This is a genomic window from Streptomyces sp. NBC_01142 (assembly GCF_026341125.1).
In the GTDB taxonomy this organism is placed as follows: Bacteria; Actinomycetota; Actinomycetes; order Streptomycetales; family Streptomycetaceae; genus Streptomyces.
In genome coordinates, this window is the sequence record NZ_JAPEOR010000001.1 from 3,549,354 (window position 1) to 3,606,398 (window position 57,045).

Below are 57,045 nucleotides of genomic sequence, written 5' to 3' on the forward strand. Positions count from 1 at the left end.
CCATCCGGGACCGGCTGGGCGCCGTCCCCCTGGTGGTCCAGCTGCCCATCGGAAAGGAAGACGGTTTCACCGGCGTCGTCGACCTGCTGGGGATGCGCTCGTTGCTCTGGCACGCCGGCTCCGACACGTACGAGACGGGACCGGTCCCCGAGCCGCTGCGGGAGGAGGCGAACCGGCGCCGCCGGCTCCTGGACGAAGCAGTGGCCGAGCTCCATCCCGACGCACTGGAGGAGTTCTACGCGGCTTCGGCACTGACCGAACGGACGCTGGCCGGCGCCCTGCGCGAGCTGACCCTCCGTGGGGACGGCGTGGTGGTGCTGTGCGGCTCGGCGTATCGCAACCGCGGGATCGAGCCGCTGCTGGACGCGGTCCTGGCGTACCTGCCGTCGCCCACCGACATGCCGCCGGTGCGCGGGACGGTGGACGGCGTGGAGCAGGAACGCGCCCCCGACCCGGCGGAGCCGTTCGCGGCCCTCGCCTTCAAGGTGACGGCGACGGCGACCGGGCGGCTCACCTACCTCCGGGTCTACGCGGGCACCCTCCGCAAGGGCATGTCCGTACTGGACGCCGGTACGGGCCGTACGGAGCGAGTCGGCCGGATCCTGCGGGTGCAGGCCGACCAGCACGAGGAACGGGAGGAGGCGGTCGCCGGTGACATCGTCGCCGTGATCGGGCTGAAGGCCGCCCGGGCCGGCACGACCCTGTGCGCGCCGGGGGCGCCTCTGGTCCTCGAACCGCCCTCGGTGGCCGAACCGGCGGTGTCGGTGGCGGTCGAGGCCCGCCGCAGCATCGACACCGGCCGCCTCTCGGCGGCGCTGGCGCGGCTCGCCGAGGAGGACCCTTCGCTGGCGGTGCGGTCCGACGCGGAAACCGGTCAGACCGTGCTGTCGGGGATGGGCGAACTCCATCTGGAGGTGGCGGTGGAGAAGATCCGCCGCGGGCACGGGGTGGAGGTCGTCGTGGGCCGGCCGCAGGTCTCCTACCGGGAGACCGTCGTACGCGGGGTGACCGGCCTGGTCTACCGCCATGTCAAGCAGGATGGCGGCGCGGGGCAGTTCGCGCATGTCGTCCTCGACGTCGAGCCGCTGGAGGAGGCCGGCTTCGAGTTCCGGTCGACGGTCGTCGGCGGCCGCGTGCCTCAGGAGTACGCGCGCGCCGTGGAGGCCGGCTGCCGGGACGCCCTCGCCGAGGGCCCGCTCGGCGGCTTTCCGGTGACAGGGCTGCGGGTCACGCTCACCGACGGGGCGACCCACTCCAAGGACTCCTCCGAGCTGGCCTTCCGGGCGGCGGGCCGGTTCGCGCTGCGCGAGGCGCTGCGCGCGAGCACGGTGGAGCTTCTGGAGCCGGTCGTGGAGGTAACAGTGACCGTCCCGGAAAACGGCGTCGGGGGAGTTCTGGGTGATCTTGCCGCCCGCCGCGGCCGGGTCTCGGGGTCCACGGCCGAGGCCGGGACCGCGGTGATCACGGCGGCCGTGCCGCTGGCCGAGCTCTTCGGCTACGCGTCGCGGTTGCGGGGCCGGACCCAGGGCCGGGGTACCTTCACCACCCGGCCGGCGCCCCTCGCACCGGTACCGCCGTCGGTCGCCGGCGTGCTGCTGGCTCGATAGCCAGGAGGCCCGCGGCCCCCGTCCCGTGTTCCTGCCTGCCCCGCCCCGGCCCACCGGGGCGGGGTAGGTGCGTGCCGGCACTGGCGCTGGTCACGGACTACGGGAATCGCGGGGTGTGGGCGGCTCTGACGGCTGGACTGCCGGGGCCGTCTGTGCCCGGTCCGTTGACGGCCGCGCTGCGGCAGGGCCAGGCTCCGACCGGGGACAGCCCTGCCGGCGCTCATCCGCCCTGGCGGCCCTGTGCGGCCGTCAGTGGGCCTTGCGCACCCGGGCTGCCTTCCGGGCCTCCGCCGTCTTGCGGGCTTCGGCGGCCTTGCGGGATTCCTTGGGGGGACGGCCTGTGCGGTTGCCCAGGCCCCGGAAGGGCGCGTTGGTGTTCTTCGCCTTGTCCCCTGCCGGGGGGCGCTTGGCCCCGGTGATGCTGGTCAGCTTCTCCTCGCCGGACCGCACCTGCGTGACCGCCGGCCGGATCCCGGCGTCCGACATCATCCGGTTCACGTCGCGCCGCTGGCCGGGGGTGACCAGGGTGACCACGCTGCCGGACTCGCCCGCGCGCGCCGTGCGCCCGCCGCGGTGGAGATAGTCCTTGGCGTCGGCGGGCGGGTCGACGTTGACGACGAGGTCGAGGCTGTCGATGTGAATGCCGCGGGCGGCGACGTTGGTGGCCACCAGCACCGTGATCTCGCCGTCCTTGAACTGTGCGAGCGTGTGTGTGCGCTGCGGCTGCGACTTCCCGCTGTGCAGGGCGGCAGCCCGTATGCCGCTGCCCCGCAGGTGGCGGGTGAACTGGTCCACGCCGAGCTTGGTGTCCAGGAACATCAGCACCCGCCCGTCCCGGGCCGCGATCTCGGTGGCGGTGGCGTACTTGTCGGCCGGATGCACATGCAGCACGTGGTGCTCCATCGTGGTGACCGAACCTTCCGCCCGGTCGACCGAGGTGAACACGGGGTCGTGCAGGTAGTGCCGGACCAGATGGTCGACATTGCGATCGAGCGTGGCCGAGAACAGCATCCGCTGCCCGGGGCGCATGTGGTCCAAGATCTCCGAGACCTGCGGCAGGAACCCCATGTCGCACATCTGGTCCGCCTCGTCCAGCACCGTGATCCGTACATGGTCCAGGTGGCAGTCCCGGCGTGCGACCAGGTCGGCCAGCCGTCCCGGGGTCGCGACGACGACATCGGCTCCGGCCCGGATCGACGTCGCCTGCCGCCCGATCGACAGCCCGCCGACCACTGTCGCCAGCCGGAGCCCGAGCGCCTGCGCGTAGGGTGCCAGCGCGTCGCTCACCTGCTGCGCGAGTTCCCTGGTCGGCACAAGGACCAACGCGAGGGGCCGCTTGGATTCGGCGCGCCGGCCTGCCGTACGGACGAGCAGCGCCAGCCCGAAGGCAAGCGTCTTGCCCGAGCCGGTGCGTGCGCGGCCGAGGACGTCACGGCCGGCCAGGGCGTTCGGCAGGGTGGCCGCCTGGATCGGGAACGGTTCCCGCACCGCGAGACCGGTCATCGTCCTCACCAGCTCCGGCGGCAGATCCAGCTCGGCGAAGGACTCGGCCGGCGGCAGGCCCGGGACCACCGTCTCGGGCACCGAGAGTTCGCCCCGCGGCGCCGTGGCACGGTCGGTCTTGCCGGCACCGGAGCGCCCGGAGGCTGACGGCTTCGCGTTCATGGGGAACCTTCCTTGGTCTGGCGCCCGGAACGGGCCGGGGCCCGTACCTCTTCCCGGTACGGGCCCCGGCTGCGTCGAAGCGTGGGGCCATTTTACCAGCGCACGGCTCCCTCCAGCCGGACACCGTGAGCTCAGGGCCAGGAGCCGGAACTGCGGGCTCGGCGCGATCGACGTCGTCGTCAGGCGGTGTACAGGCAGGAGAGCACTCGGCAGCGCAGCCAGGAGAGCTCGTCGGCGAACGTTCTGCGCGCGTGCTCCGTCGTATGAGGGACATGAAGGGGGAGGGCGATCGGCTGATGGGCGAGACGCACAGATCCACGACCGGCGGGCCACTGCTGGAGCCGTCGGATGTCGAGCTGGTGCGCGCCATGCTGGCTCTCGGAGGGGTCCCGTGGGGCGAGCTCGAGGACGGTGTCCAGCAGGTCCGAGTCAAGTTGCTGGAGACGGAAGGCCGGATACGGAACCTGCGGGCGTGGCTGTCGGTCGTGTCCTCACGGGTCGCGGTCGACTGGCATCGGAGCCGGTCCAGGGACGCGTCGCTGCGGGAGAGGCTCGCGGCCCGCTGGCAGGACCATCCGCCCACCGGTCAGTCCGAGGATTCGCGGCTGCTCGCTCTCACCGTGGCTGAAGAGCTCGAAGGCCTTCCGGTGGCGCAGCGGCAGGTCCTCGCCCTGCGCTACTACGCGGACCTGACCGTGCGGGACATCGCGCACCGTCTCGGCGTCCCCGAGGGAACGGTGAAGAGCCGATTGCACACCGCCGTTGCCGCGCTTGGCCGCCGGCTGCGGGACATGGAGGTGATCTGACTGTGGCCAGCCAGAACGAGACGGACGAGGATGCGGTACGCCGCGCCCTGCGGATGATCGGCGGGGAGGCCGGCAGGGCCGACCCCGGCTCCGCTCCCGCGCAGGAACCGGTCTCTCTCGCAAAGCCCCGTCGCCGACGCCGCGTTGTCGCCGTGTCGCTCGCTGCGGCCGCCGCCGCGGCCGCCGCGTGCATCGCCGTGACCGTGTCCGTGATGAGCGGATCTTCCGGGCCCGCGTCCCGCGAGGAACAGAACGGACAGGGGCAGACCCTCGCCGAGTGGATAGCCTGCGCCCGCACCATCGCAGTCGGTGACGTCAGCGAGGTGCGCCCGTCCAGCAAGGGCCGTATCACCGTGGGCCTCGACGTCGCCGACTGGATCAAGCCGTCCCACGGTGACAGCCGGATCACCCTCGACCTGGTCGATCCGAGAGTGACCGAAGCCCGCCCGCCGATCGAGAAGGGGCAGCATCTGCTGATGGTGGTGCCCGAGCGTTCCGATCAGGAGACGTCCACGTTCGAAGGCGCCGAGCTGACCCAGTACCGGTCAACCATCACCAAGGCACTCGGCAAGGCCGAACACACCGCATGCCCCCATCCTTGGAGGCAAACCAGCTAATAGGGCTCGAAATATCTGATGCCTCTCGATCTGAACGAATGTGTATTCGCAGGTGCGCTGACAGGGCGGATCAGGCCCGTGAGGCGTGATTCCCTCGCGGGCGCCCTGTCCTGACCCTCTTGAAGCGTGATCGATAGATTGTCCTGTGCGGCCGGTTCGGAGCCGTGGAACTCGAGGTCCGGAGGGGCACATTGGGGGAGCACGTGCGTTCGCGCGTATCGGCGTATGCCATTGCTACCGCGCAGGACCAATTGCTGTTGACTCAACTCTCGGACGTCTCACCGGTCTTCACGCCGGGGCTGTGGCACCTGCCCGGCGGAGGGATCGATCCGGGCGAGCAAACACGGGAGACGCTGGAACGCGAGCTGCAGGAGGAAACCGGCCTTGAACTCCTTGACGCTCGCCTGGTGGACGCGCGGGCGTATACAGCCCACCGACTCGGGGTGAGCTGGAACCTGGTGGGACTCTTCTACCTCTGATCTTGCGTAGTGCTCCCCCCTTCACGGGGGAGGTGAAGCGCATCCTTGACCGGGCGGCACGGAGTGCCGCCGTATCACTGCGGAGCAGGAAAGCCCCTCACGCGGGGCGCTGCTGATTCTCGATGTATTGGCGTACAACGGTCAGCGGTGCCCCGCCGCAGGAGCCGGCGAAGTACGAGCCGGACCAGAAGTGACCGCCCCACAGGTAACGGCGTAGTCGACCGGCGAAAGCGCCCGGAGTGATCTCCCACTTCAGGGCGTTCGCCATGCTTGACGGCAACGGTGAAGCAACGGTTGCCGTCGGTCACCGGACAGCAGGGCCCCGTCCCCAGCCGGTCAGGGCGGCCCGCTGCGCTCATCGAGCTGTGCAGCAGGCACTCATGCGCCCTGCGTGCCGTACCAGCGCCAATCGGTGAGTTGTGGGCGATCGGGGAGGGCGGTGCGTCCAGTCGCCCACAACAGGATCTCCCAGACGTCACCATCAATGGCGATGTGGGGAAAGAGCTTCTTCAGGACCCGTTCGCACAACTCCCGTGGCGGCGACCACTCAAGATTCAACCCCTGAGTGATGTCATGGGTGTGCACGAGGGTCTCCACAACGGCCATTGCGGCAAAGCCCTCTGGATCCGAGGGTCCAAAGACGTGATAAGCAACGGTGGTCGGAGGAGCAGTGCGTAGGGCGGACGCAAGCAGGCCACCGCACGCCTCCAGGATGGTCAGGAGGCCCTCGGGGCCCGAGGCTCGCTCAACGAAGATGACGTTTGCCGGCCCACCGCTTCGGTCACTGCTCGTCCGGAACGGCAACACCGTGGTCATCGGCGGCTTCGCGAGCCCAAACCTTGCGGCGTAGGTGAACAGGTCATCGGCCAGATGCTCGAGCGTCTCCCAACATGTCCACTCGAGCGTTCCCGCCTTGGACTCCCACGCCTGGGGATCTGCATTCCTCAGGGCGTCTATGGCCAGGGTGACGACCCGGCGCACGTCCTCGCCGTCGATTGCGGTGTCTGTTCTGTGCATGCGGAGGATCGTAACAACGGCCACCGTGAGCCCCAGGGCGTTTACCATCGGATCAGCTCATTCCGATGAGGTCGGACGGTGGAGCGAGCAACATGCAGGATCAGGGCGGTTGATGCACCGTTCGACTGGGTTGCCCTGCTTGTGAGTCCGGCGGTCGAACCTCGGGGACGGCCGCCGTTGCGTCCCGTGCGCTTGCGGGGCGATCCGGTCGGCAGGCCGCGGATCACGGCGAGGATTTCGTCGATGTGGTTGTCAGTGAGGGGAACACGAAGAGGCCGCTGTCCGTGCCGAAGTAGCCGTATCCCGAAGGTTCGTTGAACAGCGGGATGTTCCCCGGCCGAAGGTTCTTGGCGAGGACCTTCTTGGTGCGGGACTCGATGGCGAGCGCGGTCGTGTCGTCAGCGCCCACCGTGCCGTACAGCACGCCGTTCGGAGAGAAGCGCCGCGGTGTCATCGAGTTCTCGCCTGCCCGCTGGGCCCAGATCTCCTTGCCGTCGGCGAGCTGCCATACGGCGGTGCCGTTCTCCGTGGAGGACGCGGCCAGCTGGTGGTCGGGGGAGCGGATGAAGGAACCGTTGCTGTTGATCCTGTCGGCGGTGGCGCCGGTGTAGGTGTACTTGGCGGCGGCGCCGATCTGCTTACCGGTCGTCATGTCGTACGTCGCCGTGACCCAGGTGTGCCGCGTGAAGGCGCCGGCGCCCCACGAGGTGAGGATCTTGCCGTCGGGTACGTCGAGTACCCGGATCTCGCCGCTGGCCGGCTGCTTGATCTCGTTCAGCTCGACGCCCGAAGGCGGTGTGACGTCCGCCGTGCTCCACACCTTCTCGCCGGTGGCGAGGTCGGACATGACGAGTTGCCGCCCAACCGCCGCCCCCGTTCACTGAGATGGGCACTGCTCTCCTCCTCGTGCCTGGCGGTGTACTGGTACTCGTACACCGTGCACGTACGACCCCGATCTGCTGTGCACCCTCTGAGTTCCCGTTGGTGATACGCCCGGCGCCGGCCGGTGACGCCGACTCACTCCCTGTCCACCTCCGCCAGCGCTGCCCGCAACTTCTCCTGCAGCTCCGGGTGTTCCGCCGCTCGCTCCACGGCCAGTGCCGTACGGAACTCGCGTCGTGCCCGCGCCCGCGCTCCTGCCGCCGCGTACGACTGACCCAGGCGGCGCCGGATCTCCATCTCGAGCCGCGTACGGTGCGGCTCCGAACGCCGTGAGATGCCTGCGTGCAGCGCCAACGCCTGGCGATGGCGGAGTTGCGCCTCCGCAAGGTCCTCCGCGACCGATCCCAGCCGTGTCAACGTCAACGCCAGCAGCAGCGCGTCGCCGGCCTCCCGCAGCAGTGCCTCACTGCGCAGCAGCACCGCCCGCGCCTCCGCCCGGTCGCCGAGCGCCGCATGGCCGTCCGCAAGGGAGACCAGGCGCTGGCTGACCGGTATCGGGCGGCCGTTGCGCTCCGCCGCGGCGAGCGCCGCCCGCGCGTCGGCGAACGATGTAAGCACCTCACCCTGCATGAACCGGCTCATCGACCGCAGCGCCAATGCCAGCGACACCCCCCACTCGTCGTCCGCCCGCTTCAGGACCGGCAGCACCTCATCCATGGTGGCCGTCACCGTGTCGTACCGCCCCTGCAAGTAGTCCTGGATGGCCAGACCGGTCAGAGGCAGCGCCGCCATCGACTCGTCGCCGTTCTCGCGGGCGCACTTCAGAGCCTGCCGGAACCAGTCGCCACCCGGCGCGTGCCGGCCTTGTTGGTAGTCCAGCAGCCCGAGCGACACCGCGGTCAGGACCCGCAGCGCCGGGTCCCCGCTCCGCTCCGCGGCGCGCAGCGCCGTCGTCAGCGCCGTGCGGCCCTCGTCGTAGCGATCGTGGTGGAGGAAGTAGTCCCGTAGCGCCACAGCCAGCTGCGTCGCCAGGACGTCCTCGCCGTGCGCCGCCGCGTACCTCGGTACGTCCGCCAGGTCCGCCCCCGCCTTGTCCAGCCACCGCGCCGCGTCCCGCGCGGAGTCGAACCGCTGCGGATCCCCGTCCGACGCCCGCCCGTCGTCACCGGTGAGCCGGCCCGCCTGGACGTACAGCTCCAGTACCTGCCGGCGGGCCTGCGCCGTCTCCTCGGGCAGGGCGTCGGCCAGTTTCCGGGCGTGGACGCGCACGAGGTCGTGGAGGCGATACCGCCCCGGGCCCGGCTGCAGCACCAGGCTCGCGTCGTACAGCTCCTCCAGTATGATCTCCGCCTCATCGACGCCCAGCCCGAGCATCACCGCCGGTGTCCACGCGTCGAACTCCGGGGTCGGCGCATGGCCCAACAGCCGGAACGCCCGCTGCCGGGCCGGACGCAACTGCTCGTAGGACATGTGGAAGGCGGCCTCCACGCTGCGGTCCCCGGCGCTCAGTTCGCCCAGTCGCCGCTCCTCCCGCGCCATCCGAGCCGCCAGGTGGGCCGGCGACCACGACGGCCGGTGCTGCAACCGCGCGCCGGCGATCCGCAGGGCCAGCGGCAGGCCCCCGCACAGCCGCGCCAGGTCGGCGACCGCCTCGGGGGCGGCGTCGGTGCGCGCCTCGCCGATCAGGCGGCGCAGCAGACCGATCGAGTCGGTGGTCGGCAGTGGCTCCAGGGTGACGCACCGGTCCGCGTCCAGTCCGGTCAGCCTGCGCCGTCCCGCCACCAGCACGTGGCTGCCCGGACCTGCAGGCAGCAGTGGCCGCACCTGCGCGGCGCTTCCCACGTCGTCGAGAACGAGCAGCAGCCGCAGCCCGCTGGTGGCGTCGCGCCACGCGGCGATCAGGTCGTCGCGGTCCTGGGGAACGTCCGCGTCGGCCGTGCCGAGCGTGCGCAGCAGCCGCTGGAGCAGCCGCTTCGTCAAGGGCCGGTCGCCCGCCGGTGAGTGGTGCGTGAGCAGATCGAGGAAGAGGACGCCGTCCGGGTGCTGAGGGCGAAGCGTCCACGCCGCGTGCACCAGCAGCGATGTCTTCCCGACCCCGGCAGGCCCGTCCACCGTCGCGACGGTGACGGCATCGTGGAGGGCGGGTGCGGTCAGTGCGGCGACCTCCGCGAGGCGGCCGATCAACTTACCTGCGTTTCCGGGGAGTTCGTTCACTGTGCGAAGCGGCCGGGCCTGCGCCGACACCGGCGATGCCCGGGGACGCCGCGAGGCAGCCGCCGTGGAGGCCTTCGAGGCGGGCGCAGCGTCCGGGAAGGCAGAGCCGCCTGCGGTGGCCGAGCCGCCGAGGACGGCCGTGTCGTCGTGACGGAGCACCGCCGCGTGCAGGTCCCGCAGGGCCGCGGACGGTGCGGCCCCCAACTCCTCCCGCAGCCGCCGCCGCAGCCCCTCGTACGCGGCGAGCGCCTCACCCTGCCGACCTGTGCCGTACAGTGCCCGGATCCTCAGCGCCAGTACCGGCTCGTCCAGCGGATGGGCGGCTTCCGGGGAGGCCAGGTCCGCGAGGACCTCGCTGCCGCGGCCGAGCTGCAGCAGACACTCCAGCCGCTGCTGTTGCAAGGACCGGCGCTTGATCAGCAGCCGCTGCCGTTCCCCGAGCGCATACGGGCCGGGCAGCCCTGCCAGCGGTTCCCCGCGGAACAGGCGCAGGCCCTGCTCAGCGGCGGCCAGTGCCCCCGAGGTATCACCGGCATCCAGCAGCCCGCCCGTCCCCATGGCGAGTTCGGTGAGGCGTGCTGTGTCGAGCCGGACCGGTGCGGTGAAACGGTAGCCGCCCGACCCGCCGCGGATCACCGATCTGTCCCGCCCCGCACCCGGAACGTCCAGGGCCCGCCGCAGTGCGTATACGTAGCTGGGCAGGACGCGCCGGCCTGTCGGCGGCGGCTGGTCGCCCCACACTCCGTCGATCAGCTGCTCGTGGCTGACCAGCCGGCCGCCGCGCAGCAACAGCGCCGCCAGCACCGCCTGTCGGGCCGATAGCCGCCTCCCGGTCGCCCCGCCACGCCTGCACGGGGCCGAGTAACGCGACGTGCAGTTCCTCCGACGCCCCCATTGCCATTTGACTTCCTGTCATCACGGATCATCAGAATTTCATCGCTATTGCAGCGGCGTGCACCACGGTTGGCAAGTCACAGCAGGAACGCGGTCGTCGTGGTGCCGTACGGGGGACGGCACCACGACGACCGCCTGCAACCCGGCGCCGGGCGCGCCCGACCCACGGAGGTGCCATGACCCCTGAGGTTGCACTGCTCCTGGGCCGCTGCGGCCTCGTTCTGTACGGCCTGGACGACGGCAGCTGCCGGATCTGCGGTGCCGGCGGCTCGGTCGTCGGCCGGGTGGAAGGCGGCGCGGGCGCCTGGAGCGCCTGGGCGCGGCGGCACGACGGGTGTCAGGTCCTGGTCGCCACCGACCTGCCGAGCCGGAACGCGGCGGTGTGCGCGGTCGCCGATCACGCCGAGTGGGAGGGCCCGGCAAGGGTCCGGCCCGCCGAGACGACACGGAGGTACCACATGACGAGCATGAAGCGGCGCCACCTGTGGAGCCTGGCCCGAGAGGCCCGTAGGGCGCGGGAAGCGGGGGAGATGACGCATACGGTGCAGCTCTACCTCAATCGGCCGGTGTACGGAAAACGGGCCGTCAGGCGGGTGGACCGCGGAGTCGACGAAGTGATCCACGCCATTGAGGGCGCAGGCTGGGAGTGCTGTGGAGTCGAGCCGTGGCTCGGCACCGGTGTGCTGCTCAGCTTCGTACGGGCCGACTGATGGCGTCGCGCCGGGCCGGCTCCGGCTGTTCCGGAGGAGTGGCTGCGCCGCGCGGCCGACGCCGTGGACCGGGCGGAGGGAGACGCCGCAGCCTCCGGCCCGAGCGGGACGCAGCCTTCATCAGCCTGGCGCTCCGGGACGGGCATCGTACGGGCCGATCCAGAAGCATCGGCCGGGGCCGGACCACTGCCCGGGCCCGCTGCGGCCTCAACCAGGCGCTGCACGATTTTCACCGGCCGGCTGGACAGTCCAGGGCCCCGGGACATCGCCGAAAGGATTCGGACGGTTCGGTCCCACGACCGTCGACAACACGTTCCGCGAGGCGGAAGTGCCCAGCCACGACGTGGTGATGGTGAGCGTCCCGCGATGATGTGGGGGATTCCCAGGAGCTGTGGACGAGGCGGGCGTTCAGCGGGTGGTCGTCGGCGTGAGAGGTGAACACAGCCCCCGCCGGGCTCCAGCGCGGCGCTCCCGCGCCGGATGCCCGCGCGGCGATGGCGGCCCCCGGGTGGCCGGTGCGAGTCGGCTCCGTGCCTCGCCTCACTTCGTGACCATCTCGGTGTGGGGCGAGCGGGATCCTTCGGCGGCGGGTTCGGTGAGCAGCTCGTCTCGCGGCGAGGGGAGACCGTGCCCTGGTGGCGATGACCGGCGGCCGCCCCCATTCCCTCCTGACTCCGGCCCACCTGCGGTGCGGCGACACGTGCCCCGCACGCGACGCCACCGAGGTTGTGGCGAGCCCTGACACCCCGTGGCCGGATTGACGACGTACTGGCATGCCGTGACCATTCGGGTGGCTGGCCCGCCGGCCTGCCGCCGAGGGATTGGCGCTCTCCCTCGAGCACTGTGCCCGGGTGTCGTCGCGAAGAGGCGGGCGTATTGTCCGTATGTGTGTGAGCTTCGGCGTATGGGTGATGTTCGGTGTGGCTGGTGCGGCGCAGCCCTGCCGGAGTCGACGGGACGTGGTCGCCGGTATTGCCGCGCTGCGCATCGGCGGGAGGCCTGGCGGGCCCGGCCTCGGTGGCAGGCGGCGGCCGGTGCGCGTCAGGAGATGGCTTCGGTGGGTGCGGATCTCCGGGGTGAGGTGCAGGCTCTGGCGCAGCCGGTGGGTGAGCCGGCTTCCCTGCCGGGGGCGGCTGAGGGGTGTCGTTGTGCCGTGCCTGCCAAGGTCCGCAGTCGGAGCAGCTGCTGCGATCGACGGTGCCGGCCGATCGGCAGGCTGGGGCGAGCCGGGCGCAGATCGGCTCGGGTCCGGGTGTCAGTGGCGAGGCGGCCGACGCTCGTTTCGGACGGATGCGGGGTTCTGAGCCGACTGCGGCCGGGGGAGGCTGAATGAGCCAGAACCAGGCCGGCTCCCGTGCGGCTGCGGGCACCGGCGGGCAGATGATGGACATCGCGTTGGTGGACCTGGTGCGGGAGACCGGCGCGTCCAAGGGCATGCTGTATGTACTGCCGCCGGGCGGGGACGCTCTGTGGCTGGTCGTGATGACGGGGGCTCCGCGGGAGATCGCCGCTCCATGGACGCGAGTGGGACTGGCCGATCCCATTCCGGTGGCGGACGCTGTCCTGGAGCGGCGCCTGGTCTGGGTCGGCGGCATGGAGGAGACGGCGCGCCGCTACCCGCGGCTGTCGCTCGTGCTGCCTTACGACTTTGTGCTGGCTGCCGCCCCGGTCATCTGCGGCAGCACCGTCCTGGGCGGGCTGGTGCTGCTGTGGACCGGGGCGCATGCGCCGCAGCTGAGCCCCGGCGAGCGTGACGCCGTAGACGCAGGCTGCCACCGGCTGGGCCGTGTCCTGCAGGAAGCTGCCGACCACGGCGACCCGCTGCCGCCGGACCGGCCGCGGATCCTGCCGCCGGCGCCCGCCCGTGTACTGGGACCGGCCGAGGCGGCGGCTGCCTTCATCGAGCGCCTGCCGGGAGGATCCTGCGCTCTGGACCTGAGCGGCCGGATCACCGTCATCACCCCCGAGGCCGCGGATCTCGTCGGAGCAGATGCGGCCGATCTGCTGGGCGCCAGGCCCTGGGAGGCGTTGCCGTGGATGGACGTCCCCGAAGTCGAGGACCGCTACCGGGCGGCGTTGGTCGGCCAGCAGCCCACCTCGTTCACCGCCCTGCGCCCGCCGGATACATGGCTGTCGTTCGAGCTGTACCCGGACTCGTCCGGCATCAGCGTCCGCATCGTTCCCAGCACCCCCGCCGAAAGCCCTCCCGAAGCCGAGTCCGCGCCGGCCGCGGGGCCGAGCCGCGCCACCGTGCTGTACCACCTGATGCACCTGGCCACCACTCTCACCGAGGCCGTCGGCGTCAAGGACGTCGTCGACCAGACCGCCGATCAGCTCATGCCCGCACTGGGCGCGCAGGCCATGGCGCTGATGGCCCCGGAGGAGGGCCGCCTGAAGATCCTCGGCTACCGCGGCTACAGCGACGCACTCATGGACCGCTTCGACGCCATCCCCCTGACGTCGGACATCCCCCCTGCCCGCGTCCTGGCCACCGGCGTCCCGAACTTCGTCGCCGGCTTCGACGACCTCAAAGCCGCCTACCCATCGGTGGCGCACGAGGACGGCATGGCCTCCTGGGCCTTCCTGCCGCTGATCGCCTCCGGCCGCACGATCGGCTCGCTCGTCCTCGCCTACGACCGGCCCCAGCTCTTCCCGTCCACCGAACGCGCGGTCCTCACCTCACTGGCCGGACTGATCGGCCAGGCCCTGGACCGCGCCCGCCTCTACGACACCCAGTACAACGTTGCCCGCCGCCTCCAGGCCGCCCTGCTGCCCCACACCCTCCCCGACATCCCCGGCCTCAACGTGGCTGCCCGCTACCTGCCGGCCGGACACGGCGTGGAAGTCGGCGGCGACTTCTACGACCTCATCCGCCTGGACGACACCACCGTCGCCGCGGCCATAGGTGACGTCCAGGGCCACAACATCGACGCCGCCGCCCTGATGGGACAGGTCCGCACCGCCGTCCACGCCCACGCCGCCGTCGGAGCACCCCCCGGCGACGTCCTCAGCCGGACCAACCGTCTGCTCATCGATCTCGACCCGGGCCTGTTCACCAGCTGCCTCTACGTGCACCTCGATCTCGCCCGCCACGCCGCCTGCCTGGCCAGCGCCGGCCACCCGCGCCCTTTGCTGCGCCACGTCGACGGCCGCACCGAAGTCCTGCGCGTTCCTCCAGGCCTTCTGCTCGGCATCGCCCCTGAAGCCGACTATCCGGCCCTGGAGTTCCCCCTGCCGCCCGGCTGCGTGCTCGTCCTCTATACCGACGGACTCATCGAAGCACCCGGAGTCGACCCCGACGACGCCATCGCCGCGCTCGCCGGACTCCTCGAGCACGCGGACGCCGGCGACCTCGATGCCATGGCCGACACCCTGATCCGGCACGCCCCTGCCCCCGCCGACGACATCGGCCTTCTCCTCATCAGCTTCCAACAGACCAGCGAATGAGCAGACACCACCGCACCCTGCCGGCGGATACGCCGGTCACGGCCGAACCACTGCCGACCGCCCGCCGTCTCTCGACGCGCTCACCCAGGAGGGAGACAAGCAGTCGTCCGGCGCTGCAACGTTCACGCGCCGCGTGTGACGCTCGCATGCACGTCGCTGATCAGGGCGCCGAGCGTACCGGCGTTGGCCGGCGGAGCCGGTAGCCGCTGCAGGACGGCCCGAGATCGTCCGCCGGCCCTGCGGCAGCGGCTCGGTTGGTCCCCGCGCCGGACGAATGGATGGCCAGGCTCTCCCGTATTCCGCTGCTGCACCAGCCGGGTGACGGCTGGTTGTACAACACCAGTTCCGACCTTCAGGGCGTGCTCATCGCCCGGGTCGCGGGCCGACCGCTGCCCGAGTTCCTGGCAGAGCGGCTGTTCGAGCCGCTGGGGATGGTGGACACATCGTTCGCTGTGCCGGCGCGAAAGCTCGACCGGTTCACGGGCTACTACCGGACCGGTCCCGAGGGCGGTCTCGAGCTGGTCGACGCCGCCGACGGGCAGTGGAGCAGTCCGCCGGCGTTCCCGTCCGGGGCCGGCGGTCTGGTCTCGACCGTCGACGACTGGCTGGCGTTCGGCCGGATGCTGCTCGCTGAAGGGACGGCCGGCAGCCGACGACTTCTGTCGCCGGAGTCGGTACGGCGGATGACCGCCAACCACCTGACCCGGCCCGAGCGCGAGGCGGCCGGGTTGTTCCTGGAAGGGATGGGCTGGGGTTTCGGCGGCGCGGTCGACGTCGAGGCCGCGGAACCATGGAGCGTGCCCGGACGCTACGGCTGGGTCGGCGGTACAGGCACGACAGCGCACATCACACCGTCCACCGGCGCGGTCACCGTCATGCTCAGCCAGCTGGAGATGGGCGGGCCGAGCTTCCCTGAGCTCATGCGGGACTTCTGGCGGTACGCGGCCGGCGTGTGAAGCAGGAGCGTGTCCTGAACGACGTACGCCCCGAGTCCCCAGCAACTTCGGGAGCCCGAGGCATACGTCGGTTCGTCAAGGATCAGGTGCTCCTGTCAGCGGCTGTGGGCCGCCGCGAGCTGACTGACAAGGGTGGCGAACGGCATGTCGAGATCTGCGTACACGTCGTTCGCGATCGGATGCGCGTTGTCGGCGAGCATCTCGACGGCGAGGGTGGCGTAGTCGCTGACGATCACCCCTGCCCGAACCTGGTGTACCCGTACCCGGCGTCGCCACGGTGTGGTCGCAGGAGGTCGTCCCCACCACCGACGCGCTCAACGCTCTCATCGGACGCACCCGGGCCCGGATTCTCGTCACCCTCACCGAAGCGGCCACCACGAGCATCCTGGCGCGCCGGCTGTCCATGGCGCCCGGCGCGGTCAGCCAGCACCTGAAGGTGCTGTCGGAGAGCGGCCTGGTCACCCGCGGCCGCAGCGGTCGCGAGGTGTTCTACGAGCGCTCTCAACTGGGCGACTCGCTGTGCGCGGCCTCGTGAGGCGGGTGGCCGGGGACGTGGGCGCCAACGCGCAGCCTGTTTCCGGCCGCAGGGACTGGTGCCGTGCCCACTTCACATTCACCAGCCACAGCTTCTCCACGGCCGAAGCGTGCCATGCGGACTGATACGTGGTTACTCCCGCGTATACCGCAGTCCCAGCGGCAACCGTGCGATCTACCGTGGGCGCATGACGTACATAGAGATCAACGGCGCTGTCGCCACCGCGGAAGCACTGCACATCCCGGCGCTCAACAGCTACGGGCACTTCACCGCGATGCAGGTCAGGGACGGCAGGTGCGGGGCCTCTCCCTCCACGTGGCCCGGCTGGAAGCGGCGACCAGAGAGCTGTTCGACGCAGATCTGGACGGCGAGCGGGTACGCGAGGACATCCGGCACGCGCTCGCTTCGGCGGGGCGGAGCGACGCCTCGGTTCGCGTCTACGTCTATTGGCCCGACGGCGACGAGCGGGCGACCCTGATGGTCACGGTGCGGCCGCCGCAGACCATGGCGCCGCAGCCGAAGCGGCTGGCGTCCGTGCCGTACGTCCGCGAGATGGCGCACATCAAGCATCTCGGCGCCTTCGGCCAGAACCACTTCCTGCTGAACGCGATGCGCGCCGGCCTCGACGAGGCGCTGCTGGTCGACCCCGACGGGGTGGTGACGGAAGGCGCCATCACCAACATCGCTTTCTGGGACGGAAGTTCGGTGCTCTGGCCCGACGCTCCCGCCCTGCTCGGGATCACGATGGCACTGCTCGAGCCCAGACTGCCCTCCGAACGTCGCCGGGTGACGCTCGCCGACCTGCCCTCGTACGAGTCGGCGTTCCTCACGAACTCGCAGGGCTTCGCGCCCGTGCAGTGGATCGACGAGGTGGAGTACACGGTGGGCGAGAAGCTGATGGAGCGGGTGACGGCGGCGTACGACGCGGTGGCGTGGGACCTGATCTGACGTACACCGCCACGCGTGCGCCGGGGACAAGGGCGATCGGCGCGCGCAGGTCCGCTCGACGCGTGGGCGCCCGCGCCGGATCGCAGGGAGTCGAAGAACCTGATCCACCAGGATGCCGGAGCATGAGGGCGGCAGAAGTCACCCAGAACGAGGCGAACGTGGCCCACAGCCGGGACCAGGCGATCGGATGTCGATCCTCTGTCACATTCCCGCGTTGCGGCGGGTCATAGCAGTGACGAACTGAAAGACGCCTCGCCGGAGCACATGCGCCCCGGCGTCAGCCCGATGGGAGCACTCCTGATGTCCACCGCCTACGTCGTCGTCACCGTCCTGGCCGCCGCCATGACCGGCTTCTCGGCCGTCTCCGTCTTCCTTCGCGCCAAGTGGGTCGTGCAGCCCATGGCCGGCTACGGCGTTCCGCTCTCGTGGCTGCCCTGGCTGGGCACGGCGAAGGCCGCGGGAGCGGCGGGTCTGCTGATCGGCCTGTTCCTGCCGGTCATCGGCGTCGTGGCGGGGATCGGCCTGGTGCTGTACTTCGCCGGGGCCGTCGTCACCGTCCTCCGCGCCCGCTGGTACTCCCACATCCCGTTCCCTCTGGTGTACGCGGCGCCGGTGATCGGCGCCCTGGCACTGGGGTTCAGCGCCTGAGCGCCGTCCCGGGCCGAGTGGACAGGTGACAGTGGGGTACGGCACACCTCGGGGCCGACGGCGGATGGAGGCAGCGCCGGGAGTGCGGCCCGGCGAGCGCCTCCCTCCAGGGGCACGCGCCCGGCCGCTGTCACGGTCAGCCGGCTACGGCCGGTCGAATCCTTCCTGTCGCGACCAGCGGTTCGCGACGTGACGTCCGAATGCTGTGAATCGGCTGCGTGGTCGACATCGGCCCGTGGAGTCACGTGTGTTGCTCGGCGCGCATCCCCGGGGTCACAACTCAGGGACTTCGAGGCGGAGATGTGCTCGATAGGATCCACAGATGTCGAACACCCCTACGTCAGGCGCCTTCCGCACCGAACGCCTGTGGGCTGCGGCCGGTGTGCTGTTCGTCGTGCTCCTTGCCACGTCGGGCTGGTCCTGGCTGACCTCGTCGGAGTTCGATGAGCACTGCGCCCGCGGGATGGTTGAGGGCCCCGGACGACTGCTGGGCTTCCGGCGGCAGACGTTTCCCCCAGCCGTCATCTGCGAGTACGAGCACGGTGAGGTCTCCGCGGGTGGCACGGGATTTTTTGGCGTCGTGATGTGGATCTGTCTGATGGGCATGGCCCTCTGCGTGGTGCTGGCGCTGTTGGCCGAATGCGTCGAACTGCCTGCCGGGGCCGCCTCCGCCCAGCGCATCTCCCGTACCGAGAAGCTGCGCCGGACAGGAACGGCCCTCTTCGTCACTGCCTCGGCGTTCCTCCTGGTCTACGGATTGGCTGCATGGCCACTGGTCACCGGCCCGTCATCGGCCTGTTCGGCCAGAGGGGAGTGGGGGACGTACCCGCCGAGCACAGTGGAGTACAGCCTGTTCCCGCCCCAGGCGACGTGCATGTACCGCAGCGGGGAAACGTCGAAGCTGAACCCTGGCTGGGTCGAGGTCGTGACGACCGCGTTGTTCGTGCCCATGGCGATCTCCGGGGTCGGCGTAGCGCTCGCCTTGCGGCGCAGGCAGGCGGATGTCAGCGTCCGAACGAACCGCTCCTACTGACACAGTTCGAGCGAAATGTGCGCGGACAGGGCGCGGAGGTAGTCGGACGCGTCGAAGATCGCGCCGGCGGAGGCGACACCGACCGTCCGGGTCTGTCCCGTGAGGACACGGTGGACTGCTTCCACCGCGAGCGGCGCACTCACGGCATAGATGTCCTGGCCGCGCGCCACAGCGCGCCGTTCCGCGCCGCCGGAGCGCACGACGGCGTCGACGAGGAAGGTCTGCGCGGACCGCCCGCGCTCGTCGACCGCAGTCGGCGTCGGCGTGTCCGGAGCCGCCAGGTCGCCGGCCGCCTCAACTGTCATGTAGGTGCGCACCTCAGGGATGGCCAGGTGGCTGGGGACGGTGACGACGTCGGCCATGGTGAACTCCCCGATCACTTCCCGGGCCCCCATCGGGTCGGGAAAGGGCCACTTCAGGGTGGGCAGGGCGTCTTCGTGGTACTCCAGCCGTCCGTGGCTGTAGCGGACGCGCCGGCCGTCCCTGCGCTGCCCGGAAACCGCGCCCGCGACGCGGGTCCCGGCTGTGGGGTGCCAACTGCTCAGCCCGTACGCGACATGCGCCTCGTCGGCCGCCGTCCAATCGCCCATCGCCGCGGAGACCAGCAGGTCGCCGAGGCCGCCGAAGAAGGCCATCGCGGGGACCACCACGGTGCCCGCAGCGCGGGCGCGATCCGCGAAGTGCGTGAACGTGTCGAGATTGGCCTCGATCTCGGCCGCCACATCCACATACGGGATCCCGGCGCGCAGTGCTGCCTCGATCACCGGGGCGGCGGTCTCGGCGAAGGGCCCGGCACAGTTGATCACGGCAGCCGCGCCGGCCAGCGCGCGGTCGAGTGAGGCCGGATCGTCGACCGATGCCGGCCGGGCGTCGAGCCCCGGACAGGACGCCGCGAGCGCCCGCAGCTTGTCCGTATCGCGTCCGGACAGAACCGGGACGAACCCTCGATCCCGCAACTCCGCCACCACAAAGCGCCCGGTGTGCCCGTAGGCGCCGAACACCGCCACCGTTTGACCCGATCCCATGACTTCTCCCGCAGCGCTCGAACGATCAACTGTGGACATCCTGACGGTGGCGGTCGATCCTCGCGAGTGTCCGGAACGCCATGGCCCGTACAATTCCAGACATGGGTACTGTCGCGCTGACCGTCACCGACGGGATGCTGCACTTCGAACTGTCCGTGGCGTACGAGGTCTTCGGCGCCGACCTGTCCCACGTGGCCGACCCCTGGTACGACGTTTCCGTCTGCGGGCCGGGCGCCGTGCAGGTCGGCCGGTTCCGGCTTGAGCCCGACTGCGGGTTCGACCAACTCCCGCACGCCGACACGGTGATCGTCCCCGGGTGGGCCGATGTCGATGAGGACCCGCCCGCCGACCTGGTCGACGCGGTGCGCGCGGCCCACGATGCGGGCGCGCGGGTGGCCTCCCTGTGCACGGGCGCGTTCGTGCTGGCCGCCGCCGGCCTGCTGGACGGCCGACGCGCGACCACGCACTGGGCGCACACCCGGGCACTGGCCGCCCGCTATCCCCGGGTGGAGGTCGACCCGGACGTGCTCTACGTGGACAACGGCAGCGTGCTCACCTCCGCCGGCAAGGCCGCCGCGATGGATCTGTGCCTGCATCTGGTCCGCCTCGACCACGGCTCGGCCATCGCCAACACGGTCGCCCGCCGCCTGGTCGTGCCCCCGCACCGGGCCGGCGGCCAGGCCCAGTTCGTCACCGCCCCGGTGCCCGCCCGGGACGACCACCCGCTCGCCGAGCTGTTCCCCTGGGCGATCGAACGGCTCGACCATGCGCTGACCGTGGAGGACCTGGCCCGGAGGGCGAACATGAGCTCGCGCAACCTGGGCCGCCACTTCAGGTCGGTGACCGGCACCACCCCGCTGCAATGGCTGCTGACCCAGCGGATCCGGCGCGCCCAGGAGCTGCTGGAGACCACTGGCGACAGCGTCGATGCCATCGCAGCGGCTACCGACATGGGCACCGCCACGACGCTGCGGCGGCACTTCAACCGCACCATCGGCGTGCCCCCGGACACCTACCGCCGCACCTTCCGCAGCTCGCGATCCAGCGCTCGATGACGAGCCGCCACCAGGGCAGGGAGGGCCCGGCCCTGCTCCTGCCGCCCACCCGGCTTACGAAAACCGGCACCGGTCGAGGTCTGCGCAGAGCCGGGGGCGACCGGAGACGCGGACCGAGCTCAAGACGGACGTTTGGCTGATGGGATGCCTCGGCAGGACGCCGTTCTGCCTGTTCCACCTGGAGGGGGAGCAGGTATCGGCCCGTGACGAGGTCAGGCACCTGCGGTGCACCGTCGGCTTCGGCGCACGGCAGCACGGCTGCAGTGCCCGCCAGGCACAGCCGCGCGACTGCGCCACGGCTGCTGTACGGAATCATCACGGTTTGGCGGAAACCTCGCCGCGCGGTGACCGACTGCTTAGCATGGGGCTTCTTGGAAGGGCGCGGCCCACCTCCACGTGGTGCTCTCGCACGCCCACTCCACCTGGAGGGTCCATGCACACCAGTCCTCGCGGCCACGACGCAGCCGTCAGTCGCCCGTTGACCGAGGGCGCCACAGACCCCTCACCGCTCCAGCTCTTCGGCCGCGCCTGCCGGCTCCTCCTGGGCCATGGCACGGAATTCACGGACAGCGTCGTGGACAGGATCCGCACCGAGGTGCCGTACTACGCCGACCCGGTGCTGGCGCCGCCCGACCTGCCGCAGACCGTGGGCGCCGGCGTCCGCCACGGGCTGGAGGTCAGCCTGGATCCGAGCCGCATCGTGGACGTCGAGCGGTACACGAGAGAGCTCGGCATACAACGCGCGGAGCAGGGCCGTCCGCTCGACGAGGTGCTGCACGCCTTCCGTGTCGCCGGCTCGGAGGTGTGGAGCGGGATCATCAGTGCGGTGGAGCGGGACGGACTCGGCGACATGCGCCAGCTGGTGCACGTGGCCGAGATGGTGTGGAAGAGCAACGACCGCGACGCGTTCCTGGTCGCCGACGCCTACCGGCAGGTCGCCAAAGGCGTCGCCAGCCGCCACGGTGAACGCGTCCGTCTGATCCTCGCCGCCCTCCTGGAGAGCCGCAGCGCACCCGAGTTCACCCGGGATGCGGCGGCCATCCTGGATCTGCCGCTCGGCGGGCGATTCGCGGTGGCGGCGGTGCGGGCCACACCGCCGTACGGCCGCGTGCCGGATACCGTTCCGGAGATCCACGGCGTCCGGATCCTGCGCCACGTCTGCCGGCAGTGCGATGTGCTCGTCGCCCACCTCGGCGGATTGCCCCTCGACGCGTTCGTCTCCGGCCTGGCCGCCGGCCCCGGGCTCCGGATCGGGATCAGCCCGGTCGTCCAGGGGCTGGACGGTCTGGCCCGAGCGCGTGACATGGCCGAACTCGCCCTGCGTACGTGCCTGGCGGATGGCGACGTCGTCCGGCTCGACACCTGTCTGCCCGACGGGCTGCTGATCTCACGACCCGACCTGTCCGCCGAGCTCGCCCACCGGGTTCTCCGGCCGCTGTACGACCTGGAACCCGCCGACCGCGACCTGCTGTTCGACACCCTCACCGTCTGGATGGAGAACGGCGGCTCCGCCGTCCAGAGCGCCCGGCGCATGTTCTGCCATCGCAACACGGTGCTCAACCGTCTGCGCCGCTTCGAGCAGATCACCGGACTCGCCCTGTCCCGCCCCCGCGATCTGGTGCAGCTCACTCTCGCGCTCGACGCACACCGCCTGTTCGGACCGGCCGCCGCGCTCGGAGGCGAGTTCGAATGGAACCCCCTGCCGTCCCCGTGAGCAGGGGCCGGCGCGGGGCGGAATGGGCATCAGCACAGTGACTCCATGACGGCGTTGGGAGCGGACAACAGGGCGAGCACAGCGCGTGGACGGGCCGCAGCCGTACGTGTTCTGGTGAGCCATCCCCAGAGGTGATCCGCCCTCATCCCTGCCTGCCAGGAGACCGTCATGGCCCAAGAACGCTCCCCCCGGATTCATCATCGCCCACGGCAGCACCGTCCAGGCATGGCCTTCGCCCTCGTCAACGGGCTGACCTTCGGCCTGCTTCTGCTGCTCGCCTGCTCCGCCCCCGACTTCATGGCCGGCCGTGTCTGGGGAGAGATCAACGTCGGGGTGCTCGCCCTCCTCGTACAGGGCTCCCTCCTGCTGTGGACGGCGGCCTGGTACGACCGGCGTGCCGACCACCACACCCTGTACGAGCGGGAGTCGGAGCAGTGATGCGCTCGGTGAATCCCGAGCTCCTGCTCGCCGTGCCCGGCGTCATGGACACGGACACACGCTCCCTGGTTCTCGTCGGCTTTCTGACGCTGATCGTCCCCATCCTGTTCATCAGCGCTCTCAGCGGCCCCGAGCACGACCGGGTCAACGAGTTCTACACGGCAGGTCGCAGGCTGCCGCCGCTGCGCGGAGCGCTCGTGCTGTCCGGCGCCTATCTGTCCGCGGCCTCGGTGCTCGGCACCACCGGCAGCGTCGCCGTCTGGGGTTACGACGGTCTGTTCATCGCCCTGTGCACCGTGCTCTCGCTGGGCGTACTCCTCCTGCTGGCCGCCCCGCTGCGCGAGCGCGGCAGTTACACCCTGGGCGACACGTTCGCCCTGCGCGCGCCGGGACCCGCGGTGCGGATCGCGGTCGCCGTCGTGACCCTGAGCGCCTGTGTCCCTTATCTGGTCGTGCAGCTCTCCGGTGCGGGAGCGACCACGGCGATGCTGCTGGGGCTGTCCGGCCCGGGGGCCGCGCAGACGGCCATCGTCATGATCGGCGCCCTGGTCGTCTGTGCCACGGCGTTCGGCGGGATGCGCGGGACACTCGCGCTCCAGGTGATCAAAACCGTGGTGCTGCTCTGCATGGCTCTGGCGGTGACAGCCGTACTGCTCCACCGCTTCCACTGGAGCACCGACGCCCTGATCGACGCCGCCGGACAAGGCAGCGGCCGCCCCGCCGCCTACATGCGCCCCGGCCTCCGCTTCGCCGGCAGCAGCGGCCCGCAGGGCACACTCGACTTCCTCGGGCTGATGATCACCATCGTGCTGGGCGTGGCGTGCATGCCGCACGTGGCCACGCAGCTCAACGCCGCTCCCGATGCGGCCGCCGCGCGCCGCACCGTGCGCCACACCGTCTCCGTCGTCGGCGTCTTCTGCCTGACCACCGCCGTGATGGGATTCGCGGCGGCCGCCTTGATCGGCGCGCCGGCGATCCTGGCCGCGGATCCGGGAGGCAACAGCAGCCTGCTGCTCCTCACCGGCGAACTGGCCGGCGGGTCGTCCGTCGGCATGGGCGGGGCGTTCCTCGTCGTCCTGGTCTCCTCCGCGGTGTTCCTCACCACGCTGGCGGTCGTAGCGAGCATCACGCTGGCCGCCGCGGGGGCGGTCGCGCACGACCTGTACACACACGTGCTGCGGCGTGGACGTACGACCGAGGGGCGAGAGGTGGCCGCCGCGCGCTGGGCGTCCGCCGGGGTCGGCGCGTTGAGCATCGCGCTGGCCGTCTGGGTCCAGGGATGGAACGTGGGCTTCCTGTCGGCGCTCGCCCTGGCGGTGGCTGCCTCCTGTCTGCTTCCGGCGCTGGTCTACTCGCTCTTCTGGCGCGGCTACACGCGATCCGGCCTGCTCTGGACGCTGTACGGAGGTCTGTTCTGCGCCATCGGACTGCAGATCTCCGGCCCCGTCTTCTCGGGCACGCCCTTGGCGCTCTTCCCGGACTGGCATCTCAACTGGTTTCCGCTCCAGACGGTCGCTCTGGTGTCGATGCCGGTGGCCTTCCTGCTCGGCCGGCTGGGCAGCGCCGTGGGGAGGCGGCGCACTCCGGCGGTCGTGGAGCGCGTCAGGGTGTGAGCCCGTGATACGGCGCCCCCGGCCGAGGGGCCGGGGCGCCGTATCTGCGTCATCCTCCGGCGCCGGAGGCGTTTTCCGTCAGTTGGTCCGTGATCTCGTCGGCGGTCAGCACGAGTGCGAAACCCTTGCGCAGTACGGCGAGTTCCGGTTCCTGCCGGGACACGTCGTCCGTGGCCGTGAGGTCCCCGCCGAACACGACTTTGTAGCCGCGTTCGTATGCCTGTCGGGCCGTCGTGCCGCAGCAGTAGTTGGTGAGCGTCCCGGTGACCACGACCGTGTCGCGGCCGAGGTTGCGGAGCATGGTGTCGAGCGGGGTGTCGTAGAACGCCCCGTACGACGGCTTGCGGATCAGAGCCTCGTCGGCGCGGCGGCCCAGCTCGTGCCACACCTCGGAGGGGGCGGGTCGCCGCCAGCCGGTGTCGGCGTGCGGGAGATGGCGCAGCGCGTGCGGCCGGTCCAGTCCCAGATGCGTGTCGTCGAAGACGGTCCAGATCACCGGGATGGAGGCGGTCCGGCATTCCTCGACAAGTCGACCCAGTCTGGGGGCCATCCGGGTCGCCGCCGGCACCCAGTACGGACTCCAGCCGGGGCGGACGAATTCGTCCTGCATGTCGATGACCAGCAGCGCACAGTGCTCGGGCCGGATGTCGAACGATGCCCGGCCGTGCTCGTAGGCCTCACGGGCCCGCGAAGCCACCCACTCCTCGGTATACGCCATTCTCGTCATACCTCGATTCGATGTACCTCGTTTCGATATGGGAGAGTAGCACCATGCTGGAACTGGCGATCCTGGGATTCCTGGCCGACGGGCCGCTGCACGGATATCAACTGCGCCGACAGGTCACGCACTTGTCGGGGCACACCCGACCGGTCAGCGACGGCAGCCTCTATCCGGCGATCAACCGTCTGGTGAAGGCCGGACTGCTGGACCGGCGGACCGAGCCGGGCGCCGCGGCCGCCCAGCGGCACACCCTGAGGCTGACCGAAGCCGGCCGCGCCGAGCTGCTGCGCCGCCTGCGGGAGCCCGACGACCTGGACGTCAGCGACAGCACGCGGTACTTCACGATCCTGGCGTTCCTCTCGCTTCTTCCCGACACCGCCGACCAGCACGCGGTGCTGCGGCGGCGGCTGGAATTCCTGGAACAGCCGGCGAGCTTCTTCCACGACGGCGACGGTCCAGTGCGCGCCGAGGACGCCGGCGACCCGTACCGTCGCGGCATGCTTCTCATCGCCCGCGCCACCAGCCAGGCGGAACGGACGTGGCTGCGCGGGACGCTGGCGTGACGCGGTGAGGCGCGGGCGCCTGGTCCGCTTATGCCGCGATGAATTCCGGATGCCGGGCATCTCCGCTCCGTCCCGGCGGGGGCGGGACGGAGCGGGTGCAGACGTCAGCAGCCGCGCGCGGGCGGGTGTTTGACGTCGAGGACGAACCGCTCCGGCGAGTGGAGCGTGAACGTCTTGTAGACGGGCTTGGAGTGGAACGCGGCCCCGAAGGTGACGACCCCCTCGAAGTCGCCTGTCAGGGCGACACCCTTGAGGGCGGGCAGCCAGATCTTCTGCAGCCGGGGGCCCTTGTAGACGGACTTGCCCGCGTCGTTGTGAGCGGCGGCGGGGGAGAGCTTGATCTCCAGGAAGTGTTTCCCGGCGAGCGGGACCTTCTTCCCCGAGCCGTCGTAACGCAGCTCCTTGACCGGCTTCACGGTGACCGGGGGCATGGTGCGCCGGACATCGATGACCAGACGGTCGAAGGTGCAGTGGCCGCCCCACCGTGCGTTGACGACGAGAGCGGTCTTGGGGACGGACTGCCAGGACGCCGGGGACTGCGTCGCGGCGGAGGCAGGAATCGTGGCGCTGACTCCTGCGGTGAGAAGGAGGCCTGCGGCAACGGCAGCGAGGCGTGGGCGTGGGTTCATGATGCCCCCCATTTCTCCTGATACGGGGACAGTGCTGTCATCGGTGGAGACATCTGCGGGAACGGTATGGTTGCACTGGATATCCCATGATTACCTGCTAATTTCTGTCTTCGGGCATCCCATACGCCGTGGAGGGCGACTGCCGAGGTCCGTGATCCGCAGCGGTCAGGTGCGGAAGACCCCGGCGAGGTGCGCGGGCAGCTCGGTGGCGGCGGCCGCGGGAGCCAGCCGCAGGCTCAGATAGCCGTCCGGCCGGACCAGGAACACGGTCGGTCCCTGCACGCGGTAGACGCGCCTGAACTCTCCCCGGCTGTCATGGCAGACCGGCATCTCCAGACCGTCGGCCTGTGCGTCGGCGCCGAGAACAGCACAGGCGTCCACCTGCCCGTGCGTCAGACTCCGGGCCATTGCCGCCAGCTCGTCGAACTGCGCCGCCGGGATGTCGTCCTCCGCGTAGAACAGCAGGGTGTGGCCGCGGTCGCGGATCAGGTCGAACAACCGCATGGGGAAGGCGGCGACAGGGCCGAGGAGACCACCGCAGTCCGGGGCCCGGTCGCCGGCGTCGGGTCCGTCCTGCCCAGCGGTGCGCGCTCCGACGATCGGGCTGCCGGGGTAGGCCACCAGCAGCTGGGCCTCGCGCATCATGACCGTCGCCGGGTCGTCCGGGTCGGCCTCCACGCCGACGGTCGCATGGCGCACGGTGCGGCCCACCACCTCCTCGCCCACCGGCCGCCGCTCGGCGTCGTAACTGCCGAGCAGCTGTGGATGCCCGGTCCCCGCCACGGCGAGCGCCAGCTTCCAGGCCAGGTTGTACGCATCCTGGATGCCGGTGTTCATGCCCTGCGCGCCGGTCGGCGGATGGATGTGCGCGGCGTCCCCCGCGACGAAGACCCGGCCGTCCGAGTAGCGGTCCACCAGCCGGTGGCTGATGCGGAAGACGGACGCCCAGCGCATCGCGGACGCGGTGGTCGGCTCCGGCGAGAGCCGGTCGAGTACCGCCTGGATGTGCTCCAGCCCGGGTCTGCGGCCGCTCTCCAGGCCATGGACGACCTGGTCGCCGTCCGACTGCTTCACGGAGAGCTCCGGCGGGACCAGCATGGACATGCGGTAGCGGGAGCGGCCGGGCAGCGGGATGCAGACCAGCAGGTCGTCGGTCGTGCCGTCGCTCTGGTGCAGGGCACGCACTCCGTAGCCCGGCGGCAGGCTCCAGTCGACCTCCACGTCGGCCAGCATGTATTCCTCGGGGAACGCGCCGCCTTCGAAGGTGAGCCCGAGTGTCTTGCGGACGATGCTGTGCGCACCGTCGCAGCCGACGAGGAAGCGGGATCTGACCTCTTCCTCCCTACCGGACGAAGTGGTGAGCCGGCTCCACACTCCGCCCGCGTCCTGCTGGAACGAGACCAGCTCCGTACCGCGCTCTATCCGGGTGTCCCAGCGCCCGAGGTGCTCCTCGATGAGTCGCTCGGTCTCGTACTGCGGCAGAGCGGCGAAGCCGTACGGGACGTCCGGCGGCAGCTTGAGGTCGATGCGCATGCGTTCTGTGCCGTTGACGTACATCAGCTGCCCGCGCATCGGCACGGCGGCGTCCAGGGCGGCACGCACCATGCCCATCCGGTCCCAGATCTCCAGAGTCCTGGGCTGGATTCCCACGGCCTTCGCGAACGGCAGGCGGGCGGGCAGCTTGTCGATGATGCGGCACCTGACGCCACGCCGGCGCAGTTCCACCGCCGCCGTCAGCCCGACCGGGCCCGCGCCCGCTACCAGCACATCGGTGTGCACCACTGGCAACTCCCGTCGAAGAGACCCCCTGTGCGCGACGGACGGCATCCCGTTTCTCATAGTCCCCCTGCTGGGCGCGTCCGGCGACTTCTGCGTCGCCGACAGGCGGCCGCGTACGGCGCATACGACACGCACGCCCAAGACGCCGTCGCGGCGGACGGCGCCTCGGGCATGCGGGAACGGCCCCTGCCCGCACAAATGCGGCTCGACGACATACGGGACGAACCCCGCGGCGCCTCGCCACTTGTCCCTGTCAAGCGGCCCAGGTTGCCGATCGCCCGAGGTAGGAGAAGAAGACGTCCTCGGGGTCGTAGCGTGCCTTCAGCCGGCCCAGGCGGTCCCAGTCGGACGGACTGAAGGAGCGGTGGGCTCGGGAGGGGGCGGCCGTGAGGTCGGCTTCCGCGATGTAGTGGCCCGTACCGAGGGGTTTGACGGTTCGCATGGCGTGGCGCAGCCAGCCGATGTTGGCGTCGTCCTGGGCCGGGGAGTCCCAGAGCGCGTACGGGACGACATAGCTGTCGCCGAGCACCGAGAAGGCCATCTCGTGCTGAAGTGTCTTTTCCCGTGAGACCGGTGACACGGGAGCGAGTACGAGGGACTTCTCCGAAGGGGCGGTGGCGACCACAGGGGCCAGCCTGGACAACAGGGTTTCGTAGTCCGCGCCCGACCACAGCGTGTCGGCGCTGCAGCGGTGGCTCGCCGGCCACAGGGAATCGGAGGTCTCGTAGAGGGCCTCGGAGGAGGTCGGTTCGTCGACCTGGCTGAAGATGGCGTGGTCGGCGAGCGGGCAGACCCGCAGCGGCCCGAGGGAGCGGATCGCCTCGTCCTGGCTGTCCGCGAAGGCGGTGGCCGCGACGATGATCACCTTGGGCCTCGGTGTGGCCGCCGACATGGCCGGGTCGGCCGTGCCGAGTACGAAGGACAGCTCGACGGTCGGCGGAAGTTCGGTGGCGGCCTCCGTGGCCCAGCGGGTCACGGGTACGACGTCCGCCAGCGGAAAGGCGTACGTGGTCGCGATGATTGCCGCCGGGCGTGGATACAGAGCCAGGCGGAAGCCGGTGACAATCGCGAAGAAACCGGGGCCGGCTCCGCGCGCCGCCCAGAACAGGTCGGAGTTCTCGTCCTCGTCGCAGCTGACGACCTCGCCGGCGGCGGTTACGGCTTCGATCTGCCGCACGCTCGCGCAAGCCGGTCCCAGCGCGCCGGAATTCCAGCCGAGACCGCCGCTGAGGAGATATCCGCCGACGGCGACGGATCCGCAGTGCCCGGTGGGGAAGGCCAGGCCGTACCGGGAGAGTTCGCAGGCGAGTGCGCCGCCGGTGGCGGCGGGCTGGACGGTTGCTGTGGCTGGGGGGTCGACATGGGTCCGGTTGAGGGCGGAGAGGTCGATGAGCATGCCCCCGTCGCGCAGTGGCGAGCCGCACCAGCTGTGCCCGCCCGACCGTACGGCGATGCGCAGACCTTCGGAGCGGGCCAGTGCCACGGCTTCCGGGACATCGCGTTCCGAGGCGACCCGGACGATCACCTCCGGGAACCGGGGAGGCTTGAGCCCGTTCCACAGGATGCCCTGCCAAGCGCTCTCGTATCCGGGGTCGCCCCGCCGGACGATGTCTCCCTCGATACCCCGCGCCTGCGTCTGTCCACCCATGATGACCCCATTGGTCGACTGGTTGTCAGCCCGTGGTCCGGCCGAATATTTCAGGAGGAAGACCCCCGGCACAGCATCACGACCAGGGCGCCCGCGACTTGCGTACGCGCGGAACGTGCCCGGTCGGGCAGTAGTCGGAACGCGAGGGCTCGGTTGACCAGCGGCATCATTACCCAGGCCAGGATGGAGGCGCTCAGTACATGGGATAGGGACAGGCTCACGCGCTGACAGGCGTCAACCCACCCCTCCCGGACTTCTGAGAGGTCGCAACGGTCGCGCCGTCGCCGCCCGGGGCGCGGCTTGCGGCAACGCCCATACGGAAGAGCTTACTGCGTAGGGGAGTTATCGGACAAATTGGAGACTTCGCCTCAGCGAGCAGTGAAGCGGAGGTTCGACGTGGAGTACGAGGGTTTCTGGCCGAGGCGGTACGGCCGGCCACCAAGTCCGTGGAGGAGGGTCCCGGATACTCAACGGGCGCTCGATCTGCATCAGCGGCGCCCCGTGCCCGATGTGCACGAGTGCCGTCCACTGGTCGCGGACCGACAACGCCTCTTGCAGCTGCGCCTTGAAGGCCACGCGTGAGATCGGATTCGACGACGTCGGCCAGGACGAGGACTTCATGAATGAATGTCGACTCCATGATCTGCCGACCCATCAGAACGCGGCCGGAGTTCGCCGGGACGGAACCAGGAGGAGCTGCCGGGCGGAATCCGTACTGAAACCCGATGACCTCGGCGCCTGGGCGGTCTCGGGGAGGCTGGACCCCGAAGATTCATCTCGCCTGCGAACGAGGACAGTGATCATTGTCGTGCTGGTCACTGCCGCGCAGCATGGAGGCAGCCCGCACTTCGACGGCCGTCATGGAAGCCGTCCGGGTTCCGGGCTCGGGCTGGGCGCACCCCGCGTCCGCCCACCCGCAAGGACCAGAACATACCGAAACGCAGCACGACGGCCGGCCCTTCACGGGGCCGGCCGTCCGCAGCCCTCGGGCTGTCGCGGCCGGAACCGCATCGCTCGCTTGCCGAACATGAGCGCGCGACACCAGAACTCACTCACATTGGTCACGGCCGTCGCCGAGAAGCAACACCCCGAGGCGCAGCGCAACGACTCCCGCAGAGGCTGACGCGGCCACGGAGGGTGCCGATGCCTGTCAGCCCTGCTGTTCGCTGATGTTGACCAGCCAGGTGATGCCGAAGCGGTCTGTGCACATGCCGAAGACGTCGCCCCACATCTGCTTCTCCATCGGGACCGAGACCGTGCCGTCGCCGGAGAGTTTGTCCCAATAGCCGCGCAGTTCGTCGGCGTCCTCCCCGCTCAGGCTCACGGAGATGTTGTTCCCTGGCTTGTGCTCCATCCCCGGCGGGGTGTCGGAGCCCATGAGCGTGAAGCCGCTGTCGGTCTCGAGCATGCTGTGCATGATTTTGTCGGCGGCGTCTCCGGCCTCTTTCTCGCCGAAGTCACCGTATGTGTTCACCGTCAGGGTGCCGCCGAAGATCCCCTTGTAGAACTCCATGGCTTGCCGGGCGTCGCCGTTGAAGCTGATGTACGGGTTGAGTCGAGAAGGCACGAGATGTTCCCTTCGTGATGAGACGTCAGTTCTGGCAGATTAGGCGGTGTACTGCCGGGGGTCGGGGCGACTCCCCGGCCCTTGAACGTCGGCCTGATGCGCCTGCTGTGCGGTCCGGTGACGCGGCAGCGTGATCCCGAGTGGAACGGCAGTGTGTCTCCACGAGGTGCAGTTTCGAGACCTCGGTTGCGCCCTCGAACAGCCGACGGCCACGCCCGAGGGCGCCCGGCGCGCGGAGGCCGATGTGCGCTGAACCGCTCCTCTGCCTCAGGGGCCGCTGCTGGCACGGGTGTTGGACTGTTCCCTCACAGGAGGTCAGGTGGCCGGCGCCCTTTCCGCGGCTTCAAGGTGTGACTGCCCGGCGTGCTGTTGACGCTGCGCCCAGCGGACGGCACATGGCGCTGCCAGGCCCGTCAGGGTGAACAGTGCTCCTACGACGTACCACCCGGGCCGGCCCCAGGTGATGCAGAGGGAGATGAGCAGGGTTGGCCCGAGGGCTTCGGCCAAGCCGGCACCCAGTCCGAACGCGCCCAGGTACTGGCCGGTGGCGTGCTGTGGGGCGAGGGCGAAGGACACCTCGAAGCCTGCGGCAGAGTGCCACAGCTCGCCGATCGTATGGATCACCACCGCGGTCATGAGCAGCGTTGCGGCTGCCCATGCCGGCATCCCGGCGGACAGCGAAATGAGCGAGCAGGAGACGAGGAAGGCGATGCCTGATCGACGGTAGGCGGCCGCCCCCCTCGCTGGGGAGTCAATGGTGCGGCTGGCTCGTACCTGAAGCGCGATGACCATGACGGTGTTGATGACCATGGTGCCCGAGATGAGCCAGCGCGGGGCGGTGGTGGCCCCCACCAGCCAGAGCGGGATGGCTACGGTGAGCACCTTGAACTGGATGGCCATGATGCCGTCGACGGCAGTGATCAGAAGGTAAGGCCGGTCTCGCAGGGCGATCCAGCGAGGGCCGTGGACAATGGGCCCGGGCTTGACCGGTGGCAGGAAGACCAGGATCGCCGCGGAGGCTGCGAAGGCGATCGCGTTGCCGATGACCAGAAGCTGGTAGGCGGTGAGGGTGCCGACCTGGACGGCCCAGCCTGCCAGCAGGGCGCCGAGGGAAATGCCGATGTTGGTCACGGCACGGAGATAGGCGCGGAATTCCTGCGGCCGGTCTCCGCCGTAGTGCCTGATGAGCGGACTGCGTGCAGCCAGTCCGGCCGCCTTCGCCCCGGTGGCTGTGCAGATGGCGAGGACGAACGGCCAGAAGCTGTCCGCCAGTACGAAGCCGGCCGTTGCCAGTGCCTGGACGACAAGGGTGGTCGCGTAGATGCTGCGTGCTTCGTGCGTGTCCGCGAGATGGCCGACGGCGATGCCCGCGGCCAGCGAGACAACACCGGCGATGCCGAGTCCGAGCCCCACCTGGCTTGCCTGAAGGTGAACCGCCTGAGTGAAGTACAGCACCCCGGCGGTCAGGAAGAGGCCGCTGCCGACGGTATAGACGAAGTTCGAGGCGGAGATGACGCGTTGTGGTCCGGCATCCGGTATCAGATGGGGCATGACGTGGCTCCGCGTCCAGGGCAGGTGGTAAGGGCCCGTCAAGCTTGTTGCATATTACTTGCAAGAGCAAGACTCTTGCGACGATGCGAGCGTGAGGCTTCGTCCGGCCTCATGGGCGGCGCTGCCGCCGCGGAGGATGAGGACTTCCTGGACGAGGCCCGGTGATGCGGGGGTGCTGTACCGCTGCTTCTGCAGGAGCCGCCAGGTCTGCCCTCACTGAAGGCCTGCGTCCTGGGGGTCCGGCCTCGGGGAACATCGGTACAGCGGTTAACGCCAAGCCGGTGATCATGGCCCCGTGGTAGTTCCGAGGGTGCTGACGCGGTTCGCGTACTCGTGGCGGGCCTTGCGTTGTGCTGGAACCGCCGCAGTGCCGTCGAGGGGCTGGCAGCGGTCGAGGAGTTGGCGGTGGACCGCGGGCACGGCGGTGATGCGCAGGGTGTAGCCCTGGCCGCGTCGTACGGTCACGCCCTGGTCGAGCGTGGCGCGCTCGGCGGGCTCCAGGTCGGCGACGCGGAGGAAGTCGGCGACCTTGCCCGGCATGTCGAGGATGACCGGCAACTCGGGGCCGGGGCGCCCGGGGTGACGGCCAGGCGGCCCGGCTTGCGGCCCTTCCACGACCCGACCCGAGAAGCGGACGCTCCCGGCGCCCCGATGGCAGCACCAACGTCATGAAGTGGGGGCGGCGCAAGCCCGCACGGCCCGTGGACACCGACCGCGACCTCGCTCACATTCGGCAAGAGCTGAGCGTCACGCCGGCGGCCGGGTGAGCTTGGCGGCCACGGCGTCGAGGACCCAGTCCAGGCCGGTCGCGAAGGATGCCTCGGCGTCCACGTCCGTGCCGTCGTACACGGCCTTGGTCAGCGCCGGGAAGCGGCCCGTGGCCAACATTCTCGTCACATGCGGGCCGGAGGCGCGCTGCCAGTCGCGCTTGGACAGGCCCGTGGCGCGCTCGGCCCGCAGGTTCGTGATCTCGCGCCTGATCGCGCCAGTGAAGTAGGCGCTGACAGTCTCCACGGCGCGCATGACGGTGTCGAGGTCGGCGAGGCCGTCGAGGGCGGCCAGCGTGGCCTCGGCCACGGCGAGGCCGTTCGGGCCCAGGGTCGGGCGGCCGCCGAGCAGGTCGGCCAGCCATTCGTGACGGAGAGCGGCCTGCCTGGTGCGGTGGGCGAGGATGCGCAGCGCCTCCCGCCAGTCACCGGGCTGCTCCTCGGGGAGAACCTCGGCGTGGACCTCGTCCACCATGAGGTCGAACAGCTCCTCCTTGGTGGAGATGTATCCGTACAGCCGCATCGGGCCGGCGTCCAGCCGGGCGGCGACCTTGCGCAACGACACCGCCTCCAGCCCGCCCTCGTCGGCCAGCGCGATGGCGGCGGCGACGATCCGCTCCCGGTCGAGCGGCACGGGGCGATTCGGCGGCTCCGGCCGGTCCCACACAGTCATGGTCACACCTTCTGTTGCGATGCATCGTCATGGGGGAATACAGTGTATCGACATGAGACATCGTATCGCAGTGGTCGGGAGCGGCCCTGCCGGCCTTACCTTCGCCCGCGTCCTGCACCGCCATGATTACCCCGTCGCCGTCCTCGAACGCGATCCCGCCCCCGACGCCCGCCCCCCGGGCGGCACGCTGGACCTGCACGAAGGGCTGGGCCAGCTCGCGCTGGACAAGGCGGGGCTGCTGGCGGAGTTCCAGGCGCTGTCTCGTCCCGAGGGGCAGGCCATGCGCATCCTGGACGTGGACGGGACCGTCCTGCGCGACTGGCGACCCCGTCCAGATGACCGGGCCAATCCCGAGATCGACCGCGGGCAACTCCGTGACCTGCTGCTCGGCCCTCTCGACGTCCGGTGGGGGCGGGGCGTGACGCAGGTGGTGCCGGGGACCCGGGATGGCGTACTGGTCCATTTCGCGGACGGGCGACAGGAGACGTTCGACCTCGTAGTCGGCGCGGACGGCGCCTGGTCCCGGATCCGCCCGGCGGTCTCGTCGGTGACTCCGCACTACACCGGCGTCACCTTGGTCGAGACCTCCCTGGACGACGTCGACACCCGCCACCCTGACCTCGCCCGGTTGATCGGTGACGGTTCCGTGGCTGTGTACGGCGTGAACCGAGCTCTCGTCGCCCAGCGCAACAGCGGCGGCCACGTCAAGGTGTACGCCCAGTTCCGCGCGCCGCTGGACTGGCACACGAACCTGGACCTGGCCGACGTCGAGGCCGTGCGATCGAGCCTGCTGGCCCTGTTCGACGGCTGGGCCGCTCCCGTCCTCGACCTCCTCCGCCACGGCACCGCTTTCGTCCACCGCCCCCTCTACGTCCTGCCCGTGTCCCACACCTGGACCCACGTCTTCGGGGTGACGCTACTGGGCGACGCCGCCCATCTGATGCCCCCATTGGGGGCGGGCGCGAACCTCGCGATGCTGGAAGGCGCCGAACTCGCCGAGTCCATCGCCACCGGCTCTGGAGATCTGGACGAAGCCGTCCGCGCCTTCGAGGAACAGATGTGGGAACGGGCCGGCAGGTGGGCGAAGATCACGATGGCCGGTCTGGAACGCCTCGTGAGCCCGGACCCCGCCGAAGCCCTCGCCCTCTTCGACCAAGTCCAGCCTTCCTGACTGCCAGGCGCGAGAGCACCAGCACCAACAGCTCGCCACGGCTTCACGGGACAGTCCGGCACCGTCGCGGTCCCTTCCGGCAAAACCACCGTTAGACGAACGCACGGACGCCTGCACCGAACGCAGCCCTCAGCCCGCTACCGCCAAAATCCGGTCCGACCCTCCTCGCGGGCCGGACAGCATCGCGCTGCCGCTGGAGGGGCGAGGGCGCACTTCAGTCCGCGTCGTCCTCGTCCTCGTCGAGCTCGGGCGTATCCGGGTCGCGCAGCGGGCGCAGGGCGCCAGCGGCCGGGACGCTGGCGCTGAAGCTGTAGCGGCCGAGCAGGTTCAGGTTGCGGTGCTTGAGCGGGGAGAGCCGGGCGATGTCCTTGTCGCGGATCTCGTGGCCCTCGGCGCCGGAGTTGGGCGACGGCGGCGTCGATGTACCGCGTCGTCCAGAGCACGAGGGCGTTGAGGACCAGGCCGAGTGCACCGAGCTGGTCCTCCCGTCCCGGTACGCCTGGTGGATGGTGCCGCGCTTGCCGTGGCACACGTCCCGGGCGAGCTTGTGCCGGGATTCCTGCACGATGAGCTGCCGGTTCATCTGCCGCCATTGCACGGGCTAACGAATGATGGACCGCGCGATACGGAAGCCCACGTCGTCGACCTGGAAGGTGGGGTGACTCCGGCGTCGCGCGGAGGCCCGGCAGCTCCATTGCTCGTCGAACCAGCCGCCGCCACGCAGCACCCGGTAGGCGCCGTAGACCTCGGCGTCGTAGATGTCCCAGCACCAGTCCCAGACGTTGCCGAGCATGTCGTACAGGCCCCACGCATTCGGCTGCCTGTCGCCCACGTCATGGATGCGCTCGCGCGAGTTGCCGCGGTACCAGGCGATCTCGTCGAGCGGCCCGTAGCGCGGCCCGGTCGTACCGGCACGGCAGGCGTGCTCCCACTCAGCCTCGGTCGGCAGCCGGTACCCGTCGGCGGAGGCGTCCCACTCGATGCCTTCGCCGTCGGCATGAAGGTGATAAGCGGACGCCAACCCGTCGCGCTGGGACAGGGCGTTGCAGAACCGGACTGCGTCCCACCAGGAAACGCTCTCGACGGGCAGCCGGTCTCCCTGTGCGGCGCTCGGGCGCTGCCCGGTGATGTGTGTGTACAGCGCCTGCGTGACCGGGAACGCGGCGAGTTCGTAGGGGGCAAGACTGACCGGCCAACTGCGCTGCGTTCGCCGGTCCGACAGCGTTACCTGCCCCGGCGGGATGGCGATCATCTCGATTCGCGCCTTCGGGTCCATGATCAGGCGATCCTACCGGCAGCGGTCCTGGAAGACCGCGTGACCAGACCTTCCACACCGCGCACAGCGACGACGGGCCCTGCTGACGTCGTACGGACCGACCGGCATGATCAAAACTTGCTCGGATCGCCGAGATGACCCTCCGCCGGATCCGGTCACTCGCGCTCGTCGGCGAAATCCTGGTGCGGGTCGACGGTGCCGGAGCCACCACGACCTGCTCACGCACCTCGAAGCCCTCAACACCGCACCCCGCACGGCCCGTTACGCTGTCGGCTGGAAGATCGGCGAGGCGGACGAGCAGGCGATCGCCAAGCTGCCGGAAACAGCGTGCAAGACCTCCTTGCAACAGGACGGCACACTGCAGGACGGTTACGCGGTCGCGTAACTGACCGCGCTCAACACCCGTGGAGGCTGGCCGGCGGGCATGCGGCTGATCGTGCGCCGGGTCAAACTTTCCCGTCGGCAGATGAAGAACCTCACCGCCTTCGAGACCAGGACCGGCTGGCGTTACTCGGTAACCGCTACCAACATCCGGCACATGTGGGGCATTGCCGGTTCACAGCACGCGCAGTGGCTCGACGTCCTGCACCGCTCGCATGCGGTCGTGTCGGACCGGGTGCGCTGTGACAAGGCCAGCGGCTTGCACAACTTGATGTCTGACGAATCGAGGTTGGGTGAAGGGCTGTCCGAGGGCGTCATTGCGGGATCTGGCCATCAAAGCTGGGGCCCGCTGCTTCCAGATTGTCAATGACGCGGACTGTGACTACCGCATAGAGAACATGCGGGATGATGTCTGAGACCCAGTCCGAGGTTGCCCAGGTCCGTGGATCCGTGATTCCCAAAAGAATGATCGGCGCATTTGTGACCGTTAGGGCAAAGAGAGATGCAACGACATAGCGGGAAGCCTTCGTTGGAGGCCAACCAGCAGCCTGTGCCAATGACAGTGCCGCCCCCATGCCCAGCCCCACGGTGTATCCAATCAAGGGGCCCAGGCCGGCGATCCGGTTCTCCAGGATCTGATCGTCCCCGGGGATTCGAATACGGAGCTTCGCGGCAAGGCTGCGCACCGTGATCTCAGGTGTATCGCTGATGGGCCGGCCTCGAAGCGCGATGTCGGCATGACCTGCGATATTGAGCGCGGTCGTACCGGCGAGTCCCGCAACAGCGCCGTGAAGAAGCGGCCGCATAACTCTGATCATGGGCGGTCCTCCTGCTGAGCAATCAATCTCGAGTCGGTGACCCGTACCCCGAGGCTGAGCTTCAAGAGTCCCATTTCCGTGGACGCTCCGCATCACAGGACGTGTGAGTGGACGACGGCGGGACCAGCGGTAGGAGCCTCCGCAGAGCCTCCCGGTTCGGGGTGAACAACCGTCCCAGCCCGTCCTGATCGGATAGCGGTGGTGACTGCGTCTACGGTCTATGCCGGTGCGCTCGTGTGAAGCGCGTGCCGCACGGCCGCTGGGGGATGTGGCGTGGGATTGTCCTGCCTCGGTCTTTGAGAGCGTGTCTGAGATCGGGTTACGGGGTGATTTTCCGTAGTGGTCGGGGTCCTTGGCGGGTGGCGGGTCGGCCTCGGGTGAGTCGGCGGAGTATCAGGTCGGTCATGGCCCAGCGGATCATGGTTTCGGAGTGGGCCGGGTTGCGTTCGTAGTCGCAGGCCAGGCGGCGGCGTGTGGTGATCCAGGCGAACGTGCGCTCCACCGCCCAGCGCTTCGGCTGGACCTTGAAGCCGCGCTGTCCGGGGTCCTTGCGGACGATCTCCAGCGTGCGGTGCAAGACGGCAGAGGACCACTCGACGAGTCGGCCGGCGAAGCCCTGGTCGGCCCAGATCTTCTCGATGGTTGGGTGGTCCAGGCGGGTCCACAGCAGGGAGCGCTTGGCTCCGTCGCGGTCCTGGACGCTTGCGGCCAGCACGTGCACGGCCAGGAGGAGGCCGAGGGTGTCGGTGACGATGAACCGTTTGCGGCCCTTGGTCTTCTTGCCCGCGTCGAAGCCGCTGGTGGACTTCGGCACCGTGTCGGCCGCCCGCACGGACTGCGAGTCGACCAGGCCCGCGGACGGCTCAGCGGAACGGCCGTCGGCCTCGCGGACCTTGACCCGCAGCGCGTCGTGGACGCGCTCCACGGTGCCGTCGTCGTGCCACCAGGTGAAGTACCAGTACACCGTCTGGAAGGGCGGGAAATCCTTGGGCAGATACCGCCACTGGCACCCGGTCCGCGCCAAGTACAAGATCGCGTCCACGATCCGCCGACGCGGGTGCTTCTCCCGCCGCCCGCCCTTGCGACCCGTCCTTGGAGCAGGCAGCAACGGCTCAATCAACGCCCACTGTTCATCCGTCAGATCAGACGGGTAACCATCCCCAGCAGCACTCACACACCACTCAACGAGTCACCCATACAGCCGATACGGCGGATCTCAGACACGCTCTGAGAGGTCTCACGCAGGTGATCGCCGTGGCGTGATCTTCTCGGTTCTGCGCCCGTCATCGTCCAGGCTGTCGCACTCGGACTTCTTGAAGCAGCCACCCATTTCCGTCCGGGTCGCTGAACGTTGCGTACGAGCCGTAGCTGAGACCATTAGGGTCTGGGCCGTCTACCTGTTCTTGGGTGCCGGTGTCGTACACGCGGTGGAAGATCTCGCTAACCTCGACACCTTGGCTCATCAGTCGGGCGCGGGTTTGGTCGAGGTCTTGGACGACGAGGTACATGCCCTGGGCGGAGCCTTCTTCCGCAGGGGTGACTCCGCGGCCGAACTGGATCGAGCATCCCGACCCCGGAGGCGTCAGCTGCACAATCCGGAATTCCGGGCCCACCTCGAAGTCCGCATCGAGCCTCCACCCCAAGCCCTGGTAGAAGCGCAGGGCACGATCGACGTCAGCCACCGGCATCACGACGACCTCAAGATTCATATCCATGGTCGGCTCTTCAACGACGTTCGATGCGCCGTCCTGCTTTGCGGTGCCCATAACGACCTCCTACGCCGCTTTCTGGTCAGGTTCATGGCCTCTGAAAGCCCGCAACTGGCGGAACACCATCGTCACCAGGGGATGCACAGGTAGTTGATCACGCCTGCCAGCGCCCGCTCCTGCGGCTACCTGGACGCGAGTGCAAGCCTCGGCGCCATGCTCGCGGAACGTGATCTCCAGCCTACGCTCGCGGACCGTGAACTGCTCGCCCACTGGCTGACGCAAACGGCCGTCGCTTGATCACTCTGGTAGGCAACCGTACGCGGCGGTGGGTTCCTAAGACTTGTCCCGTAACTGCTGGTCACGGGTGAGATGATCTTCGGGTGTCTGGTGTGATCACGGCGTCGGAGCCGTCCTGGATAGCCCCGTTCACCGGGCTGAGCCCGCGTTCCTTCGGCAGGTTGGTGACCGCACTGCGCCGCGAAGGTGCAGATCCGGTCCGTAAGGGCCGCCCGTGGGGACTTCCGCTGGAGGACCGGGTTCTGCTCGTCGCGGCCTACTGGCGCACGAACCTGACAATGCGCCAACTCGCTCCGCTCTTCGGTGTATCGAAGTCCGCGGCGGACCGCATCATCGACCACCTCGGCCCGTCGCTGGCGCTCCAGCCCCGCAAACGGTTCCGCAAGGACACCGTGCTCATCGTGGACGGCACCCTGGTGCCCACCCGCGACCACAGCATCGCCGAGCAGTCCAAGAACTACCGGTACTCCACGAACCACCAGGTTGTCATCGACGCCGATACCCGCCTGGTCGTCGTGGTCGGCCGGCCCTTGCCCGGCAACCGCAACGACTGCAGGGCGTGGGAGGAGTCCGGCGCGAAGGCCGCCGTCGGCAAGGCCATGACGATCGCCGACGGCGGCTATCCGGGCACCGGACTCGTCATGCCACACCGTCGGCGCAAAGGTGAAGAACTGCCTGACTGGAAGCAGGCCCACAACAAGTCCCACAAACAGGTTCGCGCCCGCGTGGAGCACGTTTTTGCCCGCATGAAGACCTGGAAGATCCTCCGCGACTGCCGCCTCAAGGGCGATGGCGTCCACCACGCCATGCTCGGAATCGCCCGCCTCCACAACCTCAACCTCGCCGGATAGGCGGGCGGCCGGACCGGCCACCAGCCACGCCCGCACCCACCCAAGATCATTTACGGGACAAGCCTTAGGGTGCTCTAGATCAGACAGGTGAGGCTTGTAGATGCGCGTGTTGTACCTGGATCGGTCGCATACCTGGGGAATAGGTGACCGGCCGGAATCGATGCGTTCGCGTGAACTGGACGACTCGGCGGCGCTGGTGCGCCGCTCGGCAGACGTTCTGACTTGCCCTGGCCGACGCCTGGGACGTCGACGACGGGCAGGTGTACAACGACGCCCAGTACGACGCGGTGGAGGAGAAATTCAACCTCGTGAATTCCGACCCGCGTTGCGGGCGAGCCGTCTATCTGTCCGTCAACCGTGCGGCGTTGGTCCCCGATGGGCTGCCCGGAACCAGGACGCCAAGTGGTCACGGCGGGCTGGTTCTGGACCTCACCGCGGGCGGTGCCGAGGGACCCGGACATCAAATCGATCGTCGAGGTCAACCGGGCGCTTCGAGCCGCCGGTGCCCCGGACCCGCTCCCGGCCCCCTATGACCGGCCCAAATGGTGAACTGACATCAAATGACCCGTCAGCCCTGCGGTGGCAGCAGCGGCTTCCGCTCCACCGGTGAGGTCAGCACGATCGATGTCGTCGTACGCCCCAAGGTTGAGGTCTGCTCCAGGACGTCCTCGAGATGGACCGTGCTGGTCACCGCGACCTTGATGATCCAGCAGTCCTCGCCGACGACGTGGTGCGCCTCGATCACCTCGGGCCTGGCGAGCAGTTCCCGTGTCCTGGGGTGCTTCAGGTTGTACCCGCCGTGGGGATTGACGCGGATGAAGGCCTGGATGCCGTAGCCGAGCCGGGCGGGGGAGACGTGAGCCCCGTATCCGGTGATCGCACCGCACGCCTCGAGTCGGCGCACCCGCTCCGTGACCGCCGCCGGGCTCAGCCGCACCCGGCGGCCGAGTTCGCTGAGTTTGATGCGGCCGTCGCTCTGGACGAGCTCCAGGATGTGCCGGTCGACGGGGTCGAAGGCGCTCACCGACGTTTCGTTGGTGGCGGCATGCAGCTGCCGTGGTTCTTTCGGCAGGACGGCCGGATCTCCCATGACTCCCCCTTCATGACGTGGCCCGTCAACGTAACACTTGACGTACCACGACAGGGAGTTGGAAATGCTCGACGTATGTGTCATTGGCGGGAACCGCTATTTCGGAAAGCGGCTCATCGCTCGACTGCTGAAGTCCGGGAACCGCGTCACCGTCATCAATCGCGGTTCCTCCGCCTCGCCCGCCGGGGTGACCTCTCTCGTCGCCGACCGCGACGACGAGGAGTCCCTCCGGGCCGCTCTCGGGTCGCGGACCTTCGATGTCGTCATCGACCAGGTCTGCTACACGCCGCGCCAGGCGGACATCGCCCGGCGGGTGTTCGCCGGCCGCGTCCGCCGCCATGTGATGACGTCGACCGTCGAGGTGTACGAGTACGAGCACTCCACCGCACCGGTGCGTGAGGGCGCCGTCGATCCCCGCACGGTGAAAGTCGACCTGGCCGCTCCGTGGGACGACCCGGACTTCCGCCAGCAGCACTACGGCGAGGGAAAACGGCAGGCCGAGGCGGTCCTCGCGCAGGATCCCGGCTGCCCGTACGTCTCCGTGCGCGTTGCCCATGTGCTCGGCGGGGCCGACGACTTCACCGGGCGCGTCGACCACTACGCCGCCCGGATCCGGGCGGGCGAGCCCATTGCCGTACCCGCCGAGAACCACCCCGCCACCTATGTGTACGTCGAGGAGATCGCGGACTTCCTGGCGTGGACGGCGGGCCAGGAATTCACCGGTCCGGTGAATGCGAATGCGTACGGCCCGCTCACCACGGCAGATATCTGCGCGGTGATCGAGCGCGAGGTGGGTGGGAAGGCGGAATTCCAGTCGGTGGAGGTGGGCGAGACCTCGCCGTTCTCCTTCACCCGTTCGTACGGAATGGACAACTCCCGTGCGGCACATCTTGGTTACACCTTCCGGGACTCCTCGCAGTGGCTGTCGACGGCCATCGCGGAAACCCTCCGTTCCGGCAAGGAGGACCGATAATGCGGTACCGCACTCTCGGGGATGTACGGGTCAGCGCGATCGGGCTCGGCGCCATGCCGCTGTCCATCGAGGGGCATCCCGATGAGCGGCAGGCCCTGGCCACCGTCCATGCCGCGCTCGACGCGGGCGTGACGCTGATCGACACAGCCGACTCCTACTATGCGCCCGGCGGCGTACCGGGGCCCGGTGAGTCGCTCGTCGCCCGTGCGCTCGCGACGTACCGCGGTGACAGGGACTCTGTCCTGGTCGCCACCAAGGGCGGCCGGGGCCGTACGGCCGACGGCGGCTGGACCGTCAACGGCGATCCCCGCCACCTCAAGCGGGCCGCGAGGAGCTCCCTCGCCCGCCTCGGCGGCAGCGCGATCGGGCTGTACCAGCTGCACAAACCGGACCCGGCCGTCCCTTTCGCCGACTCGCTGGGAGCGCTCCACGAACTGCTGGAGGAGGGCACGATCCGGCTCGCCGGGCTCTCCAACGTGAATACGGCGCAGATCCGGCTCGCTCGCCGGATGCTGGGCGACCGGCTGGTGTCCGTACAGAACCGGTACTCGCCCGCCGTGCGCGACAGCGAGGCGGAACTGCGGCTCTGCGCCGAGCTGGGGCTGGCCTTCCTGCCGTGGAGTCCGCTCGGCGGGATCTCGCGGAGCTCGCTGGACGGGCCGTCCGCAGTGGCCGGGACGGGTCCGTACGCCGCGTTCCACCGGGTGGCACGCGGGCGCGGAGCCAGCCCCCAACAGATAGCCCTGGCCTGGCTGCTGGCGAAGTCACCGACGGTGGTCCCGATTCCGGGAGCGAGCCGTCCGCAGAGCATCCGGGACTCCGCGGCGGCCGCCGATCTTGTTCTCGGCGATGCGGAGCTTGCGGAGCTCGACGGGGACGCCCGACCTTGATCAGGCGTTCGGCGCAACTCCCCGCTGTGTTCCGGAAGTCAGCCGCGCGGTTTCGGCTGGGACGAGGCCGGACGGGGGGACACGCGAAAGTGCCTGGAGCCTTGTCGAAAGGGCCTGTCGGTCCAAGCGGAAGGCGCAGGCTGCGTGCAGGGCATTGGGTCTCGCTGCTGCGGCAGCGTGTCCGAGCTGTCGCTGGACTTGCCCAGCAGATGCCGCGGCCCGGCTGCGCGGGAGCGGCGAAGCGGGGGGTCGTGCTCCACGGGCGTCCCCCGCGCGGCGAGATGGGGTGCTCGGCCGCTTCGGTCGGCGTCTGGAAGGGAGCCGGGCGGAGGTCGGTGTCTTCGAGCAGGCGCAGCACGGTGCCAGGCCGTCGGCTGCTTGAGGTCGAGTGGGACGGAGAGAGGGCCGCGGGGGAGCGCGGCGTGGGCCCGCCCGCACCGCAGTGGTCCGCCGAGCCGGTCGATGCGGATCAGGTCGGCGGCGAGGTCGACGAGGATCACGCAGGAAGTAGACCATGCCAAAGTCCAGCAAATTGGGACATCTTTACCTCACGCGGTGACCCGCCCCCTGTCCTGCGTGGCCATGGGTGCGGTCACGGCGCCCCGCTCAGGTGGCACCCGTTTGCATGATCAAAGTGGCGTGGGGTTAGCATATGAGCACCGCCTAGCTCGAAAGATAAACCTGTGACTGTCAATGACGACGCGTTCACCAACTGGAAGAACCGCGAGGAGATCGCGGAGTCGATGATCCCGATCATCGGGAAGCTGCACCGGGAGGGGGACGTAACGGTCCTGCTTCACAGCCGCTCCTTGGTGAACAAGTCGGTGGTCAGCATCCTCAAGACCCACCGATTCGCCCGGCAGATCGCCGGTGAGGAACTCTCGGTCACCGAGACGCTGCCGTTCCTGCAGGCTCTCACCACGCTCGATCTCGGCCCTTCCCAGATCGACATCGGCATGCTCGCCGCGACGTACAGGACCGACGACCGCGGTCTCTCGGTGGAGGAGTTCACCGCCGAGGCCGTCGCCGGCGCCACGGGTGCCAACAAGATCGAGCGCCGCGAGTCGCGCGACGTCGTCCTCTACGGCTTCGGCCGCATCGGCCGCCTCGTCGCCCGCCTGCTCATCGAGAAGGCCGGCTCCGGCAACGGCCTGCGGCTGCGCGCCATCGTCGTCCGCCAGGGCGGCGAGCAGGACATCGTCAAGCGCGCCTCGCTGCTGCGCCGCGACTCCATCCACGGGCAGTTCCAGGGCACGATCACCGTCGACGAGGCGAAGAGCACGATCATCGCCAACGGCAACGAGATCAAGGTGATCTACGCCAACGACCCGTCGGAGATCGACTACACGGCGTACGGCATCAAGGACGCCATCCTCATCGACAACACCGGCAAGTGGCGCGACCGCGAGGGCCTCTCGAAGCACCTCCGCCCCGGCATCGACAAGGTCGTCCTGACTGCGCCGGGCAAGGGTGACGTCCCCAACATCGTCCATGGTGTCAACCACGACATGATCAAGCCGGACGAGCAGATCCTGTCCTGCGCGTCCTGCACCACCAACGCGATCGTCCCGCCGCTGAAGGCGATGGCGGAGGAGTACGGCGTCCTGCGCGGCCACGTGGAGACCGTCCACTCGTTCACCAACGACCAGAACCTGCTGGACAACTACCACAGCTCCGACCGCCGCGGCCGCTCGGCGCCTCTCAACATGGTCATCACCGAGACCGGTGCCGCCGCCGCCGTTGCCAAGGCGCTGCCCGACCTCGACGCGCGGATCACCGGCAGCTCGATCCGCGTCCCGGTGCCGGACGTCTCGATCGCGATCCTCAGCCTGCGGCTCGCACGCGAGACCACCCGCGAGGAGGTCCTCGACTACCTCCGCAACGTGTCGCTGACCTCGCCGCTCAAGCGTCAGATCGACTTCACCACCGCCCCCGATGCGGTCTCGAGCGACTTCATCGGCTCGCGCCACGCCTCGATCGTCGATGCCGGCGCCACCAAGGTCGAGGGCGACGACGCGATCCTCTACCTGTGGTACGACAACGAGTTCGGCTACTCCTGCCAGGTCATCCGCGTAGTCCAGCACGTCTCCGGGGTGGAGTACCCGACCTTCCCGGTTCCGGTGGTCTGATCTCGGCGGACTGTCCGATCCGGATCCGGTGTCCCGGCAGGCCGGGGCTGCGACCGAACCGACCTGTCGCCTGACGCGGTGTGGACGTTGCCGGTGATACGTCGGACGGGTTCGGAGCTCCAGTCCTACCGTCCCTGCTGGAGACTCAAGCCAGTTCGCCTGCCGTTGTTGGTCGACCCATCGGCTCGACCAACAACGGCAGGCTCCGCGGCCGGTCATCTCGCCGGTGTGCGGCGGGTGTGTGGGTGCGCGGGTGCTCGACCCCGACCGGGCTGGACCGAGGACCGGAAGACGGCCGCGATACAGGCTGTGCCGGGAGCGCCTCGACCTGTGCGCAGCCGTCACGACGCCCCCGCACTGGTCGTCGTGCGAGGGCGCGGACATCATGGCGGTGCGGATACGGCTGAACCCGTCGATCCGCCGCGACGGCTACCGGGTTGCCGCGTCTGGGGGCGGGGCGCAGCCACCTCGCAGATGCCGCGGATGACGGCCGATGGAGCCACTGCCCGAGATCTGAGGCCGGCGGTCCACCCCGCACCGTTGGCGTCGGTACCGGCTGGGACACTCCCTTCATGGACACCACACCCGAGCACATAGGCTCCCGGACAGCGGCCGGATGGACCGTCGCACTCGCGGCCCTCGGAGCAGTCACCGGCTTCGCCTGGGACGGGCCGTTCCTCGCCGTCGCTTGCGCCCTCTCCCTGGGAGGCGGTGCCGCCGTGGGCACGGTCCTGTCCCGCCGTCGAGTGATCGAAACCATTCGGGAAGGCCAGGGGAAGGCCGCCGCACTCGGGTACGCCGACGGAATCGGGGACATGGTGGTGCTGGGGATATCCGCGTACAGGGCCGCCGTCTTTCCGCTGTCCGGCCCGGACGCAGTAGACTCCGCCGAGCGCACGGCGCGCCGTAAGGCCGCCTACCGTCTCACGGCCGCCGACGGGCTTCCCCACCACATTCGTGAGGCCGCGGCCGCCGCTCTCGAAGCAATCGATGACGCGCGAGACCACGACACCCAGTCCGCCATCGAGGACCTGATGAAGGCCGTCCACGAGCAGCGCCGCAGCATGTGACCGCAGCCGCCCGGGACAGCAGTCCCTGCGCGAGGCGGCCCGGTCCTCGGCCGTGGCGGGCACCGCTGCGTGCACTGCGTTCGGCCGGCCCACTCCAAGTGGTAACTCGTTGTCGGGGCCTGCCTGCTCGCTCGAAGCCCAGTCACGCCGAGACGCCGCGCTGCAACGTCATTCAGAGTTGGATGACACTTGCTCAACTTTTGATGGCACAGCACACAGAAGGCGTACGGGCCCGCCGACGGGCTGAGCGGGCTTCGAACCGGCCTTTCCCGTCAGACCGTTCAACGCGTGCAAGGGGCGAGCGTGGGCGGGTGCCGGCTGAGCACCAATGCCCGCGCCGGTTCCGCCCGCACGTCGGCCCATTCGCCGCGGGTCGGAGTCAAGCCGCGTACTGGTGGGCCGAGTAGGTCAGGTAGCCCGCATCACCGCCCTGGTAGTACGTGGCCTCGTCGACGGGGGCGATCGGAAGCCCGCCGCGAAGCCGCTCGACCAGGTCGGGGTTGGCGATGAAAGCGCGGCCGAAGCTGATGAGGTCGGCACCCAGCGCGAGCCAGTGGTCGGCGTCGTCCCGGCCGGTCTGCTTGGGCCCCATCGGAACCACGGGGTTGACGACGAGGGTGCCCGGCCATGCCCGGCGCAGGGTGAGGAGCACCTCTTCGTCGGCGGTGGCCTCGAGGTGCACGTAGGCCACTTCAAGACGGGCCAGTTCGGTCAGCAGCGCGGTGTAGAGCTCGAGGACGTCGGTCTCCTCGACTCCCCAGAACGTCCCGTGCGGTGAGAGCCGGATGCCGGTCCTGGCGCTGCCGACGGCCTCGACGGTGGCGGCGACGGCCTCGACGGCGAAGCGGATCCGGTTGGCCACCGGGCCTCCGTAGCGGTCGGTGCGCAGGTTGGCGTTGGACGAGAGGAACTGCGAGATCAGGTAGCCGTTGGCGCCGTGCAGTTCCACGCCGTCGAAGCCCGCATCGACGGCGCGGCGGGCGGCCCGGGCGTACGACTGCGCGTGCTCGGGCACTTCGGCGGTGTCCAGAGCGCGCGGCACCGGAGCGGGCTGAGGCCCGGTCGGGGTGAACACATCGCCTACGGCGGAGACGGCCGAGGGCCCGACCGGCTGCATGCCGGTGGTGTCGGGATGCGAGACCCGGCCGCCATGCATGATCTGGGCGAAGATCCGTCCGCCGTTGGCGTGGACGGCGGCGGTCACCGGGCGCCATGCGTCGACCTGCGCGTCGGTGTGCAGTCCCGGTGTCCCCGGGTTGGACTGTCCGATCGTGCTGGGTTGCACCCCCTCGCTCACGATCAGCCCTGCTGTGGCCCGCTGAGCGTAGTAGGCCGCCATCGACGGCGTCGCCAGACCGCCGGCGGCGGCCCGTACTCGGGTCATCGGAGCCATGACCACCCGGTTGGGCAGTGTCAGGCCGCCGAGCCGGTAGCTGGTGAAAAGGGTCGTCACGTCAGGACTCCTTCGCGATCCGCAGCGCCCGTACGTCGGGCATGGCAGTTACGCTAAAACCTCACACTGATGTCAGAGGCAAGCCCTGTGACGCAGAACATGGCCGGGAGGGCTTCGTGCGGATCGGGGAACTCGCGTCACGGGCCGGAGTCAGCATCCGGTCCGTGCGCTACTACGAGGAGCAGGGTCTGCTCACCAGCACCCGCAGCCCCAGCGGGCAGCGGCACTACACGGACGTCGAGATCGAGCGGGTCGCGCTCATCCAGCGGCTGTACGCCGCGGGTCTGTCCAGCCGCACCATCACCGAACTGCTGCCCTGCGTCGACGCGCCCAGCGAGGAGAACTCCGACTCTGCACTGGAGCGGCTGGCGCAGGAGCGCGAGCGACTCTCCACGCACATCGCCGACCTCCTGCGGACCCGGGACACACTCGACGGGCTGATGGCCACGGCACGGGCCCACCGGGAGCAGCTGGGGGCGGCCGTCGCCGGCTGACTGGTGCCCCTCGGCCGGCAGGCCACCACCCCCCGGGCGTCCGGACGGTGACCGAATGGCGCCTTCCTGCCCCCTGCCGTCCTGCAGCTGTGGCAGTGGGGGAAGCCGTCACACGCGGCAGCACCGCTCGAAGCCAAGCGCACGCGTCGGCCGCGCATGTGCCGACGAGTTCTCAACTCCTGTGCCAAGTACGCCTCCCCGGCATCCAGGAGACGTCCAGCCGCTTCAGCAACCCCGGCTGGGGCCCGTACGAAAGCGAGCGCCGGGCCACGATGCGCATCGACGCAGAGTGGACTCAGGTCGACGACCCCCGTGGCCCGGAACGACAGGCCTGGTGGACCGGGCGTATGCATCGCTCCGCACACACCCCTTCAAGGACACACCATGACCAGAACCGTCATCACCACCGAGAACGCGACCACCCTGGCAGCTGCTTCGTACTGGCGCTGTCCGCCCGGACGGGGCGGTGGCAGGGGTGATGAGACGCCTGCCGGCAGCGCGAGGAGTCGCACGGGCCCGCGAGAGCTTCGTCGCGTGCGGTGTCCCTGACCGTTGGGGTCCACCCGTCCCAGCGTCGGCACGGGGGCGGGCTATCGCAGTGCAGCCGCCACCAGCCCGCGGATCTCCTCCCCGGACACGCTTCCGCCGCCCACCAGACGGTCGAAAACCAGACCGTCCACACAGGCCAGCAACGTGACCGTGCGGGCCTCGACATCCGCAACGCCTTGCGCGGTGAGGAAGCTGCGTACGGCTTCTCGCGCCGCGTTCTCGCGCGGTACGAGAATTTCTCGCAGCTCGGAATGGTGCACGCTTTCGACAGCGCACGCATAACGCGCGAGGGAGCGTCTTCGTCCGTCTCCGTTGAGCCGTTGCTCAACGAGGGCGGTGATCCCGGCCACCAGTTCATCGGCGTTCTCCGGCACTGGCGTCTGTGTCCCCACGCCCTGGAGTTCCGCCTGGTCGAGTGCGACCAGGCGTCGGACGAGCGCGGTGAGCAGCGCCTGGCGGGTGCGGTGGTACGCGGACGTGGTGCCGGGCGGCATGTCCGCAGCCCGGTCCACGGCGCGGTGGGTCAGGCCTCGCATCCCCGCCTCGGCAAGCACGCTGATGGCCGCATCGGCAAGGACGGTACGTCGATCGGTGGACATCCCCCCTTTCTACACCTGTAGGTGAGCGGAGTACTCTCCTTCTACACCTGTAGAAGATCGTGGCGGGGACAGACGAAGGGAACTGGCATGGGTGGCAGTGCGGTGGTTGTCGGCGGAGGAATCGGGGGGCTGTCCGCTGCACTCGGGCTTCGCCTGATCGGCTGGGAGGTGACGGTCGTCGAACGCGCCCCCGTCCTCGCCGACGCGGGCGCGGGCATCTCCCTGCATGCCAACGGTCTCCGCGCCCTGGATGCTCTCGGCGTCGGCGAGGCCGTACGCGCGGCCGCACGGCCCCAGTACACCGGGGGCACCCGCACCCCTGGCGGCGGCTGGCTTGCCCGGATGGACGGAGCCGCGCTCGAGCGCGAACTGGGCACGCCGATCGTCGGCATCCCCCGTGCCGTGCTGCACCGCCTGCTGCGCACCGCCTTGCCGGCCGAGGCCGTGGTCGTCGGAGCCGAGGTGACGTCCGTTGACCACTCCGATCCCGCCCGGGTGCGCATTCCCCTGGGCGACACCGTCCTCGACGCGGATCTGGTCGTGGCCGCCGACGGAGTCAACAGCCGGCTGCGCGCCCGGCTGTTCCCCGACCACCCCGGCCCCGCCTACAGCGGATCGACGGTCCTGCGCGCCATCACCGAGCGCCCCGTCGACCTGCGCACCGATTTCGAACTGACCTGGGGGAAAGGCGCCGAGTTCGGCCACATCGCGTTCGCCGACGGCCGGGCCGAGTGGCACGCGGTCCTCAACTCGCCCGTCGGCGTACGGCACTCGGACGCCCTTGCCGAGATGCGCCGCCGGTTCGGCGACTGGCACGCCCCGATCCCCGCGTTGCTGGAGGCGACCCGGCCCGATGCCGTCCTGCATCACGACATCAACGAACTGGCCACTGACCTGCCCACCTTCACGGCGGGCCGGATCGTCCTCCTCGGCGATGCGGCCCACGCCATGACCCCGAACCTCGGCCAGGGAGCCTGCCAGGCACTGGAGGACGCGGCCACACTGGCCGGCGCGCTCGCCACCGAACGCACCGTGGATTCGGCGCTGACCCGTTACGACACCGAGCGCCGCCCGCGCAGTCAGTCCGTCGCCCGCGCCGCTCGCCAGGCCGGGCGGATGGGCCAGCAACTGACCCACCCGCTGGCCATCGCTGTGCGCAACACCGCTCTCCGGCTGGCTCCGTCCGGCGCGACCGTTCGCACGATCCTGCGGCATGCCGACTGGACGCCACCGAGCCTGGACTGACCGGCCGATGCCGTTTCGGCGTGCGCCGAAGGTGCCCGGCGAGCTTGCGGATCGACCAGCGGGTGAAGGGCTTGCAGGCCTGGAGTGGCGGGTGGTGGCCGTCCTGACGACGCAGACCTCGTCCGGTCCCAGCTCTGGCCGGAGAAGCTTCACCACCTCCAACGGCACCTCAGCTCCCCTCCGCCGAGTTCACGGGAGGTGGTCGGAGGGCGCTTGGGTTGGGCCGGTGAGCGCCCGAGCCGGCCGAACCCGTGCTCAGCCATTGACACCGGTGAGGGCCGTCGGGCCGGGGACGGCACTCACCGGAGCCATCGGTCACATGGGGAGCGAGAGCAGGCGTACCGCTCCAGTAGGCCAATTCGCCCGGGCGTGCAGTGGCGTCCACATGGTCCGCAGCGGCATGATCACGGGTCCCTCGGGTTGCTCGACGCGGACGTCCTGCTCAAGCGTTCGCCAGCCGAGTCGCTGGTAGAGCGGGACGAGGGGCGGCCGGCAGAAGAGAAGTCCGTGCTGCGGCCCCATGGTGCGTGCGTGGTCCAGGGCCGCCGATACGACCAACCGTGCCAGTCCGTGCCCCCGTAGATCAGGCGCGACAGCCACCCCGCCGACGCCCACGACCTGTGTGCCGGTTCCGCCGATCGATATGGGTAACCGCAGCAGACCGGCGTGTGCGACGAGGCGGCCCTTCCGCCTGACACCGAAATGATCCTCTTTGGGCAGCCACGTCAAGCCGGCGTCTGCCACGCCGAAGGGATCGGCACTGTCGCCGAGGATTTCGATCTGGTCGGTCTTCGTATATTCCTTGAGCCGCACCACGGTTGGCAGTGCGGAAGAGAGGCGGTCCGTCATCTCGCCATGATCTGTTCGTGCCGGATCTCGGTCAACCGAAGCGTTCATGTACGCCCCGAGCGGCACGACCATCGCCGAGAACTCGGCGGAGATGACATGCCCGTCGTCACCGATTCCTTTGATTCTCAGCGGAGAGGTGCCGATCTTGACCAGCCCACCGGGACGTAACGCGAGCTCGGGGGAGTAGGGATGCCGTGGCCCACTGGCCTGCGCCCCGGCCGCGAGCAGTACGTGGACCGCGCCAGTAGCAGACGCTCCCGCTCTGCACCGAGCACCATCGCCAGTTCCTCAGCTCTCTGTGAGGTGGGCTTCGGCTCCTGGAGTGCCCGGGTCACATGAGCAATGGGCGAATTCCTCGGCAGCGTCGGCAACGACTGCGTGCACTCCCCGCCTAAGCTCGGTGCGAGAGCGGGGGCGCTCAGAGCAGGAAAGCGGGTGGCATGCTTGCTGTCGCGGTCATCGCGGGAATTCTGTTCGTCTGGTCGCTTCTCGCGCACCGGCTTTCGCGATGGAGTATCACCGCGCCCATCGTGATGATGGTGGCGGGTATCGCGCTGACCGGAGGATCGGACCCCCCGCTTCGTTTCGATCTCGACACGGCCGTGTTCGAGCACGCGGTGGAAGTCGTCCTGGCCCTGCTGCTCTTCGTGGACGCCATCGAGGTTCCCGGCGGAATCCTCGGGCGGGAGAAGGGCCTGGTTCTGCGCCTGCTCGCCGGTGCGCTCCCGCTCACCCTGTGCGCCGCGTTCCTGGCCGGGTACCTGATCTTTCCCGGGCAGTCGGGCTGGCTGCTGGCGGTCCTGGCGACCGTCGTCGTCCCGCTGGATCTGGCCCCCACAGCGGCCGTCGTCCGGGACCACAGAATCCCGGCCCGGCTGCGTGAGGTGCTCAACGTCGAAGGGGGCCTCAACGACGGAATCATCTCGCCCGTCTTTCTCCTCTGCATTGCCGTCGCTGCCGAATCACATGGCGCGCATGCCGACTACGCGGACGCGCTGCTGGCAGCGGTCGAGGCAGCCGCGTGGGCCCTCGCCGCAGGCCTGGCCGTCGGCGGTGCGGCCGGCTGGCTGCTGCGCACATCGTGGTCGTACGGGTGGACCCAGCCGTCGGCGATGAGGCTCGGCATGCTCGCCGTCCCGGTGGCGGCCTACACCCTGTCCGGTGCTCTGGGAGGGAACGGGTTCGTCGCCTCCTTCGTGGCCGGTATCTGCTTCGCCCCGGCCGTGCGGCGGCTTCCTGGGAGCACGGTGGAGATGACCGACGACCTGGTCGTCCTCATGACCCTCGCGCTCTGGTTCCTGTTCGGACAGATCGTCAACAACGCGTTCTGGGGCGGCTTCGAGGTCTCGGTCATCCTCTATGCGCTGCTCGCCGTCACGGTGGTCCGCATGCTTCCCGTCCTGCTGATGCTCACGGGGACGGGATTGAGGACGGCGGACAAACTGTTCCTGGGCTGGATGGGCCCGAGAGGCGTGACATCCATCGTGTTCGGGTCGCTCGCGGTCATCGATCTGCCGGACGGCAGCGCGGACTTCATCGCCCAGGTCATGGTGATCACCGTCATGTTCAGCATTGTGCTGCACGGACTGAGCAGCGAGCCGATCGGCCGACTCTACGCCCGGCGCGCCGGCGACGGCCGGGCCGGTGTGCTCGCGGAATCACGCCGGGACGACGAACCGTGACGGGCTCGGCACCGGCTGGTCCACCCAACAGGTGGACGCGCCTGCGGCCACCGGCGTCGGCTCACCACTGCAGCCACGGACCAGCGCGGCCCGAGAGGTCGTCGGCCGGCCCGGGCGCCCCGGTCAGCGATGGACCACGAACGCGGGCTCGTCAGCCCGTCAGCCCGTCGGTCATCAGCGGGAGCGTCATCAGCAGCCGGTCGGCGCCGGGGCCGAAGTAGTCGTCGCGATGCCCGAGGCGGGTGAAGCCCATTGCCGCGTAGAGCTTGATGGCCGTGGTATTGGCGGGTTCCACGGTGAGCCAGACCTCGCCGACCCCCTCCGCGCGCAGCCGGTGCAGTGCCTCTCCCATCAGCCACCGGCCGAGGCCATGACCTCGCCGCTGCTGGTGTATGGCCAGGCCCAGTATCCAACTGCGGCTCTTGTCCGGCTTGGTGCCCGCCAGTACGTAGCCGTGGAACGTCCTGCCGTCGTCCAGCACGAACAGGTCGTCCCGGTAGAGGTCATAGAATTGCCTCAGTACGAAGTACGGGTACGCCTCCTCCTGGAATATCTCTTTGTCCAGGCGGTGCAGTTCGGGCAGGTCCTCCTCGGTGACCGCTCTCAGCCGCAGGAGCCGGCCGTCCGGCCCGGCGAAACGCATCGGGGCGGGGACAGGAACGGGGACGCGTGAGGCGAGGCCGTCGTCGGTGCCGGTGTCGGTGCGGGGAAGAAAAGTCATGCCGCATCCTCGAGAGGTGGTCAAGGTGACATGGGCTCGTACGGGTGACACGAGTGGAGCGGCGTGCGTCCGGTCCGTCGGGGTGCCGACAGCTGCCGGATCGGACCAGCATCACCCGCCCGACCTGGCCGTTCAAGGCAGGATCAGGACGGAAATGCATACACGCCGCAGTGCGCCCCCCGTGCGCCCTCGTTCGCGCGCGGTCACTCACAAGGCAGGCACAACGCGGGACGGGGAGGGAGTTGTGGCCCTATCATTGAAAGATGGATCTGAGGTCGCCCGACGTCGCGGACGGGAAATCGCGAGAAGTCCAGCAGGAGCTGAATGCCGAGGCTTCCTGGGACTTGTTCGACTCCGCTGCCTACGTTGATCGAAACTATCGCTTTCTGCGATCCGACGACGCGCAGATCCTGCACATGGTCCGGGACCATTTCAGCGACTACTTCCGTGAGAGGCCGGGCAGATCCGGGGAGGCGGGAGCGACCGGGACGGGGCGGTCCGGCGGTCCTGTCCTCGGGATCGACGTGGGCGCTGGGGCCAACCTCTACCCCGCCCTCTCCATGCTCCCCTGGTGCGACGCCATCACCCTCTTCGAACGCTCCGCCGCCAACGTCGAGTACCTCGAAGGCCAGCGCCCTCACTACGACGCGCACTGGAACGACTTCTGGGACGTGCTGTGCGAGGAGGACGCCTACCGCGACCTGCCCGGCGACGAGGAACCGCGGGCCAGGTTCAGGCGCACCGTCGAGGTCCAACAGGGCGATCTCTTCTCCCTCGATCGCTACCGGGGGCGGTGGTCCATGGGGACCATGTTCTTCGTCGCCGAGTCGATGTCGACGTCCCATCAGGAATTCGAGACCGGTGTCGAGCGCTTCATGCACGCCCTGGCGCCGGGAGCTCCCTTCGCGGCCGCTTTCATGGAGGGGTCGCGGGGATACAAGGTCGGCGAGCAGTTCTTCCCGGCGTGCAGCGTGACCGCGGCCGAGGTCCGGGACAGCGTGGTCCCGTACGCCGAGGGGGACGTCAGGATCGCGTCCATCGGCATGCCTGGCGGCGCGCTGCGGCCCGGCTACGAAGGCATGATCGTGGCCTGCGGTCGGCGCAATTCCGCATAACCGGCGGCCGGGTGGCCGACGGGGGACCGAGTGATCTGAAAAACAACTGATGATCGCTTCCCGACTTATGGCACGGGGGCCTGTACAAGGGATATGGGGATGCAGATCAAGCCACGCCAGCATCTGCTGGATATCTGGCAGGCAATTGCACGCCACTCGTTCGAGGACGGTGAATGGGAGTGGGGCGAGTGGGGCGGGAGGAGCAGTGTCGCGGATGCCGAACGTCTGCTCTGCCTCATGTATCCGGCCACCGAGATCCCGGCGTTCCGGCTCGACGACCCGGACACGACGGAACGTGACGTCCAGTCGGCGCTGAAGAACGTCGGAGGGCGTCTGGAACTCCCCGGCAAGCTCGTCACGGCCCTCGCGGAGTTCATGCGCACCCACGCGGCGGAGGACAAGAGGCCGAGCTTCGCGGGCGGTAACTACTTCATCTCCGGCGATCCCGAGCAGGACCTCACCCCTGAGCAGCGGGAACTGGGCGTCGTCGACTCCTTCTCGATGTCGATCACCCTCTCCCTCGCCACCCTCGGCTTCCTCAAGGTCTACGAGACGAAGACGCGCCGCGCCGAGGTACGGGCCCTGATCGACGAGCTGAAGACCGCCACCGAGACCCGGCTCACCGCCGCGATGGTCAGCCTGCTGCGCTCGTTCACCGTGAACGTCTTCGACCCCGAGGAGCCCCAGGGCCGTACCCTCGGCAAGCTCCTCGGCCAGGGACAGATCTCCGAGCGGATCGTCCTCCAGCAGTTCCAGCGCCGGTTCAAGGCGCTGCGCGCCACGGTCAGCGAGAGTTTCATCCTCGGTGTCGATGTAGCCGACCGCATCAAGGACGACAACCAGCTCTTCGAGATCGGCTGGGCCTGGAGCCTGGTGCGGGACGCCCCGCCGGTGGAGACGGTCGAGCCGATCGGCCCGCAGCCGGACGGGGTCGCGGACCCCATTCCGTACCTCTACTTCACCGTGGTCGCCCTCGACGGCATCCAGGACCTGTTCTCCGACCGCACGCTCACGCTCGGTCTGCTCAATACCGAACAGCAGCGGCTGGCCGAGGCGTTACGACTGCGCTGGGAGGTCACCCAGCAGTACTGGTCGGGCATCGCCCGGTTCGGCGACGGCAGTTGGCCGCTGGAGGACATCCCCTGGCGTACGACGGGACAGCGGCTGGAGTCCGAGTACTTCTCGCTCTCCGTCGCCGCCATCCTCGTCCAGGACCTCGTGCGCCGCCGCGCCACCGACGACGACCTCACCCGTACCGTCGGCATCATGGAACGCCTCGCCGAGCGGGGCCGTATCACCAGCCGTATGACCCAGAACGACCCGGCCATCGGACTGCATCAGCCCGGTGTCCGGCTGCCGCTCCAGGGCAGCCAGACCATCGGACCTCCGATGCAGTGGACAATGGGTGACTTCTCGGCACAGCTGCTCAAGCGGAGCATCCAGCTCTGCGCGCTGTCCCGGAACATATCCGCACACGACCGG

At 69.5% G+C, this 57,045-nt stretch carries 50 protein-coding genes and 5 pseudogenes (2 of these 55 running past the window's edge); 30 read left to right on the forward strand and 25 right to left on the reverse strand.

What is annotated here, in order from left to right:
* Positions 1–1,607 carry the 3' portion of an elongation factor G gene (gene fusA, locus OG883_RS15915; RefSeq protein WP_266540556.1) on the forward strand. The gene continues 466 nt to the left of window position 1, outside the view, so 1,607 of the gene's 2,073 nt are visible here — the last part of the coding sequence; the start codon falls outside the window, past its left edge; its stop codon occupies positions 1,605–1,607.
* A gap of 249 nt (positions 1,608–1,856) precedes the next feature.
* Here the strand turns inward: fusA and OG883_RS15920 are convergent, their stop codons facing one another.
* Positions 1,857–3,272 (reverse strand): DEAD/DEAH box helicase, encoded by a 1,416-nt coding sequence (locus tag OG883_RS15920; RefSeq protein ID WP_266540558.1) that lies wholly within the window; start codon positions 3,270–3,272, stop codon positions 1,857–1,859.
* Between the two features lie 272 nt (positions 3,273–3,544).
* Here OG883_RS15920 and OG883_RS15925 point away from each other — a divergent pair, with 272 nt between their 5' ends.
* The 3 genes from OG883_RS15925 to OG883_RS15935 all read left to right on the forward strand — a co-directional run bounded on the left by OG883_RS15925 (position 3,545) and on the right by OG883_RS15935 (position 5,174).
* A complete protein-coding gene (locus tag OG883_RS15925; protein ID WP_266541594.1) occupies positions 3,545–4,078 on the forward strand; it encodes an RNA polymerase sigma factor in 534 nt (177 codons plus the stop codon).
* A gap of 2 nt (positions 4,079–4,080) precedes the next feature.
* A complete protein-coding gene (locus OG883_RS15930; protein WP_266540560.1) occupies positions 4,081–4,695 on the forward strand; it encodes a hypothetical protein in 615 nt (204 codons plus the stop codon).
* 164 nt (positions 4,696–4,859) lie between these two features.
* Positions 4,860–5,174, forward strand: a complete 315-nt coding sequence (locus OG883_RS15935; protein ID WP_266540562.1) for an NUDIX hydrolase — start codon at positions 4,860–4,862, stop codon at positions 5,172–5,174.
* Positions 5,175–5,271: 97 nt separating this feature from the next.
* Here the strand turns inward: OG883_RS15935 and OG883_RS46775 are convergent.
* From OG883_RS46775 to OG883_RS15955, 4 genes and pseudogenes are all read right to left on the reverse strand, one after another.
* A pseudogene (locus tag OG883_RS46775) lies at positions 5,272–5,379 on the reverse strand (transposase); the annotation flags it as partial.
* Between the two features lie 173 nt (positions 5,380–5,552).
* Positions 5,553–6,191: a maleylpyruvate isomerase N-terminal domain-containing protein gene (locus OG883_RS15945; protein WP_266540566.1), complete on the reverse strand. Its 639-nt coding sequence runs from the start codon at positions 6,189–6,191 to the stop codon at positions 5,553–5,555.
* Positions 6,192–6,414: 223 nt separating this feature from the next.
* Complete coding sequence (locus tag OG883_RS15950; protein ID WP_266540568.1) at positions 6,415–7,038, reverse strand: WD40 repeat domain-containing protein; 624 nt, start codon at positions 7,036–7,038, stop codon at positions 6,415–6,417.
* A 170-nt stretch (positions 7,039–7,208) separates the two neighbouring features.
* Positions 7,209–10,091: a BTAD domain-containing putative transcriptional regulator gene (locus OG883_RS15955; protein WP_266540570.1), complete on the reverse strand. Its 2,883-nt coding sequence runs from the start codon at positions 10,089–10,091 to the stop codon at positions 7,209–7,211.
* Positions 10,092–10,357: 266 nt separating this feature from the next.
* Here OG883_RS15955 and OG883_RS15960 point away from each other — a divergent pair, with 266 nt between their 5' ends.
* From OG883_RS15960 to OG883_RS15970, 3 genes and pseudogenes are all read left to right on the forward strand, one after another.
* Entirely contained in the window at positions 10,358–10,891 is a 534-nt protein-coding gene (locus tag OG883_RS15960; RefSeq protein WP_266540572.1) for a hypothetical protein, read from the forward strand.
* Between the two features lie 1,383 nt (positions 10,892–12,274).
* Positions 12,275–14,338, forward strand: coding sequence for a SpoIIE family protein phosphatase (locus OG883_RS15965; protein ID WP_266541602.1), 2,064 nt, complete (start codon positions 12,275–12,277; stop codon positions 14,336–14,338).
* A 263-nt stretch (positions 14,339–14,601) separates the two neighbouring features.
* Positions 14,602–15,294: pseudogene (locus OG883_RS15970) on the forward strand (serine hydrolase domain-containing protein); the annotation flags it as partial.
* Between the two features lie 95 nt (positions 15,295–15,389).
* On the opposite strand, the gene OG883_RS15975 reads toward OG883_RS15970, so the two are convergent.
* Complete coding sequence (locus tag OG883_RS15975) at positions 15,390–15,530, reverse strand: hypothetical protein (RefSeq protein ID WP_266540574.1); 141 nt, start codon at positions 15,528–15,530, stop codon at positions 15,390–15,392.
* Between the two features lie 41 nt (positions 15,531–15,571).
* Between OG883_RS15975 and OG883_RS15980 the strand changes: the two genes are divergently transcribed.
* From OG883_RS15980 to OG883_RS15995, 4 genes and pseudogenes are all read left to right on the forward strand, one after another.
* Positions 15,572–15,829 carry a helix-turn-helix transcriptional regulator gene (locus OG883_RS15980; RefSeq protein WP_266540576.1) on the forward strand — a complete coding sequence of 86 codons (258 nt, stop codon included), beginning with the start codon at positions 15,572–15,574 and terminating at the stop codon, positions 15,827–15,829.
* 187 nt (positions 15,830–16,016) lie between these two features.
* Positions 16,017–16,777, forward strand: a pseudogene (locus OG883_RS15985) (aminotransferase class IV family protein).
* Positions 16,778–17,077: 300 nt separating this feature from the next.
* Positions 17,078–17,425 (forward strand): DoxX family protein, encoded by a 348-nt coding sequence (locus tag OG883_RS15990; RefSeq protein WP_266540578.1) that lies wholly within the window; start codon positions 17,078–17,080, stop codon positions 17,423–17,425.
* Between the two features lie 322 nt (positions 17,426–17,747).
* Positions 17,748–18,458, forward strand: coding sequence for a hypothetical protein (locus OG883_RS15995; protein ID WP_266540580.1), 711 nt, complete (start codon positions 17,748–17,750; stop codon positions 18,456–18,458).
* Here the strand turns inward: OG883_RS15995 and OG883_RS16000 are convergent.
* Positions 18,452–19,483 carry a trans-acting enoyl reductase family protein gene (locus OG883_RS16000; RefSeq protein ID WP_266540582.1) on the reverse strand — a complete coding sequence of 344 codons (1,032 nt, stop codon included), beginning with the start codon at positions 19,481–19,483 and terminating at the stop codon, positions 18,452–18,454. The genes OG883_RS15995 and OG883_RS16000 overlap by 7 nt on opposite strands.
* Before the next feature lie 101 nt (positions 19,484–19,584).
* Here OG883_RS16000 and OG883_RS16005 point away from each other — a divergent pair, with 101 nt between their 5' ends.
* The 4 genes from OG883_RS16005 (at position 19,585) to OG883_RS16020 (ending at position 24,303) form a co-directional block, all read left to right on the forward strand.
* Positions 19,585–20,538 (forward strand): helix-turn-helix domain-containing protein, encoded by a 954-nt coding sequence (locus OG883_RS16005; RefSeq protein ID WP_266540584.1) that lies wholly within the window; start codon positions 19,585–19,587, stop codon positions 20,536–20,538.
* 433 nt (positions 20,539–20,971) lie between these two features.
* Positions 20,972–22,252: a CdaR family transcriptional regulator gene (locus OG883_RS16010; protein WP_266540585.1), complete on the forward strand. Its 1,281-nt coding sequence runs from the start codon at positions 20,972–20,974 to the stop codon at positions 22,250–22,252.
* 225 nt (positions 22,253–22,477) lie between these two features.
* The gene (locus tag OG883_RS16015; protein ID WP_266540587.1) at positions 22,478–22,690 is read left to right on the forward strand and encodes a DUF485 domain-containing protein; all 213 of its coding nucleotides are present in this window, start codon (positions 22,478–22,480) and stop codon (positions 22,688–22,690) included.
* A complete protein-coding gene (locus tag OG883_RS16020) occupies positions 22,690–24,303 on the forward strand; it encodes a cation acetate symporter (RefSeq protein WP_266540589.1) in 1,614 nt (537 codons plus the stop codon). Before OG883_RS16015 ends, OG883_RS16020 begins: the two co-directional genes overlap by 1 nt.
* 49 nt (positions 24,304–24,352) lie before the next feature.
* Here OG883_RS16020 and OG883_RS16025 read toward each other — a convergent pair whose 3' ends face one another.
* Entirely contained in the window at positions 24,353–25,021 is a 669-nt protein-coding gene (locus OG883_RS16025) for a cysteine hydrolase family protein (protein WP_266540591.1), read from the reverse strand.
* A 53-nt stretch (positions 25,022–25,074) separates the two neighbouring features.
* Between OG883_RS16025 and OG883_RS16030 the strand changes: the two genes are divergently transcribed.
* Positions 25,075–25,587: a PadR family transcriptional regulator gene (locus tag OG883_RS16030; protein WP_266540593.1), complete on the forward strand. Its 513-nt coding sequence runs from the start codon at positions 25,075–25,077 to the stop codon at positions 25,585–25,587.
* A gap of 104 nt (positions 25,588–25,691) precedes the next feature.
* Here the strand turns inward: OG883_RS16030 and OG883_RS16035 are convergent, their stop codons facing one another.
* From OG883_RS16035 to OG883_RS16065, 7 genes are all read right to left on the reverse strand, one after another.
* Positions 25,692–26,216, reverse strand: coding sequence for a hypothetical protein (locus OG883_RS16035; RefSeq protein WP_266540595.1), 525 nt, complete (start codon positions 26,214–26,216; stop codon positions 25,692–25,694).
* 165 nt (positions 26,217–26,381) lie between these two features.
* Complete coding sequence (locus tag OG883_RS16040) at positions 26,382–27,998, reverse strand: FAD-dependent monooxygenase (RefSeq protein ID WP_266540597.1); 1,617 nt, start codon at positions 27,996–27,998, stop codon at positions 26,382–26,384.
* A gap of 250 nt (positions 27,999–28,248) precedes the next feature.
* Complete coding sequence (locus tag OG883_RS16045) at positions 28,249–29,643, reverse strand: FAD-binding oxidoreductase (RefSeq protein ID WP_266540599.1); 1,395 nt, start codon at positions 29,641–29,643, stop codon at positions 28,249–28,251.
* A gap of 1,150 nt (positions 29,644–30,793) precedes the next feature.
* Positions 30,794–31,210 (reverse strand): VOC family protein, encoded by a 417-nt coding sequence (locus tag OG883_RS16050; RefSeq protein WP_266540601.1) that lies wholly within the window; start codon positions 31,208–31,210, stop codon positions 30,794–30,796.
* 315 nt (positions 31,211–31,525) lie between these two features.
* Positions 31,526–32,761, reverse strand: coding sequence for an MFS transporter (locus OG883_RS16055; RefSeq protein ID WP_266540603.1), 1,236 nt, complete (start codon positions 32,759–32,761; stop codon positions 31,526–31,528).
* A 285-nt stretch (positions 32,762–33,046) separates the two neighbouring features.
* A complete protein-coding gene (locus OG883_RS16060) occupies positions 33,047–33,376 on the reverse strand; it encodes a hypothetical protein (RefSeq protein WP_266540605.1) in 330 nt (109 codons plus the stop codon).
* Between the two features lie 132 nt (positions 33,377–33,508).
* Positions 33,509–34,201, reverse strand: a complete 693-nt coding sequence (locus OG883_RS16065; protein WP_266540607.1) for a TetR/AcrR family transcriptional regulator — start codon at positions 34,199–34,201, stop codon at positions 33,509–33,511.
* Positions 34,202–34,253: 52 nt separating this feature from the next.
* On the opposite strand from OG883_RS16065, the gene OG883_RS16070 reads away from it, so the two are divergent.
* Positions 34,254–35,372: an NAD(P)/FAD-dependent oxidoreductase gene (locus OG883_RS16070; protein WP_266540609.1), complete on the forward strand. Its 1,119-nt coding sequence runs from the start codon at positions 34,254–34,256 to the stop codon at positions 35,370–35,372.
* Positions 35,373–35,586: 214 nt separating this feature from the next.
* Here the strand turns inward: OG883_RS16070 and OG883_RS16075 are convergent.
* A pseudogene (locus tag OG883_RS16075) lies at positions 35,587–35,946 on the reverse strand (Tn3 family transposase); the annotation flags it as partial.
* Between the two features lie 27 nt (positions 35,947–35,973).
* Positions 35,974–36,648: a formylglycine-generating enzyme family protein gene (locus OG883_RS16080; RefSeq protein WP_266540611.1), complete on the reverse strand. Its 675-nt coding sequence runs from the start codon at positions 36,646–36,648 to the stop codon at positions 35,974–35,976.
* A gap of 424 nt (positions 36,649–37,072) precedes the next feature.
* Here OG883_RS16080 and OG883_RS16085 point away from each other — a divergent pair, with 424 nt between their 5' ends.
* Positions 37,073–37,399 carry a hypothetical protein gene (locus OG883_RS16085; RefSeq protein ID WP_266540613.1) on the forward strand — a complete coding sequence of 109 codons (327 nt, stop codon included), beginning with the start codon at positions 37,073–37,075 and terminating at the stop codon, positions 37,397–37,399.
* On the opposite strand, the gene OG883_RS16090 is transcribed toward OG883_RS16085, so the two are convergent.
* The 3 genes from OG883_RS16090 to OG883_RS16100 form a co-directional block, all read right to left on the reverse strand.
* On the reverse strand, positions 37,344–37,847 hold the full coding sequence (locus OG883_RS16090; protein ID WP_266540615.1) for a hypothetical protein: 504 nt from the start codon (positions 37,845–37,847) through the stop codon (positions 37,344–37,346). The two genes, OG883_RS16085 and OG883_RS16090, sit on opposite strands and share 56 nt — an antisense overlap.
* A 319-nt stretch (positions 37,848–38,166) precedes the next feature.
* The gene (locus tag OG883_RS16095; RefSeq protein WP_266537907.1) at positions 38,167–39,021 is read right to left on the reverse strand and encodes an IS5 family transposase; all 855 of its coding nucleotides are present in this window, start codon (positions 39,019–39,021) and stop codon (positions 38,167–38,169) included.
* A gap of 109 nt (positions 39,022–39,130) precedes the next feature.
* The gene (locus OG883_RS16100) at positions 39,131–39,613 is read right to left on the reverse strand and encodes a VOC family protein (RefSeq protein ID WP_266540617.1); all 483 of its coding nucleotides are present in this window, start codon (positions 39,611–39,613) and stop codon (positions 39,131–39,133) included.
* A 93-nt stretch (positions 39,614–39,706) separates the two neighbouring features.
* On the opposite strand from OG883_RS16100, the gene OG883_RS16105 reads away from it, so the two are divergent.
* Together OG883_RS16105 and OG883_RS16110 are read left to right on the forward strand one after the other, a co-directional pair.
* Complete coding sequence (locus OG883_RS16105; RefSeq protein ID WP_266540619.1) at positions 39,707–39,853, forward strand: hypothetical protein; 147 nt, start codon at positions 39,707–39,709, stop codon at positions 39,851–39,853.
* A gap of 83 nt (positions 39,854–39,936) precedes the next feature.
* Complete coding sequence (locus OG883_RS16110; RefSeq protein WP_266534967.1) at positions 39,937–40,704, forward strand: transposase; 768 nt, start codon at positions 39,937–39,939, stop codon at positions 40,702–40,704.
* Positions 40,705–41,272: 568 nt separating this feature from the next.
* Here the strand turns inward: OG883_RS16110 and OG883_RS16115 are convergent.
* Positions 41,273–41,794, reverse strand: a complete 522-nt coding sequence (locus tag OG883_RS16115; RefSeq protein WP_266540621.1) for an Lrp/AsnC family transcriptional regulator — start codon at positions 41,792–41,794, stop codon at positions 41,273–41,275.
* A 64-nt stretch (positions 41,795–41,858) separates the two neighbouring features.
* Between OG883_RS16115 and OG883_RS16120 the strand changes: the two genes are divergently transcribed.
* The 4 genes from OG883_RS16120 (at position 41,859) to OG883_RS16135 (ending at position 46,856) form a co-directional block, all read left to right on the forward strand.
* On the forward strand, positions 41,859–42,767 hold the full coding sequence (locus OG883_RS16120; protein WP_266540623.1) for an NAD-dependent epimerase/dehydratase family protein: 909 nt from the start codon (positions 41,859–41,861) through the stop codon (positions 42,765–42,767).
* Complete coding sequence (locus OG883_RS16125) at positions 42,767–43,657, forward strand: aldo/keto reductase (protein ID WP_266540625.1); 891 nt, start codon at positions 42,767–42,769, stop codon at positions 43,655–43,657. The genes OG883_RS16120 and OG883_RS16125 overlap by 1 nt, the downstream gene beginning before the upstream one ends.
* Before the next feature lie 683 nt (positions 43,658–44,340).
* On the forward strand, positions 44,341–45,786 hold the full coding sequence (locus OG883_RS16130; protein WP_266540627.1) for a glyceraldehyde-3-phosphate dehydrogenase: 1,446 nt from the start codon (positions 44,341–44,343) through the stop codon (positions 45,784–45,786).
* 572 nt (positions 45,787–46,358) lie between these two features.
* The gene (locus tag OG883_RS16135; protein ID WP_266540629.1) at positions 46,359–46,856 is read left to right on the forward strand and encodes a hypothetical protein; all 498 of its coding nucleotides are present in this window, start codon (positions 46,359–46,361) and stop codon (positions 46,854–46,856) included.
* 379 nt (positions 46,857–47,235) lie between these two features.
* On the opposite strand, the gene OG883_RS16140 is transcribed toward OG883_RS16135, so the two are convergent.
* On the reverse strand, positions 47,236–48,309 hold the full coding sequence (locus OG883_RS16140; protein ID WP_266540631.1) for an alkene reductase: 1,074 nt from the start codon (positions 48,307–48,309) through the stop codon (positions 47,236–47,238).
* A 116-nt stretch (positions 48,310–48,425) separates the two neighbouring features.
* Here OG883_RS16140 and OG883_RS16145 point away from each other — a divergent pair, with 116 nt between their 5' ends.
* Together OG883_RS16145 and OG883_RS16150 are read left to right on the forward strand one after the other, a co-directional pair.
* Complete coding sequence (locus OG883_RS16145; protein ID WP_266540633.1) at positions 48,426–48,803, forward strand: MerR family transcriptional regulator; 378 nt, start codon at positions 48,426–48,428, stop codon at positions 48,801–48,803.
* A gap of 218 nt (positions 48,804–49,021) precedes the next feature.
* A pseudogene (locus tag OG883_RS16150) lies at positions 49,022–49,138 on the forward strand (hydrolase); the annotation flags it as partial.
* Between the two features lie 255 nt (positions 49,139–49,393).
* Here OG883_RS16150 and OG883_RS16155 read toward each other — a convergent pair.
* Positions 49,394–49,951 carry a TetR/AcrR family transcriptional regulator gene (locus OG883_RS16155; protein WP_266540635.1) on the reverse strand — a complete coding sequence of 186 codons (558 nt, stop codon included), beginning with the start codon at positions 49,949–49,951 and terminating at the stop codon, positions 49,394–49,396.
* A gap of 87 nt (positions 49,952–50,038) precedes the next feature.
* Here OG883_RS16155 and OG883_RS16160 point away from each other — a divergent pair, with 87 nt between their 5' ends.
* Positions 50,039–51,196, forward strand: coding sequence for an FAD-dependent monooxygenase (locus OG883_RS16160; protein ID WP_266540637.1), 1,158 nt, complete (start codon positions 50,039–50,041; stop codon positions 51,194–51,196).
* 315 nt (positions 51,197–51,511) lie between these two features.
* Here OG883_RS16160 and OG883_RS16165 read toward each other — a convergent pair whose 3' ends face one another.
* Positions 51,512–52,045, reverse strand: coding sequence for a GNAT family N-acetyltransferase (locus OG883_RS16165; RefSeq protein WP_266540639.1), 534 nt, complete (start codon positions 52,043–52,045; stop codon positions 51,512–51,514).
* Between the two features lie 440 nt (positions 52,046–52,485).
* On the opposite strand from OG883_RS16165, the gene OG883_RS16170 reads away from it, so the two are divergent.
* The gene (locus OG883_RS16170; RefSeq protein WP_266540641.1) at positions 52,486–53,727 is read left to right on the forward strand and encodes a cation:proton antiporter; all 1,242 of its coding nucleotides are present in this window, start codon (positions 52,486–52,488) and stop codon (positions 53,725–53,727) included.
* A 151-nt stretch (positions 53,728–53,878) separates the two neighbouring features.
* Here the strand turns inward: OG883_RS16170 and OG883_RS16175 are convergent, their stop codons facing one another.
* Positions 53,879–54,448 (reverse strand): N-acetyltransferase, encoded by a 570-nt coding sequence (locus OG883_RS16175; RefSeq protein ID WP_266540643.1) that lies wholly within the window; start codon positions 54,446–54,448, stop codon positions 53,879–53,881.
* A gap of 263 nt (positions 54,449–54,711) precedes the next feature.
* Here OG883_RS16175 and OG883_RS16180 point away from each other — a divergent pair, with 263 nt between their 5' ends.
* A complete protein-coding gene (locus OG883_RS16180) occupies positions 54,712–55,563 on the forward strand; it encodes an SCO2525 family SAM-dependent methyltransferase (RefSeq protein ID WP_266540645.1) in 852 nt (283 codons plus the stop codon).
* A gap of 99 nt (positions 55,564–55,662) precedes the next feature.
* Positions 55,663–57,045: the 5' portion of an SCO2524 family protein gene (locus OG883_RS16185; protein ID WP_266540647.1), read on the forward strand. 459 nt of this gene lie beyond the right edge of the window; the window shows 1,383 of its 1,842 coding nt (coding positions 1–1,383); the start codon lies at positions 55,663–55,665; its stop codon lies beyond the right edge, outside the window.

Bases quoted from the DNA above. Each gene is read 5' to 3' on its own strand.
- OG883_RS15920 (WP_266540558.1), bottom strand. From the start codon at position 3,272: ATGAACGCGAAGCCGTCAGCCTCCGGGCGCTCCGGTGCCGGCAAGACC.
- OG883_RS15925 (WP_266541594.1), top strand. From the start codon at position 3,545: ATGAAGGGGGAGGGCGATCGGCTGATGGGCGAGACGCACAGATCCACG.
- OG883_RS15945 (WP_266540566.1), bottom strand. From the start codon at position 6,191: ATGCACAGAACAGACACCGCAATCGACGGCGAGGACGTGCGCCGGGTC.
- OG883_RS15950 (WP_266540568.1), bottom strand. From the start codon at position 7,038: ATGTCCGACCTCGCCACCGGCGAGAAGGTGTGGAGCACGGCGGACGTC.
- OG883_RS15960 (WP_266540572.1), top strand. From the start codon at position 10,358: ATGACCCCTGAGGTTGCACTGCTCCTGGGCCGCTGCGGCCTCGTTCTG.
- OG883_RS15965 (WP_266541602.1), top strand. From the start codon at position 12,275: ATGGACATCGCGTTGGTGGACCTGGTGCGGGAGACCGGCGCGTCCAAG.
- OG883_RS15990 (WP_266540578.1), top strand. From the start codon at position 17,078: ATGTCCACCGCCTACGTCGTCGTCACCGTCCTGGCCGCCGCCATGACC.
- OG883_RS15995 (WP_266540580.1), top strand. From the start codon at position 17,748: ATGTCGAACACCCCTACGTCAGGCGCCTTCCGCACCGAACGCCTGTGG.
- OG883_RS16000 (WP_266540582.1), bottom strand. From the start codon at position 19,483: ATGGGATCGGGTCAAACGGTGGCGGTGTTCGGCGCCTACGGGCACACC.
- OG883_RS16005 (WP_266540584.1), top strand. From the start codon at position 19,585: ATGGGTACTGTCGCGCTGACCGTCACCGACGGGATGCTGCACTTCGAA.
- OG883_RS16010 (WP_266540585.1), top strand. From the start codon at position 20,972: ATGCACACCAGTCCTCGCGGCCACGACGCAGCCGTCAGTCGCCCGTTG.
- OG883_RS16015 (WP_266540587.1), top strand. From the start codon at position 22,478: ATGGCCTTCGCCCTCGTCAACGGGCTGACCTTCGGCCTGCTTCTGCTG.
- OG883_RS16020 (WP_266540589.1), top strand. From the start codon at position 22,690: ATGCGCTCGGTGAATCCCGAGCTCCTGCTCGCCGTGCCCGGCGTCATG.
- OG883_RS16025 (WP_266540591.1), bottom strand. From the start codon at position 25,021: ATGGCGTATACCGAGGAGTGGGTGGCTTCGCGGGCCCGTGAGGCCTAC.
- OG883_RS16030 (WP_266540593.1), top strand. From the start codon at position 25,075: ATGCTGGAACTGGCGATCCTGGGATTCCTGGCCGACGGGCCGCTGCAC.
- OG883_RS16035 (WP_266540595.1), bottom strand. From the start codon at position 26,216: ATGAACCCACGCCCACGCCTCGCTGCCGTTGCCGCAGGCCTCCTTCTC.
- OG883_RS16045 (WP_266540599.1), bottom strand. From the start codon at position 29,643: ATGGGTGGACAGACGCAGGCGCGGGGTATCGAGGGAGACATCGTCCGG.
- OG883_RS16055 (WP_266540603.1), bottom strand. From the start codon at position 32,761: ATGCCCCATCTGATACCGGATGCCGGACCACAACGCGTCATCTCCGCC.
- OG883_RS16065 (WP_266540607.1), bottom strand. From the start codon at position 34,201: ATGACTGTGTGGGACCGGCCGGAGCCGCCGAATCGCCCCGTGCCGCTC.
- OG883_RS16070 (WP_266540609.1), top strand. From the start codon at position 34,254: ATGAGACATCGTATCGCAGTGGTCGGGAGCGGCCCTGCCGGCCTTACC.
- OG883_RS16080 (WP_266540611.1), bottom strand. From the start codon at position 36,648: ATGGACCCGAAGGCGCGAATCGAGATGATCGCCATCCCGCCGGGGCAG.
- OG883_RS16085 (WP_266540613.1), top strand. From the start codon at position 37,073: ATGCGGCTGATCGTGCGCCGGGTCAAACTTTCCCGTCGGCAGATGAAG.
- OG883_RS16090 (WP_266540615.1), bottom strand. From the start codon at position 37,847: ATGATCAGAGTTATGCGGCCGCTTCTTCACGGCGCTGTTGCGGGACTC.
- OG883_RS16100 (WP_266540617.1), bottom strand. From the start codon at position 39,613: ATGGGCACCGCAAAGCAGGACGGCGCATCGAACGTCGTTGAAGAGCCG.
- OG883_RS16115 (WP_266540621.1), bottom strand. From the start codon at position 41,794: ATGGGAGATCCGGCCGTCCTGCCGAAAGAACCACGGCAGCTGCATGCC.
- OG883_RS16120 (WP_266540623.1), top strand. From the start codon at position 41,859: ATGCTCGACGTATGTGTCATTGGCGGGAACCGCTATTTCGGAAAGCGG.
- OG883_RS16125 (WP_266540625.1), top strand. From the start codon at position 42,767: ATGCGGTACCGCACTCTCGGGGATGTACGGGTCAGCGCGATCGGGCTC.
- OG883_RS16135 (WP_266540629.1), top strand. From the start codon at position 46,359: ATGGACACCACACCCGAGCACATAGGCTCCCGGACAGCGGCCGGATGG.
- OG883_RS16155 (WP_266540635.1), bottom strand. From the start codon at position 49,951: ATGTCCACCGATCGACGTACCGTCCTTGCCGATGCGGCCATCAGCGTG.
- OG883_RS16160 (WP_266540637.1), top strand. From the start codon at position 50,039: ATGGGTGGCAGTGCGGTGGTTGTCGGCGGAGGAATCGGGGGGCTGTCC.
- OG883_RS16165 (WP_266540639.1), bottom strand. From the start codon at position 52,045: ATGACGGACCGCCTCTCTTCCGCACTGCCAACCGTGGTGCGGCTCAAG.
- OG883_RS16170 (WP_266540641.1), top strand. From the start codon at position 52,486: ATGCTTGCTGTCGCGGTCATCGCGGGAATTCTGTTCGTCTGGTCGCTT.
- OG883_RS16175 (WP_266540643.1), bottom strand. From the start codon at position 54,448: ATGACTTTTCTTCCCCGCACCGACACCGGCACCGACGACGGCCTCGCC.
- OG883_RS16180 (WP_266540645.1), top strand. From the start codon at position 54,712: ATGGATCTGAGGTCGCCCGACGTCGCGGACGGGAAATCGCGAGAAGTC.